The organism is Acidobacteriota bacterium (assembly GCA_038040445.1).
Classification (GTDB): Bacteria; Acidobacteriota; Blastocatellia; order UBA7656; family UBA7656; genus Onstottus_A; species Onstottus_A frigus.
In genome coordinates this window covers 56,369-113,252 of the sequence record JBBPIG010000017.1, presented here as the reverse complement: position 1 = coordinate 113,252, position 56,884 = coordinate 56,369, and the positions used below count along the sequence as shown (strand labels likewise).

Sequence of the window (56,884 nt, the reverse complement as noted above, 5' to 3'; positions counted from 1 at the left end):
TTCTCAAACCAAGTCATACGAAACTGAAATTAGGAAAGCTTCCGAGGCAATGAGATCATCAACTGATGAGGCTTCACGCCAACAAGCAGAAGCAATAACAAATGCAGCCACCATGGTTGTTGGTAGGCTAGACGAAGGCTTCTCTGAACTTGCATCAGGGCTCTCGACCCTAGAAATGTCTGTTGATCGTATGGCTACTATGCTTGACTGGCGATTGTCCCAGGTGATTGACCAGCAGAGAATCTCTAATCTTTTACTAGGAAACATCGCTCTTCTGCTTCGCATTCCTGATATACAAAAAGAGCGTCAGTATTTTATTGAACAGGGATTCAAACATTACAAAAACGCCGCTCTTGACAGTGACCTCTATCAAGATGCGATAGACAATCTGCTGGAGGCAGAAAAACGCGAAAAAACTGATTATGTTGTGCTGCATACTATCGGGAGGATTTACCGCCATTCTCCAGACCTCCTTGATCTGCCAAAGGCAGAGGCCTACTTTAGAAAAGCGGCAAAGTATGCTGTTGTAGAGTCAGGTCCAAATGCAGAGAGGGCCTTTGATGTCCTTACAAACGGTGTCGGTGCGAATTTGGCTGAACAATCCATAATGCCGCAAGCCGCAGCCGCAGAATCTTACCATCAGGCGGGCATCACCTGTTACGCGCAAGGAAAACTGGCAGATGCGGTTGAGCTTTCCGACAGAGCCCTCGCACTGATGCCATCCCTGCTAGAGGCCGGCTTTGTTAAGGCAAAGGCCCTCGCCGCAGGGGGCGCTGAGTCAGAAGCCGCAGAAGTGCTCGAAGGAGTAGTAAGAGCAGAAAGATTCTACGCAGTAAAGACAACGACTGATGGAGACCTTGCGCCAAAACCAAAGGTGCAAGCCCTGTTGGTCAAACTGAAAGATGAGTATGGACAGAAAGCGCGGCATGCTATTGATCAACTCAATCGCGCCATAGAAACAGCGCAAAAAGTTGGGGCGCACAACCGCTTAGCTGAAAACATTAATGCCTCAAATACTCTGGAGCAAGAATTCAAGAAAGGGGGCTTTTTCACTTATAGTGGCATACTCCCGAAGGCTAACGAATGGAGCGAGCAGGCTTTCAAAATTGCGGAAGATACTCTCTCGGAGAAGATTTCAATTACGGAGAGTAATTTACGTCGACTCGATTTGGAAATGAATCAAGAAATGGCCACGATGAATCAACACGTTTACGCTCTAAAACAGGAGCGTGAAAACATAAAAGGAAAGAGCAGTGACAGTATCTTTGGTTGGTTGTACGCTATCTTATTTCTCCCTTCTGCTGCAATAGGATGGTCTATTGCGCAGCCACTTATGAGGCCATCTGATCAATTTGGGAGGGGTGGAAACATGGGGGGGCCCATTCTCTTGTTTTTAGGAACTACTTTTCTTGGCCCAATCATCATTTTTGGCGTCCTTCAAATCCTTCTAAAATTCTTGTCAGTCACAATACCGAAGAATCAACTCTCGAAGCGAATAGAGAGAAGTGAACACGAAAATGAAAGCGCTAAGGCGAGAGTCGAATACGAATTCAGCAGCCGAAGAAACGAAATTAATAAGCAACTATCCGAGCTTCAGCAGCTGTTGCAAAAATGTAGAGCAAGGCAATACGTCTAACCGTTCATCGAGACTTGCCTGAGCGATGGTTTCTCAATGCGCGCAACACTGCGGGCAAGTGATATTTGTTCTTTCATCGCATTGGATAGACCTCGTCTCGGCAGCCTCTCGGCTCCTGAGGTTTGTTTGATTTCAGACGGGCAGAATAAGTCACAAATGGGCGGACAATGATTTCTTGAAGCAAGCAGAAAACGGCTCTGCTTGGTCAGAACCCAAGGTTGGCAAAGAGCCTTCCCTCTGCTTGCCTCCGGTCCGCTCTAGCAAACCATATTGCTTTGCCGGGTGTCACACAGAGCAAACCTAGTCTGCGCTGCTCCGCGTCCCAGGATCATTCCTAGTCACGCACGCCGGAGACGGCTGCAACTAAGGTCGTTCAATATCGGTATTGCCGTTTGTGATTGGAACGCAGTTTGCCCTTCTACCTGGTCCATGAACGGCTTTCGCTTTAGCCATAGTCTCAACTACGCTTGCGAGGACCAGGAAGAGATAGTCATCGTCACCAGCAAACAATACTTGGCTGTCGCTGACGACTTCTTGCGAAAGCTCTTTCCCGAACTCACTCCAGAACGGTTGCCTTATCCAGGACCTTTTACCGTCTTCATCACTGATGACGAATGCGTACTCCACTGACTCCGAAGGAGAACTCGAATCGTAGTCGATGAGTCCAGTGGCCGCGTAGTTGAAATCAATGACCGTGACTACGGCGAAACTGAAGCTGTCCAGCTCGGTCCCGAGCATCTGACTGATGCCGACAAGAAGTACATCGCTTCTGAGTTCGTTCGCTCCCTCTATCAGATCGACCCGGCCACCAGGTCTAAAGACATCGAGCGCGCCCTCAGGATGATGCTACCCGATTCTGCTTTGAAATTCGCACGCTACCTCGTCGTCATCTGGGCAGGACCGACGACGTCACCGTTGACGAACGCATCTGGGCAACATAACCTAAGCGGCGTTTGTAGGTGGGTCACGAAGTAGAGATGCCCAAGCAAAGCACAAACAAAAGGATTCGATGAGCCGACCCAAACACGACGACAAGAAACGGACCATTCTGGACGATCTGATTGAGGAGATCACGGTCGACGCCTACCGCGATGACGAGAAGCTCTGGGCTTTCCGGCAGGCTTTCGAAGACCACGTCACCGTGCCCTGTGAGGGATTCGTCATCGGCGAACCGGTCTCGCTGATCGAGTTCGACTACGATGGCAATGAGCGGCGCGGGCTGACTGCGAGGTGTCGTCGCGAGGACGGCTCCGAACACGTCGTAGCAGCTTCCGATGTTGTGGTTCCGCAGCGATCGAGGGGAGCTCGCTACATCGCCGCCTATCGCAAGTGGCTGGGCTTCGAACCGTTCCCTCCCGAACCCGCTGCCGCCCATCGCACACGCGGCAGCACAAAGGCGGTCAGACAACCAGCACGCGTTCGCTGATCGATGAAGTCAGAGCGCGGAGGGGATGGGACGACAGCCAAGAGAAAGAATGATTCGTGGCCAAAAAGACGAAGAACCCAAATCAGAAGATGCAGGCGTGGATCGACGCGCGAAAGCGCCACCATCTCTCCCACGCCCAGGTGCAGATGGCGCGCGAGCTGGGAATGAACCCCGCGAAGCTGGGCAAGCTCGACAACCACAAGCAGGAGCCTTGGAAGCTCCCCCTGCCGCAGTTCATCGAGGAAATATACTTCAAGCACTTCGGACAGCCTGCCCCTGACATCGTGATGTCCATCGAGGAGCGCGTTCGTCTCGATCATGAGAAGAAGCAAGCTAAGAAAGTGGCCAAGGAGAAGCGCGCCACCGAGACACAATGAGCGAGTATCAGCATAAGATGGAGTACACAAACACAGCGGCCGTCTATACTTTCTAGTAGATTGACGGATGATATGCATCTGGTAGACTGAGAGCGAGTTGGATTTTCTAGCAAAGCTCTAACCAGTCAGATACTCATATGTCGTTAGTCAAAGTGAAACCCAAAGGTGAGGTTACGCTCCCATCCGCGCTCCGCGAACGGGCCGGCTTGAATGTAGGCGATCTGCTAGAAGCAAGGTTTGAGAAGGGAAAGATCACGCTCACGCCCAAGAGCCTCATTGACAGGCGGATTGAAGAAGGACTGGAAGATATTCGCAGAGGCCGCACGTACGGTCCCTTCGACACTGCCGATCAAATGATCGAGTCTCTCCAGCGCAATATGAAGGAGCGGGCCAAAACTAGGGTGCCACTCGGAATCCGGTAGCGCTCGCAAGTGACCGCTGTCGCCCATCGAAAGAAATGAACTCAATCGCGCGCATGGATTTCGCCGCAGCGACATGCAGGATATCGAGACTACGCGTGCCGGCTGTCGCTGAATGCCGTTCGCTCATCCGCGCCGCTCGGCGAAATGCAGCCGGCCACTTAACCGTCGCACGAACCAGGCGGGCACTCCTCAGGTCGCTCTCCAGATTCGCCCAAGCTGCCGCAACATCGGCTGCGGTCAACAGGCCGCGAAAGACACCCAACTCGAACGCATTTCTGACCTCCAGCGCGTGCAATGCCGTCCAGGCCAGTGGCACGCTCGTCCCAGACAAGTAAGCTTTTGCCAGTGGTGTATTAGCGTCCAATAGATAGCAGGAGACGAGGAAGCTGCTGTCAGCGTAATGGTCCATTATGGTTCAGAGGGTCTCTTCCTCGCGATCCAGCAGAACCAGATTCGGAAGCACGCTATTGCCAAAGATGCGCTTCGCTCGCGCTTCAACATCCGGCCATTTCACACGCTTAGTCTTCATTGGCGAATGTGCTTGCTCGTTCACTTCGAGTGCGAGGAGCGCTTTGAAGACCTTCTGTCGCTCACGACGCGGTAGCGCTTTGACTTGCTTCACCAATTCACCGGTGCTCATACGGTGAGAGTAGCCTGACTAGTTCCCGTTCGCAAGCTACTCTCTCTTGCCTCCCATTAATCTTCTCGATCAGATCTCTGCTGTACCAAGCCAGCCTCGCGTCCGATTTTGAGCAGACGGACGGCGCGCGTATGATTCCTGTTGAATTCCGCAGGGCTGCCAGCGTGCGGCGAGTCTTTCACGAGGTCGAGAACCGTGGAGAGCGATGAGATTCTGAGGACTCAGATCGAGAGAGCCCGCGCCGAGTGTGAGCGTCTCCGAAAAGAGAATGCCGATCTGAGGCTTCGACTCGGTGAACCTTCCGCGGACCGTGCCCCAATTGTCGGGGCGCACTTCTCACTCGATCATAAGAAGACACAACCGGAGAAGACACAACCGTCAGCTACTGTAACGGCCGACTCTCGACCTGAACTGAAAGTGTCGTTGTTCAGAAATCTGTTTCGTGGCCGCGATGATGTCTATGCGGTCAGGTGGGAAGCGAGGAACGGTCGAACGGGATACTCGCCGGCGGGAATTCGCGAGTGGAGCCAAGCAACCTCCCCTGGGCAGAAGAGATCTTTTCGGCACAGCAAGCTTTTCCCTCTGACCGAGGAAGTGATCAGAGATCATCTACTCGGAAGACAAACCATCGGAGTCTATCCTCTACTACAGGATGATACCTGCTGGTTCGTTGCGGTGGACTTCGACAAGAAGACCTGGGAAACGGACGCCCGTGCATTCTTAGAAACTTGTTATGGGTTGGGCGTTCCAGCCGCGCTGGAACGCTCACGATCGGGGAACGGAGCTCACGTCTGGATATTCTTTGCAGCCCCGATTCCGGCGGCCCTGGCACGAAGACTCGCGAGCGCCCTGTTGACCCGCACGATGGAGCGGCGTTACTCGATGGGCCTCGATTCGTATGACCGTTTGTTTCCAAGTCAGGACACGATGCCCAAGGGTGGGTTCGGGAACCTGATAGCCTTGCCCCTGCAGCGCGGTCCTCGGGAGAATGGCAACAGCGTCTTCATCGACAATCAGCTTCGACCTTACGAGGATCAGTGGGCGTTCCTCTCTTCGATCCGACGACTAACGCAGGACGAAATTCAATCGCTCATCCGCATCACGATTCCAACCGGCGACATTATCGGTGTGCGACGGAGCGCATTCGAGGACGATGACGCGAGTGATCCCTGGACTCTGCCGCCTTCCGGCCGGTTACGCACTGGAGTTATCGAAGAACCGTTGCCCAGCAGTGTATCAATCCAACGCGGCGATATGCTTTACGTCGAAAAGAAGGGTTTACCGGCGGCGTTTCTGGATCGCCTGATTCGGCTGGCGGCATTTCAAAACCCGGAATTCTACAGTGCTCAAGCAATGCGGTTCTCGACTTTTGCCAAACCACGCGTTATCGCTTGCGCGGAAGAGTTTGATCATCACATCGCGCTGCCCCGCGGCTTAATGCAAGAACTGCTCGAACTGTTCGAAAGCCACGGAATCGCTGTCGAGGTGTCAGACCATCGCTTTGGCGGCATCTCCATCGAGGTCGAGTTTCACGGCGACTTTCGGGCGGGTCAGACGGAGGCTGCGAATGCTCTCGCTGGTTTCGATGACGGCATCCTTTGCGCGGCGACTGCCTTCGGCAAGACGGCGGTAGCGGCGCGGCTGATTTCAACGCGAAAAGTGAACACGCTGGTCCTCGTTCATCGACGCCATTTAATGGACCAGTGGCGGGAACGGTTGGCTGTCTTCCTCGGGCTTAGCGTCAAGGACATCGGCCAGATTGGCGGAGGCAAGACTTCGCGAGCTGAACGCATAGACGTAGCGGTCATTCAGAGCTTGATCCGAAAGGGCGACGTGAAAGACCTCGTTGCCGAATACGGCCAGGTGATCGTGGATGAGTGCCACCACGTCTCCGCCTTCACGTTCGAGCGAGTGTTGAGGAAGGTAAAAGCGAGGTACGTTGTCGGGCTAACTGCTACGCCGGTTCGCAAAGACGGCCACCACCCAATCATCCTTATGCAGTGCGGCCCCATTCGCTTCAACGTGAGCAGCAAGAAACAGGCGGCCGCTTCAGCTATTCAACACGAGGTCATACCCAGGTTCACTGAATTCACGGTGCCTCCGGAATGGACCGGCATCGGCATACAGGATATCTACGCTGCTCTAGTTAATGACGACCAGCGAACGGACCTAATCGTCTCTGATATTGTGTGCGCCGTCGAAGACGGGCGGGTTCCGCTCGTGCTTACGGAGCGTACGGACCACTTACAACTCTTCGTCGAGAAGCTATCGCGCCGCGTGCCCAACGTCTTCCTTATGGAATGGGCAAGAGGCAACGGGATGCGCTTGCTTCGCAGATAAAAGCGGTGCCTGAAGACCAGCAACGTGTGATCCTCGCGACTGGGCGTTACATGGGCGAAGGCTTTGACGATGCTCGACTGGACACGCTGTTCCTGGCTATGCCGATCTCTTGGCGAGGCACGGTCCAGCAGTACGTCGGCCGGCTGCATCGGCTCCACGCGAACAAGCACGTCGTCCGGGTTTATGATTACGTCGACGCTTGCGTGCCCGTGCTGAATCGCATGTACGAGAAGCGGTTGAAGGCTTACAAGGCTGTCGGCTATACCGTGACTCGGCCCTCTGGCGAGCAGGACACGCAGGCTGATCTCCGGTTCGCTGAAATTGAAAACGTCGCGGTTCGAGCGGTTATCGTTTTTGAGGAAGCGCAAGGTTGCAGGGTGGAAAGCGTCGAGAGCGATACTCGCGGCTTCGATCTTGTTTCGCGTCGTTTTCGCACCGATGATTCGCGCGAGCAGATCGAAACAAGGTTCATCGAAGTGAAGGGACGAGCCGGAGTCGGTGAGATAGCGCTCACGGCCAATGAGTACAAGACAGCTCAGAGTTTGGGCGATGAGTACTGGCTGTACGTTGTGTTCAACTGCGCGTCCGAGCCTCAGGTGACTGCCATCCAGAATCCCGCCAGACTCGAGTGGGAAGCATTGTCAAAGATTGACTGCTATCGCATCGGACCGGAGGGGCTACTCCGAGGGTTGAGCTAATAACTGCGCGGTACTATGGCTAACAAAAACAAATCGGGCCGGCCGTGCAATGGAGCACCGCCGGCCCTTCAGCTTACGGAGGAGTAATGAACTAACGCTTACAGTTGGCCAGGAGGCTTTGTCTCGGGCGGCTTTGTATCAGCCGGCTTGCCGTCGCTATCGCGCCTCTTCAGCGTCGGCTTGTCCTTCGCATCTTCACCGGTAGTGCTTGGCTGAGACGGGTCTTCACCTTCTTTACGCCGCTTGAGCGTCGGGCGCTTCGGACCCGTCTCGCGGTTTCCCGCCGCGTCGAGCGTCTTGGAATTCGTGATCGCAAGCAGTCGCGACTTCACTCGATTGAACTCTGACGTGCTGATTGTGTACTCGTCGCGATCCGGGAATCTCGCCAGCAGGTCGTGAACCTTGATGATGCGGTCGGGCGTCGGAGGATGAGAGCCGAACAGTTTCGAAAGAGTGCCCGGTTTGCGTTTTTCTTTTTTCTCGAGCTTCTCAAAAAAGCTCAGGAAGTTGTTGGGGTCGTAGCCCGCTGACCACAGATATTGGGCGCCGAGCTTGTCGGCTTCCGACTCGACGTTGCGGCTGAACTTGAGGAACGTCAGCGGCACGCCGATCTGCGCGGCCTGGTAAGCAATGTATCCGAGTCCGCCGGTCATGAAGATCAGCGGTATCATCGCATAGTTTGTGAGCGTCATCTTTGACTGCTGTTCGACGCCGTGACGCGCAGCCACGTGTGCGATCTCGTGGGCCATCACTCCCGCAAGCTCCGCTTCACTGTCGGCCGCCAGTATCGCGCCTCTGTTGACGTAAAGAAACCCTCCCGGCAGCGCGAACGCATTCACGTCATCCGAATCGAGCACCTTGATGGTGAAAGGAATCTTCGCATCCGAATGCAGCGCGAGGTTCTGGCCGACGCGATTCACGTATTCAACCACCACAGGGTCATCTACGAACTTGCCCTGCCGATCGACATCGGCTGCAAGCTGGCGGCCGAGGTTCACCTCCTTGTTAAGCGAGTAGAAATTAATCTGGTGGCTGTTGATATTGCGCTTGCCGATCATCAGCGGATTCTCGTCGTCGGCGAGCTTGCCCTTTGGCGCGCCCACGCCGCTCTCGGTCGAGGCTTGCGCGGGCTCCTGGTTCGGGGCGGGTTTCTTATCATCTGCTAGGAGGGGAGTCGGCGAAACAATCATCGCCGCGAGCATCATGACCGTAGCTCGCTTAAGTAACGTCGTTTTCATAGGTGTACTCCTGTTGTAAGCTGGTGAACGTCAGAGCCTCGGGCTGCTCCGGCTTTTAGCTTAGCACAGCGCTGAGTTGCGCCGGAAGCTTTGTACAAGTGCCGCGTTATTATAACCCTGCGAGATTAGACTCGTATTAGCCCTCTATTATAAATCGCTAATTGAGGCTCGGCTTCTGCGCTGTGGCCGGCTATCGAGTGCCGGCCAGCGTCTTGCTTCGTCGAAGCTCATCGGTGACAAAGTGGCCGCGCACTAGATCGACTCCAACGGCGGAGCCGTGCGGCGGCCGCAGCGTGAGTGCTGGGTTGGAAGTCGCTTCGAGCCATATCTGGCGGTTGCCCGTGAGAATCAATACTGCTTTGTCGCTTGTCCAAAAGGCGGTTTGGTGAAGCGCATCGACCATCCCCGCCAGTTGGCTCAGAGCTTGATCCAGTCCATCGTGCCGGGATGAAGGCAGGTGTGCAGCGAAGTCAGCGGACTGAGCATTCGCCCCCGGGGCGCGCTCGTTTTGTTCCGCGGCCGCTGATGCCAACTGGTCGAAGAGCTCCAGCGAGCCCTTGCCGATTATGTCCGCGAACTCTGCCAGGTAAGCCGCAAGACTCGACTCATGATCCGCTTCCAGGTAGAGAGCCGACGCGCTCATGCCCTCGTGGATTCCTCTCAGGCGTACGCCGGCATCCGGATGGCTGACCTGAAACGCGCACAAATGAGCGAGTATCACGACCCAAACATCGTCGCCGACCCGGCCCTCGACGAGTAACTGCGCAACTGGCGTCCCTATAATGCCGACGAATACCTCTTCGAGCGAGGCGCGATCTTCAATGCCGTCGATCGCCATGTCCACCCACTCAGCCCACGCGTCGGAAAGCTTAACGCCCGCGAACTTCACATCGCGCAGTTTGGCGCCCGTCAGGTTGCATCCGCTCAGATCCGCACCGGTCAGGTCCGCGCCACGCATGTCGCACCCTTTCAAAGTGCTGCCCGAAAGGTTTGCGCCCATCAAGTTAGCGCTGATCAAACAACATCCATCGAGGCGAACGCCGGAGAGATCGGTGTAGGAAAGATCGGCGTTTTCGAGCGAAGCTCCGGCCAGGTTGCTCCCGGCCATTTGGGCCATTCGGACGAAGGCGCCATTCAAATTCGCGCCGCTGAGATCGGTCTCGTTCAGGAAAGTGCCAACAAGATAGGCCCCCGCCAGATCGGCGCCTTGGAGGTTGGCGCCGGTTAGATCGGAGCCGCTCAGATCAGCCCTGCTCAGGTCGGCGCCCTTTAGCGTCGCGCCAATCATGCTCGACTCGACGATGTTTGCACCTGTGAGGTTGGCTCCGTTCAAAATTGCGCCGCTAAGAAAACAGCCCGTCAGCCGCGCTTCTCGGAGGTTCGCGCGATTCAAGTCGGCCATTCTCAAGTTGGCTTCCGCAAGGTCGACGCGGGCGAGGTCCATACCTGAAAGATCGGTCCGCACGAGATTGGCCGCTCGAAGCCCTTCACCCCGTGCAATGCGGTCGAGTATATCGCCTCTTGATAACTGCGGCATTGCGTGTTCTTAGTGGAGACGGCAAAACCAGGGGCCGGCGCTGAGTTTCAGCATCTTACAGAGGGGCGGTAGCGTTGGGATGCGCGTGAGACCGGGCTACACGTTGGCCCAATCCCCGGCTAATGCTATCTGGTATGACCAGGTGAGTAAATACAAATCTCGGTTGAGCTGAGCATCACGTAAAACCAAAGCGGCGGTGTCTGGATCGGCTTTAGCAACCGGGCGCGCGGCTTATCCCGATCTTAAGCCGGGCCATTTCCTGTATCTCTTCGGCGAGCTCGAGTGTGCGGCCAGCGGCCTGGCGGGCCACCTGCTGCTCGTTATCGTTCGAAGCGTAAATTGCGAGCAATCGCCGACCGAGTTCCTGATGATGTTGCTCGTCAGGTTGAATCACGTCGCGATAGAGCGCCGCCGTTTCGTGATCGCCGCGAGCCTCGCAGAAGTCGATAAAGCACTGGTTGCGGACCAGCGCAATCGCTTCGCGGGTGAACTGACCTGCGGCCACCCGCGCCACCGTGCTCTGAAGCTGGCGCAGATATTCAAACAGTGCCGAGTAGCCCCCTTCTCGCGGATCAATTCCATCGGCATCAACGCCGATAGCCTTCAGCCTGTCGGAAATCAATCGATAGTGCTTAGCTTCATCACCGGTCTGCCGGGCGAAAGCGAGCTTCACATCGAGCTCCGAAGTTGTGGCCATCCATATCGCCGCCACCTCGCTCGCCTCGAGTTCATTCTTGAGAGCGACGCGGAGAAGCCTGTCAATGGTCAACTCCTGAGGCGCTTCGCCCGCCGCGCTGAGCTGCCCGAGCCGCTCGAGCGCTGCATGGTTTTCTTCGGCGAGTGATGCTACGAATTCTTCTCCGGTGATCGCAGACGTGCTTTGGTTTGGCGACATTGTAGCCTCGCTTTGAGCTTCAAGATTATATCAAACCTCGAATGCGGACAAAGCGACCGGGCTCCCGGTGATTGACCAACAACTCACCTGTGCCATAATATAGCGCCTCGAAATCATTACGAGAGTAAGCTCATGGTTGAAGCCGGCGCGATGAACATCCAATCCAAAGAAATCCAGCCAGGGACTCAAGCCACGGGCGAGTACCTACCGCTCCTGCCGGGGCAGACCGTATGCACCGTCAAAGACGAAAAGGGCAAGAACTGTTACGGGCATGTGAAGCAGTGGCTGACCGTTCCTCCCGAAGTTGTTGGCAAGGGGGCGCCTGGAAACACGATTCATCGTTGCCAGCGGTGCTTCACCATCTACGAAGGCCCGCCGCAAGAATATCTTCATCCAAATGCAAAAAAGAAGTAGAGCACAGCAAAGTGCATGAAGGAGAAACCGGCTGTTATGAAAAACCAAAGACCTGCAATGCCCCCTCGCTTGATCTCGGCCGCACTGCTGGCAACGCTGCTGTTCATTTGGGCTGACGGGCGGCAGAAGCCTGCCGGCAAAGACGACGGCAAGAAGAAAGAAGCGAAAGGAACCATGTTCAAACACGAATACGCAGAGGTGAATGGAGTCCGCTTGCACTATGTGACGGCGGGCAAGGGGAAGTTGATCATGTTTGTTCACGGCTTCCCTGAGTTCTGGTACGAGTGGAAGAATCAACTCGCCGAGTTCGGGCGCGATTACCAGGCGGTGGCTCCGGATATGCGAGGCTACAACCTTTCCTCCAAGCCTGCCGAGGTCGATCAGTATCAGGTCAAGTACATGGTCGAAGACCTGCGAGCGCTTGCTGAAAAGCTCGGTCACAAGAAGTTCATTCTTGTCGCGCACGACTGGGGTGGCGCAATCGCCTGGGCATTCGCAATAGCTCACCCCGACTATCTCGAAAAGCTCGTAATCATCAACGCGCCGCATCCGGGCGTGTTCCAGCGCGAACTGCGAGACAATCCGGCTCAACAAAAGGCCAGCGGTTACATGCTGATGTTCCGGAGCGCGGGCGCGGAGCAGACTCTTTCGGCCAACAACTACGGCCTTCTCGTGCAGATTGTGTTAGGCGAAGGGCTGAAGAATGGTGTGTTCACGGAAGAAGACAAGCAGGCTTATATCGAAGCCTGGTCGCAACCTGGCGCCCTGACCGGCGGTTTGAACTACTATCGCGCCGCGCGCGTCGGGCCGCCTGCTGAAGGCGATAAAGATGCTGCGAGCTTTGCCGCCGGCTTGCCGTCGCTCGAAGTCAAGGTGCCGACGCTGGTCATATGGGGCGAGAAGGACACCGCGTTGCTGACCGGCAACTTGGAGGGGCTCGATAAGTTCGTCCCGCATTTGACCATCAAACGCATACCCGACGGAACGCACTGGGTCATTCACGAGAAGCCCGAGCTTGTGGACGGGTACATACGCGAGTTCATCAAGGGCAAGTAATCGACGGACGCTAGAAGAATCGGCCAAGCTTGCAGCGAATAGCCGCTCGAAGCAATCGAATCTGAATCCCAGGGTTTGAAATGCCGAACGAAATGCCCAAGAAGGTTGTGTAGTTGAAGAATGTCTCGTCCTCCATCGCCGGTTCATCCACTCGCAGCGGCCGCCATCTCATGCGCCGCCTGCTCTCCGAGCGCAATCAATTTCCCGAACGGGCAGCCGAGCTCGACCAGCAGTTACGCGACGCCTTGGAGCGCAGGGTCGCTGTCCTTGTACTCGATATGGTTGGGTTTTCACGACTCACTCTCCAGTATGGAATCATCCACTACTTGTCGATGATCCATCAGATGGCCGAGGCTGCGAGTCCCGCGGTGAACGGCAACGGAGGTACGCTCATCAAACAGGAGGCTGATAATTTGTATGCCATCTTTGAAGATCCCGGGCATGCGCTGGACTCGGCCCTCGACATCTTTCGGGCATTTGACGCGGTCAACAGCGTAGTCCCGCCCGAGCGCGATATCTTCGGCAGCATCGGAATCGGCTACGGCGAGACTCTGGTCATCGATGACAAGGATATCTTCGGGTCGGAAGTGAACATTGCGTGCAAGCTGGGCGAAGACCTTGCGGAAAAGAGCGAGATTTTGCTGACGCCCGCCGCATATAACGCGTTACCCTCCGACCGCTACATCTGCGCGCCGGCGTCGTTTGAAATCAGCGAATTGAAAATTGAATGCTACCGGTACGAGCGATCGCTATTTCCAACAGCGATTGCTTAGCGAGACTCTGTCGTAGGCTCGCCGAGGCCGACGCGGCGGACTAAATCAGAGAACCGAGGGTCTGATCGGATGCTATCGAATAGCGGTTCAACGTTGAGGTACGCCAGATAGCCATACCTTTCCTCACAGGCCTTGTCGAGCAATTCAAATACGCGGTCGTTGTCGCCCAAACCAAGATAGATCCTCGCGATGAGGTACGCCGGAACATACTTGCGGCTTGCAAGCGCGTCCATGCGCTGCAACACCTCATTCGCCTTCTCTGTCTCCCCCAGGATTGCGTGGAAATGTCCGCGAGCCGACAGCACCTCGACATCCTCGCCCGAGAGCGTGTTTGCTTTCTGAAACTCGGCGACGGCTTCACTGTACATTTGCTTCCGCTCGTAGGTCTGAGCAAGCCTGCGATGAGCCAGCGGAAATCCCTCATCCAGTTCAATCGTTTTCAGGTATTGTTGGATCGACTCATCGTAACGGCGTGCGAGATAGAGAAGAAAACCCAGGTTTGTGTTTATCGGGAGCGAGAGCGGGTCGAGTTCGTGCGCTTTTTTGATTTGGGCCATGGCTTCATCGAATCGCCCGAGAGCGGCAAGTATCACCGCGTAAAAATTATGGGCAATCGCGTACCCAGGGTTTAGTTGGATCGCTTGTTTGAATTCCCGCTCGGATTCGGCCCAGTCCCAGTCGTATCCAAACTTAACGAAAGCCAGCGAAGTGTGGGCCTCGGCGAGTTTGTCATCGAGCTCCAGCGCTCGGGTCGCCGCCGCCTTCGCCCTCGGGAATGCGTCCTTCGGCGCGAGCGCGCTGTAGCTTGCAAGTATGTTGTAAGAGTCGGCCAGGCCCGCGTACGCGAGCGCGTAGCCGGGGTCGCTCTCGATCGCTTTCTGGAAATACTCGATTCCTTTTTTGAGCCCATCTTCTGTCCGCTTGGTCCAGTAAAACCGTCCCTTGAGATAGAGCCGGTACGCCTCGGTGTTTTCGGTGTAGCGCTTGGTGAGCCGCTTCTTCTCCGCGCCGCTCAGCTTTAGCCGGAGCTTGTCGGAGATCTCTCTTGAGATCTCTTCCTCGATCGTGAAGATATCCGATAGCTCGCGGTTGTATTGCTCGCCCCAAAGATGTGAACCGTCTTCAGCGTCGACGAGCTCCGCCTTGATGATCAGAAGTTCGCCGCGTTGAAGCACTCTGCCGGTCAGCGCCGCCCGCACGCCAAGCTCCTGCCCGACGCTCTGCGGGTCGACGTCTTTGCCTTTGTAACGGAACACCGTGCTCCGTGCCATCACTCGCAACTTGGGAAGCTGCGAGAGGTTGTTGATGATGCTTTCGGTGATTCCGTCCGAGAGGTACTCCGTGTCGGGATCTCCGCTCGCGTTGATCAGCGGCAGGATAGCCAGCGAGTCGATCGGCTTGCGAGAACGGGTACGGCGAGGCGTTTGCGTTTTTCGAGATGCCGCTACGCCGGTAATCGCGGCCGTGTTACTGTCCCGGAGGAGGTTCCGCAAGTCGGTCGCCAATTCGCGCGAAGAGTAATACCGGCGCTCGCGGTCCTTTTCCATGCCTTTGCGCACTATGCGCTCCAGCTCTGGCGGCACGTCGTAGTTGAAGCGAGCGATGGCGACAGGTTCTTTGTGAACTATGTTATCGACAATCTCAGTTGCGCTGGCGCCATCGAAGGGTAACCTTCCGGTCAGCATTTCGTAGATCACGACGGCGAGCGAGAAGATGTCCGAGCGCTGATCCAAGTCGCGTCCCAGTGCCTGCTCGGGCGACATGTACGAGACTGTCCCCATCACTACGCCGAAAGCCGTCTGCCCCCCAAGCGCCGCGGTCGGGTCTTCGCTATCGCGCGAGCTGCCAGGCTGCATCATCTTAGCGAGGCCGAAATCGAGCATCTTCACAAGCCCGCGCTCGTTGATGATGAGGTTCGAGCTTTTTACGTCTCGATGAATGACGCCCAGCGAGTGCGCCTCGTCGAGCGCATCGGCGATCTGCATAGCGATATCGATGACATCGCTCGTCGGCAGCGTCCCGCGATCGATGCGCTGGGACAGCACTTCGCCTGCGACGTACTCCATTACGATGAACATCGCGCCGTCGTGCTCGCCGATATCGTAGATGGCTGCAATGTTCGGTGAGCGCAACGCCGACGCAGCTCGAGCTTCTTTGAGGAACCTGCCGCGCCGCTCTGAATCGTACTGGTAGGAAGCCGGCAAGAACTTGAGAGCGACCTGTCGCCCCAGTCTCGTGTCCTCCGCCAGAAAGACCTCGCCCATTCCGCCCGCGCCGAGCTTTCTTAGAATGCGGTAATAGGAAACGGTTTCTGAAATCACTTGTTTCGATCTCTAGGGCTGCGGCCCGGCGCTTGTCTGGATTTATCTGAGGCTTTTGCTTTTTCGGCTTTACTGTCGTCCTTGATATTGAAGAATTCCTTTTCTTCTTCGATGACTCTCCTCTCGAACCTGCTGATGACGTACACGGTAGCAACTATTATCACGGCGATGAGCAGAATAATTTGTATTCGTTTGAGGTCACCGACCAGTTTTTCAATGCCGGTCGCGAAAGTGAAGCCGAGGCCGGAAAGCACGCCAACCCAAACGACACAGCTTACCAGCGTCAGCAGCGCGAACTTGAGAAAGCCGAAGTGGGCCAGCCCGCAGAATATTGCGCTTGTGGTTCGAAGGCCGTATACGTACTTCACGATGAACACCGACAGCACTCCGAACTTGCTTATCAGCTTTTCGACGCGCGGCCGCGCGCGGATAAAGAAGTGCCAGGTTCGCGCCCGGCCGCGAAAGCGCGCGCCGATCATGTAGCTGAGCGTGTCGCCGACGAAACCACCCGCCGTGCCTACGACAAGCGCTTCCTCGAAAGTGAAGAGCCCGGCCCGGGCAAGCACGCCCGCAAATAGAAGCGTAAGATCGCCCTCAATCATCGTCCCGAAGAACACCGCCCACAGCCCGTATCTTTGCAGCAGCTCGTACATTCCTATAGTTTCTGGTTCCTGGTTCGAAGTTTTCCGGTTTGCCCGTTTCTGGTGGCGAAGTAAGCCTCAACTGAAACCAGAAACTAAACTACGGAGCAACATAGGTCGAAGGATTCTAGCGCACTTCGTCAAAATTGACATCCGTTTGACGCCTTTGTTATTCTCAGTAACTAAGCTTGATAACGTCTCCGCAGCGCCGCGGGTACCCTCTATGACAACGAGCCAGGAAACCGCGTCTCCAATCTACATAGGCATCGACCTCGGCGGGGCCGCTCTCAAGGGCGCGCTCATCAGCTACAGTGGCGACATCATTCACGAGACTCGATTTGAGACTGAACAGCGGAACCCCGATGCCTTGTTCGATCAGGTGGTGCAGGCCGCGCTTGCTCTTCGCGACGACACGAATGCAGAAGGACGAGTCGCGGGAATCGGAGTTGGCATACCCGGCCTGGTCAATCGGAAGACAAACCGCATCGAGGTGATGCCGAACCTTCCGGCGCTTTCACGGATAGACATAACTACCGAGCTCTCACGAGAGACGGGGCTGCCGGTGATACTCGATAACGACGCTAACGCCGCCGCATACGGCGAGCTTCAAGTGGGAGCGGCGCGCGGGCGGCGCGAAGTATTTTTCGTGATGCTCGGAACGGGCATCGGCGCAGGTTTGATCATCAACGGGCAGATCTATCGCGGGGCGGCCGGGTTCGCGGGCGAATTCGGGCACATGACGATCGACCCTGAAGGCATCGAGTGCGCCTGCGGCAATATCGGATGCCTGGAAACAATCGCCTCCGGCCCGAATATTGTTCGGCGCACACGCGAGCGGTTATATCGCGACCGTACGTCGTCGCTGTCGCGGCTTGCGATCCCGCGCGACCGCGAGTTCACCGCCGAAGACATCGCTCACGCGGCGCGAGAAGGCGATGAGATGGCTCAGGTGATGATGGAGCGCACCGGCATGTTCCTGGGCATCGCTCTTGCGGCGGTGATCAACTTGCTGAACGTCGAGATGGTGGTCATGGGCGGAGGAGTCATGGATGCCGGTGACTTGATACTGAAGCCCACGATCAAAGAGACTCGCCGCCGCGCATTCCCGCCTTCATTCAATAGCTGCGAGATGGTTATCGCCGAGCTCGGCGCAAAGGCCGGGATGATCGGCGCCGCGCTGCTTGCGCGGGATCAAACGAACTGATTCTACCGAATTGGAATTTAAAGCCTGACCCTCGACGCCTCGAACCATTTTGAGATGGTAAACAGCAATCTGTAAGATTCAAGTACCTGGAGGGCGATATGAGCTTCTCGATTTTTGTAGAGGCGGTCGACGGTCAATTCGCGGCATCACTCATCGGCGCGCCGAATGTCCGTGTAGTGAAACCCGACCGCGCTCAAGCCATCGCCGGATTAAAAGCCGAGATCCAGCAACGGGTGGCGCTCGGCGAATTGCAGTCGCTTGAGATCGACGCAGTGAGCGTTTCGAGTCTTGCTGGCAACTACGGCTCCGATCCCACGCTACGCGAGATCTGCGATGAGGCATATCGTCTTCGCGATTCCTAGAAACGAAAGGTGCCTACCGGTTTGGTCGATAGAACTACGACCGCGAGTCCAATCGTTGACGCCACTTCTCCGGGTCACGAGAGTTGTGGAAGACGCAGTAGACTGTCACTGCGTTCTGAGAATATTCGTAGAACACCGAATAAGGAAATCGCCTGACCAGGGCCCTTCGATAGTCGTCATAGACCACTGAGTACATTTCAGGACGGCGACAGATGGCCTGAACGCAAGCGTCAACGCAAGTCAAGAAGTCTTCACCGAGGCCGGGACGCCGACCCTCATACCACGCATAGGCCTCGAGGACATCCCATTCGACTTCGGGCGCGAAGAGCAGTTCAGCGGCCATATCGGCTGCGAACTCGCCGCTGGATTTCCTCCCAGCTCAGCGCTGAACCCGGATTGCTGAGGAGATTCTGTTTTCGCCGCGCGAGTTCTTCTTTTTGCCAATCGTGTACTGGCACCTCTTCAGGCGTGGACGCGATGTCATCCCAGAGATCTTCCACCAACTGGAGCTTCTCCGACAGACTCAATTCGAAAATGGATTCGGCTGAGGAACTCATGGGGGTCATCGTATCATTCCGGCCAGTTCGGTTCAACGGCAGTTCTCTCGTCCCTTGGGCTTCGTTCGGTGGTCGCGTATATCATTTTCTTAAGCCTCAGTCACGACTAATCGGACGTTTTTCATTTCCCCTTGTCTGGACTTCCCCGTCTAACGTCCGCATTGAGACTTCGAACTTTCCGTCCTTCATCTTGAGGCTATGTGGAGGTGCTCCGTAAGAGAATGAAAGCAGAATTGCTCGTGTGTTCGCTTTCGAGGCCACCACCCTATGGAATAGTCTCGTCTCGAAATCGTCTTCGTCATCGTCGAAACTACCACCCTCAGTCCACGAGGCCATAATCTCATCGTTGCTTAGATCAGCCTGCGCTTCATACGATTGCAAAGCGGGCGTGGCTTGGGTGCGGTAGTATCGCTGATATTCAGTGCTTCTGGAGGTGCCAAGGGCTGTCTCTATTGGGACGAAGCTGTACTGATCGATAAGGGCACCAACAGGAGTGTTAAAACCAAACTTCCGGCAGACATCAACTGGGAACACGGCTTGTGGGTGATTGGCGATAGCAAAGTCAAGCAGGCACGCCAGAGCTTCTGTCAAAAGTTCTAGCCAGTATGAGGTCGCTCGAAGACTTGCCCCGAATTCATTCCCACCTTTCAACGTTGTAGTCGCTTCAGCAAGTATCGGTTTGTGGGAATAGGAACACAGCTTGGCATAGATATCGGTTATGGCGATTTGGTCTCGTGCGGACGACGACAGGCTGAGGCCCGCATAGGTCTCACGTGCTAGTTTTCTAAACCCTGAGCTAGGATCATTTCGACCAGAAAGTTCACCAAAAAGCCACCGGTAGAACTCTTCATATGACCCCTCGCCTTGCAGCCGCTTTCGCCACCAGTAGTGCGAGAGGAAGAGTTCTAGCGCCGATCGAAGCACGGCGAATGAGGCGTGATATGACCCGTTGAGTCCACTGAGGACACACTCTCGTAAGGCGGCCAACGCTTCATGAAAGAGATAGTTTCGGTTCAGGAACTGACCTTCCTGAGGCATAATCAGAGGTTGGACGTCCTGAAACTCCAGAACGGCTTGGCTAAGCCAGGCAGTGTGGGTGGCTATGTCACTCGCGCTTTGGTCGCTGGATAGCGCTTGGAGGACAGCTGTTGCCGACACGGATAACTCAGTCTGATCTAGATGCCACACGCGCTGTAGGGTGAGGCCCTCTGAGGGCACGCCGCGGAGTACTAATGCAGTAGTTTGGATGATCATAGTTCGACCCGGCCGGATGCCCAGGTTTCGAATCGGCCTTCCTATGTCGCCGCGGCCATGCGGTGCCTAGTCTCTACCACAATCGCCTTGGGACTGCGACGGACCACGGCATCACTCGGCGCTATTTAGAGTTCAGCGCAAAGACATCCACTCCTGCTACTCAGCCATCTCGCACTCTACTCACGATGGGGAATGAATTGCGGCACCGCGACCGGTAGCGCAACCTTCTCGCAAGTAAACAGCACTTGAATATCGGCAAACTGCTTTTCGTTTCCAATCCGGTACGAGAATTGACGACTCAAGACCTTGAAACGATCCCCGTAGAAAATGACTTCTTCTCCAGCCAGAGGAATCGGCGCGTTGGCTTCGAAGAAAAGGGGCGCGTTTATCATCTGCCCGTCACTCTCGCGGAAGATCAGCTCAACGCTTGTTACGTAAGGTTTCTCTGCGCTCATAGTGACGAGTATACCACTCACTGGATGTTCGCCAACATTACTTCATTCGTACTGAGTCGGCACATTCGGCTCACTGCTGCTATACTTCCTTTCCTAAACTCCATTCACTGAATTCTTATGGTTGATCTCCAACATATCCGAAATTTCTCGATCATCGCTCACATCGATCACGGTAAGAGCACCCTTGCCGACCGTCTGCTTGAAGTCACCGGAGCGCTCTCTCAGCGCGAGATGTCCGAGCAAGTGCTTGACGCGATGGATCTCGAACGCGAGCGCGGCATCACCATCAAAGCGCACGCGGTAAGGCTCGACTACACGGCGCGCGACGGCCAGCAGTACGTGCTCAACTTGATAGACACGCCGGGCCACGTTGATTTTTCATACGAAGTATCGCGCTCCCTATCGGCATGTGAAGGTGCGTTGCTCGTCGTCGATGCGTCGCAGGGAGTCGAAGCTCAGACGCTTGCGAACACCTATCTGGCGCTCGATCACAACCTGCATTTGATTCCGGTGATAAACAAGATCGATCTGCCGGGCGCCGAGCCCGAACGCGTTCGCGAAGAGATCGAGCAGACGATTGGACTCGATACCGCAAACGCTTTGATGATCTCAGCCAAGATGGGAACCGGAATCGACGAAGTTCTCGAAGCTGTCGTGCGCGAGGTCCCGCCTCCCGCCGGTGACAAGGCAGAGCCGCTCAAAGCATTGATCTTCGATTCGTGGTTTGACAGTTATCGCGGAGTGGTCGTTCTGATGCGAGTGATCGACGGAGTCATCCGGCCGGGCATGCGAGTCCGCTTGATGGACGCAGAGAAAGAATACGAGGTGGACGCGCTCGGAGTGCTCACCCCGAAGCCGCGCGAGATCGATGAGCTGGGCGCCGGAGAAGTGGGATTCTTCACCGCTCAGATCAAGACCGTGAGCGACGTAGAGATCGGCGACACAGTGACCGAAGCCGCCCGTCAAACCCTAACCCCCTTTCCCGGCTTCAAGCGTATCAAGCCGATGGTCTTCGCCGGCCTTTACCCGATCGAGTCGAACAAGTACGAAGAACTGCGCGATGCGTTGGACAAACTGCGCTTGAACGACTCGTCATTCTTCTACGAGCCCGAAGCATCCGCCGCCCTCGGGTTTGGATATCGCTGCGGGTTCCTTGGGCTGCTGCACATGGAGATAGTTCAAGAGCGGCTGGAGCGTGAGTTCGATCTCGAGCTGATCACCACCGCTCCGACCGTGCGTTATCGAGTGACCACGACCTCCGGCGAAGTGACGGAGATCGACAGTCCTGCGAAGCTTCCCGACCCCGGCAGGATCGAGATGATCGAAGAGCCGATCATTCGCGCGATGATAATGAGCAACGACGACTACGTCGGCCCGCTGTTCGCGCTGCTCGAGGAGAAGCGGGGCACTCAACTTGGCTTCGAGTATCTGACTCCAAAGCGGGTGCTGCTCACTTACGAACTGCCGCTTGCCGAGATAATGCTCGACTTCTACGATCGTCTGAAATCCCTCTCGCGCGGCTACGCGTCGTTCGACTATGAGTTGACCGGCTATCGCAAAGGCGACCTGGTCAAGCTCGACATGCTGGTTGCGGAAGAGCCGGTCGATGCGCTATCGCTGATCGTTCACCGAGAGTTCGCGTACGCCCGGGGACGCTCGCTGGTCGAGAAAATGCGCAAGCTCATCCCTCGGCAGTTGTTCGAGGTCCCGATTCAAGCGGCAATCGGGAGCAAGGTAATCGCGCGCGAAACAGTGAAGGCGCTTGGCAAGAACGTTATCGCAAAGTGCTACGGCGGCGACATCACACGAAAGCGCAAGCTGCTCGAAAAACAGAAAGAGGGCAAGAAGCGCATGAAACGAGTCGGCAAAGTAGAGATCCCGCAGGAAGCTTTTCTTGCAGTGCTAAAAGTAGACGACTAAGAATGCGACGATATGGTTCAAGACATGGCCACGACAAAAGAGATACTAGCTGAAGAAAGGCTCGCTTCTTTTCTTCAGCAGCTTGGGCATCAGATCATCATACCGGGAGAGCCGAGATGGTCCAGGTATGATGACGAGGCAGACGTAGTTTATGTTGGATTCACTGAAAACGGAGAGGCGACGCGAAGCGACGAGCTAAACGACTACGTCATTCTCGACTACAGAGGTGATCAACTTGTAGGCATTGAGATACTCAATGCCTCGCTTCACGTCTGACGTGCGGCTCTAAGTGGCCCTTCAAGTGAGCCAAGGCCACCTGAGGCCCAAAGCTAATTCTCTGTTCTGTTTCTAAAAGAGCTTGCCACCCTCACTCACCCATCTTGAACACTAACGTGATGACCTGCTCAGCGACATGCCATGAGCATTGTGGGGCGCCCACGATGGGGCGCCCGTATCGGTCCATCAGTTGTTGCGAGACCCATTCAACGTCGAGCCTGCGGCCTCTTTTCTGCTTCCCCTCCAGAATCGAAACGCCGCCGCGGCAAGCGACCCTGAGATCAGCATCATCAAACCGCCGACGTAAAGCCACTTGTCGCCCGGAGCCTGCTCCCCCAGCATCTGATCGTAATCGCCCACCTCGAGGTTTAGCTGTGAGCCAAAATGGTAGAGCGACCACCCGGCTCCCAAGAGTATCAGCGCGGACAGCAAGAGTATTCTTTCCGTTTTTCCCATAACTACCTCCACCGTCATCGCGGCCTGACCTGAAGCCTGCGGGCAATCCATTCTTAATCGCTCAGCTTGAACACGAACGTGATGACTCCGGTCACACGCACCGGCACTTTGTTCAACAACGTCGGTTCGAACCGCCAAGCCATCGCCGCCTCTCTTGCGGACGTAGCCAAAATAGGATGACCACTGATGACTCGCGCGGTTTCCACTCGGCCGTCCGGCGCGATAATAATCTCGACCGCCACATCGCCTTGAAGGCGAATCTGAACCGCCAGCGGTGGGTAGGACGGCTTGCGGCGTTCAATCGCCTTGCCTTGAAGCACTGTGGACGGGACCTTGATCGGTTTGTTATCCACTACTGTTGGTTGCGCGGGCGGCTTTGGTTTCGGCGGGTCAGGTGTGGGTGGCGGATCACCCATTCTCTCCCCGCCGAAAACGCCAGGGCTGCCAATGCCGGATGGTGGGCCGCCCTCACCTTCCGCGCCTAGCCAAGCTTGACCCGACGGAACGAACGCGCCGGGCGGCAATGGAAACCTTCGTTGTGTTGTAGTGCGGTGGCTTAGAATGGCATCAAAGTCCTGTACGTTGTTAAGGTCCGGCGGCGTCGTGGATGGCGAGCCTTGACGAATCTCGTGGACAATCGGCGAGCGTGGAGAAGGCAATCGGCCTACAAGGGTCAAGACTTCCGTGTCCGCAAGCCTCGGGTTGGCCATGAGTATCGAAAGAGCGAAGGCGCTAGAGACCACCACCAGATAGAAAACCCCAGTCCCGAAGAAAAACTTCGCAGTTCTTCTTTTGCTCCTCTGAACCGTAGACACAACTAGCTGATCAAACATGACTGTTCTCCATTTACGCAGCTCCAGCGCGTGACTCACGTATGAGACAGCACGATGCCGCGCCAGGCGCTCTGTTGAATTGTTAAGGCGCTCTCGGGAATCTGAAAGGAAGGCGCTCGTCGGACGGGGCGTGTTGTCAGCGGTCAGTACTCAAAAGCGAACACGGCAACTGATTGCTGACAGGTTTTCATCCACTCACGTCGACCTTCTCCACCAGCAGGATGATGCGAGTAGAGACGGGGCGGCCCGACACAGTTGCCGGTTGAAAAGTCCGATTGCGCAGCGACCACCACAACTGCTCGATCATGTATGGGTCGGTGGGCGCATCGATAACATTCACCAGCCTTCCGCGTCCATCCGAATCAACTTCGACCAGCGCGGACATGCCCTGGTTGCCGCGCTTCTGGTAAGCAATATGGCTGAAGCTGACCAGTGCGCTGTTGTCGAGTACGCGCGGCAGTTGGTAGTAGTGCTCGGTATCAGTTAATCCCCGGTCGGGAGGCAGATTGTTGTAGCTGTGATATTCCCGGTCCGAGCCGCTGATGATCGGGTATATCGCTGCTGCTTCGCTCTGACTCTCGCTAAATGGAATCGGTCTGAAGCTCGAGAATAGAGCCGAAAACGACAGCAGCGAAATAACCAGTCCGGTGGCATAAGCCACTGGACGGGGGTTCAGTTTCAAGAGCCACATAAGCAGGCTCTCCGATAGACTGATCTCTCTGCGAGCACGTCTCGTCGCCTCGGTCATAATGTAGCTGCGAAGCTCACGCGGGACCGCCGGCCGATCAGCATTTCTTAAAGCTAGAGACACGGCTTCTGTCGCGACAAGACGCAAGCGGCAACCCTCACAGGTCGAAAGGTGTTCCCGATACTCAGCCGCCTCATTCTCGTGGAGCTGCCGGTCTATGTAAGCCGAGGCTGTTAGTTCAAACTTCTTGCATTCCATAAAAACTGACCTCGTGATGCGTTGAAACCTGCTGCCTCCGGTCACGAATCACGCATTACGCATCACTCTTCATAACAGATCCTTCACGCGGCGGCGGAGTTCTTCGCGTCCGCGCGCGATGCGTGACTTGACGGTTCCAATCGAGATCGCCAACGTCTGGGCGATCTCCTCGTACGATAGTTCTTCAATTTCGCGGAGCATCAGCGCGATCCGATACTCGTCCTTGATCTCGCCGAGCGCGCGCATTATGTTGTGCTCGCGTTCGCTGGAAATCGCCTGCGCTTCAGGCGAGCGGGCGCGGCCCGGAAGCAAGTTGCCGATGGTCGTATCGCTTTGGCCTCGCGTTATGTCCAGCGAAATGGTCTCGTCGCGATGGCGCCGCCGCCACCAGCGTTTCTGATTCATCGCCTGGTTTATCGCGATTCGATAAATCCAGGTCTTCAATCCCGCCTCGCCGCGAAACCCGCCCAGTCCCCGGTAGACCTTCAAGAAGGTTTCCTGCGCCGCGTCCCGCGCCTCTTCGGCATCTCCGAGCAGGCGAAAACACAACGCGTAGACGGGCCGCTCAAACTGAGCCACCAGTTCTTCGAAGGCAGCAAGATCGCGGGCGCGCAATCTGGAAATCAACCCCGCCTCAGGGTGGTGCTCTATCGCTCCGGCATCGAGATCGAGACCGGCGAGGGTATTTTGCTCCAGTGCGGCCATGTCTCTCGCTGACATTGAATGGCGCTCCTTCGGTAACGCCTGACCGGAGTGGGCCACCGCCCGGCCTGATGAAGCCGAGCGCCGTGTAGCTCCAAGCGAAACGGGCAATGGCCCTTCACCTCACTTGTCGCTAGGTTAGACACCTTGTCCGGCCAGAATGTTCCGACTTGTAAAACTTTAGCACAATGCGTGCGCGCAGGCACTGGTTTCCCTGGTGTTTCTTGACAGCGCGCGAGGCTGGCCGCTATGTTCTTGTTTGCTTTACCAGACGGCGCAGGCGTCCTTCCGGCTTTGCTCCAGTCACAGATCCAAGGAGGCTCACAGCTTTGGCGAAACCAGGCAGAAAGAAGAAGAAGGTCTCCGTCAAGGAGATGAAGTTCAAACACGACCCGATCATCCGGTTCTACGAGGCGACGCAGGACTGGCTCCAGGAGCGCGGGCGGCCGGTCGTGATTGCTGTGGGAGTCATTGCCGGAATTGTTCTGCTCTACGTTGCCGGGAGTTATTTCTTTGATTACCGGAAGTCAAAGGCCGAGACCGCGTTTTCCGACGCCTTCGAGAAGTTCAACGCGCCGGTTCAGGATCCCACATCGACCACCGCAACACCGCCCACCGGCAAGTTCTACACCGACGAGCAAACCAGGTGGCGAGAGTCGGCCGAAGCGTTCGAACGTCTCGCCAACGACTACTCCAGTTACTACGGTTCAATCGGTCGTTACTATGCGGGGGTTAGCTACCTTCACTTCGATCGCGACAAGGGCATAAGCTTGCTGGAGCAGGCCGTCAACAAAAACGATCCTCCTGCCTCGGACCTCGCGCGGCTTGCGCTTGCCGAAAACTACGCCGTCAACGGCGACGACGAGAAAGCCATTTCGCTTTATCAGCAATTGCTCAGTTCCTCGCGGACTTTGAAACCAGCGGTCGAGGTCGGTCTCGGCCGGGTCTATGAAAAGACCGGGGACACAGAAAAGGCCGTGGAGGCCTATTTGGAAGCGGCCAAATCCGGCCGGTCGTCAGGGGCAGGAGCGGAGGCTGAGAAGCGGCTCCAAGCATTGGCGCCTGACCGGCTCAAAGAACTGCCTCCCGAAACTTCCATGCCCGTCCAACCGTGAGCAGGCTTGCGCCCGAAACCAGCATCGCTACTAACACCTCTTCTCTAAATGGAAAACCTGGCGCATACACTTCTGGGGCTCTCGTTTGCAAAAGCAGGGCTCGAACGCGTCACCCCGCTTGCGACTACAGCGCTCGTGATTTCATCGAATCTTCCCGATGTCGACGTGCTCTGGCGCCTTCAGGGCGGCACACTCTCCTATCTTGAATATCATCGCGGCTTCACTCACGGATTCGTCGGGCTGACGCTGGTGGCGGCGGCGCTGACGCTTGGGCTGATGTTTGTCGATCGCCAGTTTCGTTTGCGCCGCGACCCTTTTAGAAGGCCGCTAAGGCCGATGAGGATTTTTCTGCTTGCGTATCTGGGCGGGCTTGGGCACGCGTTCATGGATTTCACGAACGTTTACGGCGTGCGCCCGCTGTTGCCGTTCAGCCATCGGTGGTTTTATGGCGACGTTGCTTTTGTGGTCGATCCGTGGATCTGGCTCATACTCGGGTCGGCCGCCGTCTGGCTCAGCACGACGGATGCCGCGCGGATATTTCTCTGGCTTGTGATAGGAATAATCGCAGCTCTGGTAGTCGGTCTGGCGCTTCGCCACGTTTCCGATGCAGAGACGTTGACCGTCCCAACGTTGGCTCGCGTGATCTGGTTCCTGGGACTGGGCGTTGTCGTGGCAGGGACTCTGTTTCGCTGGGGCCGCGCAGGCGAGCGGCTCGCAAGATATTCCCTCCTGCTGCTTGCCCTGTACTACTCCGGTATGTGGATGGCTCATCAGTCGGCAATGAAGGAGGCTCAGAATTCCTTGAAGGTCGGCGGAGTGACCTCGATGGCCGTTTGGCCCGCGCCTGGCAACCCGCTCGCGTGGCAGGCCGCAGCGCAGAGTGGCGACGCAGTCTACACGCGCAACATCGACCTCACCGATCGGCGGGAGCAGTGGCGGGAGTTGCCGGCGCTGGATCCGCAGATCGCGGATGCATTGCGCCGCTCAAACGAAGGGCGAGTCGTTCTGGACTTTTTGCGCTACGGCGCCGCCAGCGTCGAAACGCGAGCCGACGGGACAACAGTCGTGTCGTTGCGCGATCTTCGCTTCGACTTGCGGATGCGTGTAGAGCTCGACCGGGAGATGACGGTGACGTCCGCCGAGGCACGTTGGTTTTGAAGTAGCACAGACTTTAGTCTGTGTGCGCTTGGCTAAAGGCGACGATGCGCTGTTCCGAGGCGCGACACAGACTACAGACTAAAGTCTGTGCTACCTTGCTCGTATTAGTGTTGCCTCCCTATTCACCGCACAATAGACTTGAAGCAACCAGATGGAGACCATCAGCATACGCCCCGGACTCGTCCCCTACACGCTGTCTGCCGCAGTTGTGATTACCGTTGGGTCGACTCTGTTAAAACAAGGTTGGCTCTTCGCGGCGCTCGCCTGCTGGGCCTTGCTCGCGCCGATAGTAGTGGCCGCGGTCTTCGACCGAATCGAGTTTGACGGCAGCACGATTCGGCATCGCGGTCCGTTCGCTTTTCTTCTGACTCATCTGTTCCGCATTCGCCGCGAGCTATCGATAGCCGACATCGAAGCTATCACAACCGAGACAACACGAGTCAGCTTCGCCACTGGCGATGCGCGAATCAGTTATCACACCCGCATCAATGGAGCAGGCGTCGATATAGTAGTTCGCTCGCACCGCTCGACCTATGCGAAGTTCATCAAGGCTCTGTTCCGCGCGGCCGGCCCGCACAAACTGGATCCCCGGTCCTCTGAGATATTCGAATACTTCGAAACAGGCAACGCGCTCAAAGGCTCGCCCGTGCTCAAGAGCGACATCGCGGCGATGCCTGCGCCACTGCTGCGCCGCATAGGCAACTCGTTGAAGCTCGCGGGCAAGCTCGCCCAGGCGTCCAGCTATTTCCGGGTCGCTTACGAAAAGGAGCCGCGCAATCCGCAACTTCTTTACGAGATGTCCCGCTTCTTTCATTCGTCTGCGCAGAGGGAAGACGCGCGCTTGCTTCAACGCTCGGATGCTTGTTTGAGGCTTGCGTCGCGGCTTGCAGGAGACCAGCCGGATCTGCTCGAGCGAATCGGTGAAGCGTTCTTCGAGCGGCTCGACTTCAAGCGCGCATCCGATTGTTTTCGCCGTGCGCTCCAGCTTGATCCCGCGCGCTTTCGCGCGAACGTCGGGCTTGCTGAGATCGCGCTTCGAGACGGAAAGCTCGCCCACGTGGCTCACTACTACAACGCGGCGGCTGCAAGCAATGACGTGGCGCTGGCGAGAATGGCCGGGCGTGAAGCTCGCTACTATGGGCGCTTGATGGAGGACGACGATTTTCTGGAAGCCGAGCTTCAGCGGATACGAATATCGAATCAGGTCCGTTGGGCGCGACGGCTTTCGGCGACGACGTTCTTCGGCGCGTGGCTGGTAGGCGGGATCGCCGGGCGATTCTCATCGATGGTCGAAGACTTCGGGTGGGCGATCATGGCGACTTCGGGTCTCATCTGGTGCGCGGCGATGTTCACGATGCGGTTCTTCCGCCGCCGGAACGCGTAGCTGCTATTCATCTCGTCGGCGCGTAATAGCCCTCCCTGGCCAAGATATCTAGCTTACCTTCTCTTTTCTCTACATCGGGCGAAAGTCTCAACCGTATTCTGCGAAACTTCCCATTGTGCTTGGCATTCGAGGGAACATACTCGATGACGTAGTGGCGATGTAGCAATCTAACGACGCCGGCCATTTGTTCCCCTAGCTTTCTTTCGTCAACGAACAAAGGGACACCTCCAGTTTGCCGAACAAGTTTGGCAACGCCGCCCTCCGACGTCGGGTAAAATACTCTGGACGGGACGCGAACTATGAAGCCGCACACGACGATTCCAGAGCTGAATATAGCGTGGGACGCTTGGTTGAGCGAGTCAGTTGAGCCTGCCGTATCCTCATCATCCGTAAAAGCGATGATCACCCGCCGATTGCCAGGAGTAGCAGACTTGGCCGAATATGTAGCCGCCTCCTTTAGAGCCTTATTTAGCATTGTGTACCCGGCCGGAACTGGAACTTGACCTAGTCCGTTAGCAATCTGTTGTTTGTTCCTGGTGAATGGCTGGGCCAGGACCACATCAATTGCAAACGTCATGAGTGCAACCTCATCATCGGGGTTGAATCCCTGCGCGATCTGCTGTGCACTTTCACGCACGTATCTAACACTCTTTCTCATGCTGTTGCTCAAGTCCAGCAAGAGCACAATCGAAAGCGGCGGATCGCCTTCGCTGAATTGCGTGATTTCTTGTTTAGCGTCATCTTCATAAACAGAAAGGTCCTGCTTCTTGAGACCTCGTACGAATTCACCTTTTTTCATAATCTGAAAATCAAGTACAACTTTCTCAACCTCTAGTTTAGCTGGCTGCTCTGTTGAGCTTTGTTGGGCTTGCAAACGAACCAGAGTGGTTGGGAGTAGGATGCCCGCAAGAAAAAGAGAGAGCAGGCTCGTCCTTCTTTTCATTCTCAGTTCCTCCGCTCTGAACTAGTCTCTTCACCAACAGCGGCGATCGGCACGATCAATCGAAAGCGTGTGCCGTGGCCATCATCGACGGGGCTTGTGAGCTGAACCGAGCCGCCAACCTCGACGACGCGGCGTTGGACGATCGCAAGCCCGAGACCGGTGCCGCGTGACTTCGCTGAATAGAATGGCTCGAAGACCCGCTGCTGCGCGTCTGCCGGGATGCCCGGGCCGCTGTCTGTCACGGTCAGAGTCAGCGTCGCTGCCGCAAGATCAGTCGGACGGACACGCGGGTCTGCGGCTACGGTATGGACGGCCGCTTGAATCTTCACTTCACCGCCAGCTTCCGTCGCTTGCACCGCGTTCAGCACAAGATTGCTCAAGGCTTCACGCAACGCTCCGCCTTGCACGCCCGTCAGTGTCACGTCGGCGAGCGATTCGACTTTCAGATCGACTCCGCGTTCTTTGGCTTCGGCGCTTGCCAGCGTGACTGTCGCACTTATCAAATCGGAAAGCTGGACCGGGCGCGTGTCGGCGTGGCTCGGCCTTGAGAATGCCAACAACTGCGAGACGGTACGATTCAGGCGGTCGATCTCGCTGACGATCAAGCTCAGGTCCTGTTCGTAGCCCGATAGCGCTTGCTCTTCGCGCATCACTTGCGCGATGGACTTGATCGAGGACAACGGGTTCTTTACTTCGTGTGCGACCTGCGCAGCCATCTGCCCGAGCGTCGCGAGATGTTCGCGATTCGCAAGCTCACGTTCAAGCCGCACTTTCTCTTCTACAAGACGGCAGCTCTCGACTTCAACCGCGACTTGCGAAGCAAGCACGTCGAGGATCGCGCGCTTCTCAGAAGTCAGCGCGTGAGGCTCCGCTGTGATCAACATCAACCCGACAAGCTCGGTCTCGCGCCTCAACGCGTAAGCGATAGTTGCGCCGATCGCCTGAACGTCGTCATCCGTTTCGATTGCGTCCGCGTTCCACTCGATCATCTTTTCAGCAAGCCGCCGCTCGGGACTTCCAGCATCCGCCGCATTGAAGGGCAAGACTCGAACGGTCGACAGATCGAGCCCGCGTCTGATGGTCTCTTCCGTGTAGCGCACCAGCGAAGTCAGCTCGCCGAAGCCTTCAGCGCCCGAAGACACCTGCCGCACCACGTCGCGATACAAGCCGATCTCGCTTGTGAACAACCGGTGAACCATTCGGTCGATCACTCGCACCAACGGGCTGGCAAGCGCGACCATTCCGAGGATCAGGATCACCTCAACTACGCCGGGAGTGATCTCGAATCGATCGACCAGAAATTGATCCAGACGCCTCACACCGTACGTGTAGACGGCTATGAACACGAGTGCGAACACCGCGTACACCAGGCTGTCTTTGACTGCTACATCGACCAGCTTGTAGCGATAGACGTGATACGCGACGAAGAAGATCGGAAGCAGCGACGATAGAATGAACAGTATCCACGGCACGTCGTTGGGGCCTGTGCGCAGGAGCGCGACGACCACGAATTCGAACAGGCCGTTCAACACGAGCAGCACTGCCACCCGCTTAAAGAACGCTCGCTCGCGCAGCGCGCGCGGGTCGAGGCGGTCCTTGATCGACCAATCAATCACCGCCGACGAGATCATCACCAGCAGGTACCAGATCGAGTACGGAATCAGCAGCATGCGCAGCTTGACCAGATACGGCTGATAGTCACCGACGTTGATTCGGTAGAACGCATAAGGCAGAAAAGTCATCGGCAAATAGAGCGCCGCGCCGATGAGCCTGACCGCGCGTGGCTTGAGCGTGCGATACCCGTCAAGCGAAGCCCAGAAGCCAATGTGTGCGTGAAGCAAAGCTGCAGGAAGCAACGCCACGGCGGTCATCGCCAGCGTGTCCCAGGCGCGCAGCAGCACAGTGAGACGCTCGACTCCAATCAGCAGCTCGTGAAAAGTGATGAACAGATTGCCGAGGAACCAGACGCCGAGGCAGAGATTGACGATGGTGATCAGTTGAACCGGCTGCGTGAGCTTCTCGCGCGAGCCGAACCGCCGGTTCCAAATCAGCCACGCGATGTAAAGGTGGAGGGTTGCGCCTGTAGCGAATCCGACAAGCTTTAGGATTTGAATTGGCGACATAGGCGACAGGTGTGAGAGTCGTTCTTGGCCAGACGCGCAAGATACACAAGAGCGGAACTCAGAATCGACACACGACCTTCGTCGCCGCAGTCTAACGCGCCGTTTACTGCAGGATGTCTCTCACCGAGCAGCGAAAGCCTGGCAGCAATGGTGTGGTTACCTGGTCCCGAATTCCCAGCTTGGCAACTAGCTTTAGCTTGCTCGTGCGGTAGATGGCGATTGCTGAGCGCTCTGGGTCAACGATCCAATACCCTTTCACGCCGTACTTCCGATAAAGCTGCCGCTTGGCGTGCCGGTCGCGTCGCTCGTTCTCAGTTCCAGGAGAGAGTATTTCAATAATCAAATCTGGCGCCCCTGAAACTCTAGTGCCAGTGGCTATCTCCCTTCGCCGCTCATTGCTGATGTAGACAACATCGGGTATCACTCCGCTGAAGTCGCTGAAGATCACTCCTGGCCCCGGCCAGACCTTTCCGATCGGGTTTTCGCGGAGATACTCGGTGAAAGCGAATAAGAGATTCCCCACAACACCTTGATGCGTTAGGCTTGGTGCGCGAGACACGAATAGTTCCCCCTCAATGACTTCGTAGCGGTTTCCGTCTTCGGGCATTGACTCGATGTCCGCTATCGTTAGAAGAGGTTCAAGCTTGGCTGCCATATGAGTGGTTCCTTCACCTAACCTAACACTGAGCCGCGAACCTACAGTCTGCCTTCGTACAAGTCCGCGATCGGAAAGCACAGCCCGTAATCGTCCCAGATCAAATCGCCGTGTTCCAAACGGAAGCCTCCAAACTTCTGCGGATCTAGATATGCGCGGATCATCGGATTTTGAGAATTGTTCAGAAAAGGTTCGAAGTCCACAACGCGATCAGCGCCGTCGCTAAAAAAGAGCCTCAGCATGTAGTCCGACAGCCGCTCCGCGCGGACTATCTCAACGATCGCGCCCTCCGGCAACGTTATCTGATCCGCCGTGTGATTCTCCGGGCGTCGATCGGTTTGTGGAGTATGAAGTAATCTATCCATTTCTGAACAACCATTACCATGCAATCGCGTATCTGCCGCGCCGCGGATCAGCGCCCGCTTCAATCACCCCCGAGTCGCTGTAGTACCTTATCACCGTCGGCGCTGAAGGATTCCCGAACGCCGCTTGCATTTCGACTTTGTGCCCGCGCGATGCGAGATCATCCCTCACTTCTTTCGTGATTCGGTCTTCAAGGTTCAGCATGCCGGGGTTGAATCGGTGATCGTCAAACGAGCTCACGAGGTGCAAGGTCTGGAACCGCGGAGCCTCGACCGCTTCTTGCACGTTCATCCCGAACTCGACGATGTTCAGCATGACTTGAATGAGCGACTGGTCCTGATTGTCACCGCCCGGCGTTGAGAGCACCATGAATGGCTTGCCGTCCTTCAGAATCAGCGTAGGCGTCAATGTGATCCGCGGCCGCTTGCCGGGCTGCAGGACGTTTGGATGGCCTTCCTCCAGCAGGAACGATTGCATGCGTTGACCAAGCATCACGCCGGTGTCGCCCGCGACCACCGCGGGCAGCCACGCGCCCGATGGAGTCGCGCTAAACAGGTTGCCGTCCTTATCGATGACGTTGACGCAGGTCGTGTCGTTAGCGCGCTCGGCTTCAGGCACCGAGGACTGTCCGGTCAGCGCGGGATTTGGACCGCCGTTGATCAGCGGTTTCTTGTTCACCGGATCGCCCGGGCGCTGCTCTAGCGAAGCGTGCTTCTCGTCAATCAGAGACCGGCGCATCGCGGCGTAGTCCTTCGATAGTAACTCGCTCGCCGGAACGCGCACGAAGTCAGGATCGCCGTAGTAGCGATCGCGGTCGGCAAATCCCAGCTTCATTGCTTCGGTTAGCGTGTGAATGTAGTCGGCCGAGTTGTGCTTCATCGCGCGCAGGTCATAGCCCTCGAGCATATTCAACGCCTCGAGCATCACGGGCCCCTGCGCAAAGAAACCGGTCTTATAAACTTCATAGCCGCGATACGAGGAATGTGCCGGCTCTTCGACCTTCGCGTGAAAGGCCGCGAAGTCGCCCGCGCGAAGCAATCCGCCATTCGCCGCGCAGAAGTCTGAGATGCGTTTTGCAATCACGCCCTTGTAGAAATAATCTCGGGCAGCCGTCAGTGCGGCGTGCCGCCCGCGCGAAGCCGCCGCTCGCTCGGCTCTGACTATCTCGCGGAGCGTGCGCGCCAGATCGGGTTGCGAAAACATCTCACCCGGTTTCGGAGCGCGGCCGCCTGCCAGGAACACCTTCGCGCTTGTCGGCCACGGCTCGTATACCTTTCGAGTTCTTTCGATGTAGCCCGCGCGCAGCTCATCGATCGGAACCCCGTCGGCCAGCTCAAGAGCAGGCTGCATAACCTGGGCAAGCGATTTCGTCCCAAAGCGATCAAGCGCCGTCACTACTGCATCGAGCACAGCGGGAACGGTCGCTGGAAGAATGCCCGATGATGGAATGAAGGGTGGGCCTTTCTGTTGCTCGCCTTTCTTCGCTTGATCGAGGAAGAACTGGCGAGTAGCGAGTTGCGGCGCCGTGCCCTGGCCGTTGATGACCGTCACCGCGCCGTTCGATCGCTTGATGATGATTGGAACTTCGCCGCCGAATGAGAAGTGTGAGAACTCGATAACTGAAGCGGCCAGTATCGCGGCGCAGCCGGCATCGACGGCGTTGCCACCCTGCTGAAGCAAGCGCAGTCCTGCTTCGGCGGAAAGCGGATGGCCGGCCGCAACTGCGCCTCGTTTGCCTCTTACTACCGGGCGAAAGGTGTCGGCAACAGGCCGGGCGACAGACAATGCGATGACTGCGGCGGCGGCGGCCAGGCAAATCAAGCTTCGCAATAGCTTCATATGATCCTCCGGAGAAGCGCGGTATGTTACTCCGAAGTTTCCGGCTTTGATTGCGGGTTGTCAACGTTGGCTGACATTTGGACTGCGGCGGCACGCATTAGGGTTTATGAAGTGCGAGGTCTACGCCGCCGCTTTGGCTGTTGCTAAAGGGAATCTCAAGAGAAAGAAGTTAGCGCTGAGACTCAGTCGCTCCGTATAGACGTTATATTTCGCCTTTGTTCAGCGATCGGCCAACAAAGCATCTTCCAATATCTTTCTTACGATTCGTTCTCGGTCATCCTTGCGGCGGACCTTTCGCCGGCGGTCAGTTCCTTCGTTGTCGATCCAGGTGATTCCCCCGATCACTATCAAGGTCTCCGCCGTGTAGCGAATCGACCGCCTGCGTTCCTGCTTCCGGCGCTCACTGTTGTTGCGCCTCTCGACGCTCTTACTTGAAGACATCAATCGCCTCGTTGCCCGACCGTGAGTCGCGACGTGCGCCCTGCTCGCGTGAGCTCGGGCGAGCCGCGCTGTAATACTAAAAGACCTATTAGCCTTTCGTTTTCAGCTATCGGTCAAAATAATCGAGTGCGGCTTCGGAGCCGGTCAATCGAACGGGCAAGCTAAAGCTTGAACTCTGAACCGTGGTTGACTGCCGGCAGCTTCGGCTACCGACTAGGCATCTGTTCAGACGGGGTTATACGGCGGAAAAACATCGCGCCGCTCGCCTGATTCTTGTCGCTGAACGCCGCTTGAGCGCGGTCACATCCCGGCTCTGTTGATGCCTTCGACGGCGAGCCTTCCATCGCGTTAAGTGCTGCCTCTTCTTCCCCATTGAAGACTTCTTCCCTCAGGGCGGCGGCCTCGTGCGAGATCGATTCGATTCTCTCCATCACCCGGTCGCGCTCGGCTCGCATCACTTCCAGCTTGAGCAAAAGCCGGTTAATTTCGGTCTGCCGCTCTTCGATTTCCCGGTTGACCAAAAACTCTTCCTCTTCGAAGGCGGCGGCGCGCCGGTAAAGCGCGGCGACCTGGTCTTCGAGCGCTTCTGCCATTTGTTCCAGCATTCTCATCTTCATTCGAGGCGGCGAGCTCGGGCCGGCGGCGGCCACTCTGACTTCAGTAAGAACCGTCGTCATAATCTTGTCCTCCTATATTGCCGCCGATCGCGCGGGGAAAGGTGCAACGCGCAACGACGATGCGTTCCGGCGGCGAGCGAGCTTGTCTTGATACATGCGTTGATCGGCGACCTCCATCAACTCGTCTATGGCAGTGCCGTCCTGTCCGTAGGTCGCGTACCCGATGGAAATACCGACGCGCGCCACGCGGCCCGGCCTCACCTCGTAAGCGAAGCTGTCGACGGCTGACTGGAGTCGCGACTTCATCTCGAGCACCAGGTCGGGCGTTACTCGATGCAGCACGGCCACGAATTCGTCACCTGCGTACCGGATCAGTGTGTCTCCCGAGCGAACCTGTCCGCGTGAGACTTGCGCAACCCGCCGCAGTATCTCATCGCCGACGTGATGGCCATAGGTGTCGTTGATCCTCTTGAAACCGTCCAGATCCATCATCATCAATACCAGCGGATAACCGTGACGCTCGGACCTGCTTCGTTCCTGATCGAAGAAGCTGTACATGTATCGCGAGTTTGGCAGTCCGGTGAGATTATCCGTAAGCGCGGACTCCTGAGTCCGCTCAAAAGCCAGCGCGTTGCGGACAGCGGTGGCCGTGTGATGCGAGATGGTCTCGAGCAGGCGGACCTCATCGGCCGAGTATCCGCGATCTTCTTCGCAGTAGAGGGCGAGCGTCCCTACCAGCGAATCGTCGTGCTCGAGCGGGAATATCGCCGTCGAACGATACGCTGCGGCAGCCAGACCCAGCGGCCGCTGAAGGTCAGCCAGCGGGCTCCCCCCAATCAACACCTGCCGATGCTCGGCAACCCATCCCGCGCCGCCTTCGCCCACTGACATCTCGACGCCCTTTAGCGCCTCGGCGTTCTTGCCGATCACGTAGGCCGCACGCAGCCGGTTCCCCTCCGCGAGAAATATTACCAGGGTGGTGAAGTTGGCGATGTTCTCGAGTTTGGCGGCGACGATTGGTAACACCTCGGAGAGTTTTAGAGTGGAACCGAGCGTCTGCGAGATTTCATAAAGCGAGAGCACCTCTCGTTGCGCGGCCGCGATATCGCGCAGGGCCTTTTCAGTAGGCGTTCTGGGCGCCTGGATAAAGCTCAGTTCCAGGCGACGATCAGCGGCGAGGGGTTCGACACCCAGCAGCGAAACCGGGCGCGCGCTGAGTGCGGGCAAGTTGTCTTCGAGCGAATCGATGATATCAAGGAATACTTCGAGCAGTGCCGGGTCAAATGTGCGCGCCTCTTCGCCGCGCATCATCTCCAGCGCTTGCTCGCGGCTGAAGCGCGGGCGATGCGGGCGGTTTGTTGTTAGAGCCTCGTAACAATCGACGACTGTAAGTATCCGCGCGCCGAACGGAATCTCCTCGCCCTTCAAACCGCTAGGGTATCCTGTGCCGTCATACTTTTCATGATGGTGCTTGACTATGGGAACGACTTCGTAGGGAAACTCGACGTTGCTCAGAATGTCGGCGCCGACTACCGGGTGGATCATGACCTTCGAGTATTCGGCGGCGCTCAGCTTGCCGGGCTTGCTCAAGATGTACTCGGGAACGGCGAGCTTCCCTATGTCGTGAAGTAAGGCTGCGGCTTTCAACCCCTCCATCTGGTCGTCTGGGTAGCCAACGGCGCGGGCGAGCCCCTCGGCCAGCATCCGCACCCGCTGTATGTGCCCCCGCGAGAGATCGTCCTTCGCGTCAATCGCCATGGTGAGTGACTCAACGGTCGCCAGGTGCAGCTTGGTCAGCCCTTCTATGTGCTTGTTGGACGTTTCGACCCGCCCCATATAGCTTCGGTAGGCGATGTAGGTCAGAAGCAGAATCGGAAGCGAGATGACGAACGAGTAGAATCCAAAGACGGTTATCACCTTGCATATCGCACCGCCGGCCACCGCGCCGATAAAGAAAGCCGGCGAAGCCCATAGATAGTTTTCAGTCCAGGTCTTGATGACATTGCGGCCGCGAAACAACCCGACTGCTGTAGCCGCTATGCTGCTATTGATCAGATAATTCGTCAGCGTGATCACGCCGATCGCAAGCGTTAGCTGGTCGAGTCGATCGTGGCTGTACACCAAGCGATCGAGCGGTCCAAAGAGCCGCACAGCCAGCAGCGAAGCGCTTAGCACCGCGATGTTCATCGCCCCCATGTTGATCAAGGCGGTTGATCCGAGATTCTTCTTGTTGCCCCGCGGCGACCTTGCCAGCCCGTCGATCGACGCCAGCACCGCCGCCGCCCATGGACCGAGCATTAGGATCGCGATGCAGACGAACGTGTCGCTCAAGGTGATCTTGCTGCGCACGCCGGGAATCCAAACCTCGGCTCGCCAGCTCAACAACATCGTGAAAGCGAGAACCAGCATCCAGTCGAGCCGCATCGGTTCCAGCCGCAAGCGGTAGATTGAATAGACAAGCGCGAAAGTTCCGGCGACCGAGGCGATCACCGTGAACAACTTGATCTTCAGATTAGCCGCTTGCCTCACGTTCACCTCAAACATGTAGTCGCGTTAAACCGCGCGGTTGTTTGAATCGGCCCGGTCGCTGGACTTTACTCTTCATTGATGTTGCGGGGGCAACTCCTTGGCGAGGCGCCGCGCCACGCCCATCAGCGCAATTGAGACTATTCAATGCTCGTGCCGCGCACACCGCTCGACGCATTACCGGTTGAAGGACTTTTGGATGTTGGAATTAGGAGCTAATTTGTTTAGGACCGGTTGTCTTATGGTAACAAACCACAGTCAAACTGGCGCTCACATACACAGGTGTTCATTCACAATGACCGGGAGGAATTGCAAAGGGTAGACGCGGCGAACTCAGGCGTACTCTATTGCCCTATTATTTCGCCGTTGCGCTTGTAGTTGTTGTATCGCTGGACGATCTTCTGAACATAGCTGCGAGTGACCGGAAAATCTATGCGCGCGATGAACTCGTCCCGCGACATCTTGGAGCGGTCAGCACCTGGAGCCCATCGCTCGAGATTCGAGGGGCCGGCGTTGTAGGCCGCAAGCGCGAACGCGAGGGGGTCGGGTTCGTCTCCGTAGCGATTGAAGAGAGATTGAAGATACCAGCACCCAACGTGCAGACTCACCGCCGGATCGCCGAACGTCTCTTCAAATCCCGGCTCAGACCCCGGCGGCGGCGCTTTGCCCGTGATCGCGGCAGCAGCTTCCGACAGCGAACGCGAGCGAGTGGACTCGACCCACTCCTGAGCGACCACTGGCGTCACTTGCATCAAGCCTACCGCGTTTTGCGAGCTGTGCGCGTGCGGGCTGAAAAACGATTCTTCGTACACGATTGCTTTCACCAACGCAGGATCGAGGCTGTGCTTCTGGGCCGCGGCCGTGATTAGCGTGTCATACCTGTGGGTCCAATAGCGCCACCCGAACAACATCCCGGCGACAACCAACAGGCACGCGGTGCTTAGTATTAACAATCCTTTGCGCATTGTGTCGAAAGACGTAGCATAGACTTTAGCCGGGTAACTGCGCTACAAGAGCAATTGCCAGACACAGACTGAAGTCTATCCTACTTCAGTTTCCACGGCGGAGCCCGGCCCAGAAATCTGCCTGTTCGTACTCTTGATCAACGCCTTCGTAGCGAGCCGATAAATCGCTCTCTTTGAGCACGTGTCCCTGCAGCCATATGTTCGCGGTAATCTCCGCGCCGATCTTAAGTTGCCCGCGCAGCGCTCGCCGGTTGGCGAGAACCTCGAGACGAATCGACGCGGCATCAACATAAATCCAAACGAGGTCGGCTGCGGTGACCGGGTTCCGGATGTCGCGCCACGATAGGACTCGCCCGCTGATCACATAGTCGTTTTCACACGCTTTGTCGGCAAATCCGTCGAGACGCTCAGCGAGGTCGAAGCGGTGAGCCGGCGGATCGATTACCCGTCTGGAGTACGGCCGCACGCGGGCCGCATAGGCTATTCCCGCCAAGGCAACGTGGAGGTGCGATTCGCGGAAGTCGGCGTCATCAAGTTCGGTCAGGTTTTGAAGCTCAAAGACAATGTCGGGCGCGCCACGCACGCCGCCGCGCACGATCGCTTCACCGTCTTCGTCGTATTCGACAAGCTCCCACGGCAGGATGGTGCGAACGTAGCGGCTGCGAAAGGCGGGGCGGCAATCCGCATAATAAAGGTCGGCGCCGCGTTCGTAGAGTATGGACCAGACTTCAAGCCCGTCGCCGACCTTCCAACACCTTCCGTGCAACGCCGCCTCTCCGCGCTGCGCGCGAGTCCGCTGGCCATTGGTCTCGACGTACTCGACCAGCAGGTTGTACGAATGTTCGTCGGCAACTTCGAAACCGATGGCCTGAAACAATTCGGCCATCACAGCGCCGTCCGCTACTTCTTGTTCGAGGGGTCCCTCGGTGATTGGCTTACTCATGGCAGGGAGATGCGTGAAGCGTGATGCGTGATTCGTGACTCGTGATGCGTGATGCGTGATGCGTGACCGGACCAACATGAATCGTCTCGACTAGTCTGGTCACGCATCACGCATCACGAATCACGCTTCCTTCATTTCTTGGTCTCTTCGCCTGTCTCGGCATTCAATGTGTATTCGCGGCCATCGCGTACTATTCGGATCGCGACCTTGGTGCCGGGAAGCTTGCTGGCGATGATTCGATTGAACTGCACGGACGACGTGATTGACTGGCCGTCGACTGTGGTAATCAGATCGTCCTTCCTCAAACCGGCGCGCGCGGCGGGAGTGGCCCGCTCGGCGCGAACGACGCGCACACCCCGAGAGTCGGCCGGGAGCTTCAACAGCCCGCGAATATCAGCATCGACGTCCTGAGTCTCGACGCCCAGAAACCCGCGTGTGACCCGGCCCCGGTCGATCAGTTGGGACAAGATCGATTTGAGCGTGTTGATCGGTATAGCGAAGCTCAAACCCTGCGTGCGCTCCAAAACCAGCGTGTTGATGCCGACGATCTTGCCTTGAACGTTCAGGAGGGGGCCGCCCGAGTTCCCCGGGTTTATCGCCGCATCTGTCTGCAGAAAGTCGTCGAACTGGCCCCCGAATCCCGTCCGTCCTTTAGCGCTAACGATCCCAAGCGTAACCGTGTGATCGAGTCCCAGCGGATTGCCGATCGCTATTACCCACTCGCCTACACGCAGCGCATCGCTGTCGCCCAGATCGGCCACAGGAAGCTGTGCCCCGTTTGGCACGATTTCGAGCAGAGCGATGTCGGTCGCTTCATCGTAGCCTTTGATCGATGCTGGGAACTGGCGCCCATCGTGCAGGGTGACCGCTACGCTGGTGACCAGCTTCGGAGGGCCCTTTGTTTCAGGACCCCGCTGGCCCGAACCGCGCCGCGGCTCGGCATTCGAAATCAGATGAAAGTTGGTAGCAATCAATCCACGCTGGTCGATGATGAAGCCGCTCCCGAGGTTCTCGCCGCTCTCGGAACTCGACCGGATGTTGACCACCACTTCGTTGACCCGCTCGGCGATCGAAGGAACGTCGAGCAAGACCGTTTTGCCCTGAGGCGCGGGAGCCGAGCTTAGCCCGCGATCGCCGGCTCGCGGCGTCTGACTCGTGTGTGAGTTGGCGCGCACCGATAGCCAGGAGCCTGCCGCCACTACCGCCAACAGCGCGAGCGATGTTGCTTTCAATTGTCTAATCATTACCTTGACCTGATCGAGTCTTTTGGTCGTGTTCATCCGAAGCGGGCGCGCGCGAGCGCACACCTCGGACGTTTCGGGAGGGTCCATATCGCGGCCGCTGGCCTGAGCGCACCATCTCGGCGAACAAGTCGACGTCGTAGTCGCACTCGCGCGACATCTCTTCGCGGATGGCGTGAATCTCTTCCAGAAATCTCGGCTTTCGATACATAAGAGTGATGATGCGTGATGCGTGATTCGTGACGGTGTTGTTTTCCGGTCACGCATCACGTATCACGTATCACTTCAAAATTCAGCGCTAATCAAGAACTCCGGCGTCACGATCATCGGCACAAAGAACCCGGCAATCGTGTTGAACAATTGAACTCGTGATTGCCGATGCACGTTTGCGATGTACCCAAAATCCCAGGTCACCAGCAGATCGGCCTTGTTTACCGAAGCGATCGCCACGTGCAGCGCATCCGCCATGTGCTTGCGATGAAAGATACCGCGCGATACGTATCCCTCCGCCAGTATCGCCGCTTCCTCGCTGATGTCGAACATCGGGACGTCGCGTATCAAATTCAAATACGCCGATCGCCGCGGCTCTTCGGTCCGTTCGAGCTCGCGGACAACCAGCGGCGATATGTACGGCGCGTAGTCGGCCATCTCGTGCTCCCACCAGCGGATTGTCAGGTCGCGGCGGAATGGTTCGCCGTTGTCCAGATAGGCGCCGACCACCGATGTCTCAAGGTATAAACTCTTCTTCATAATGGGCGCACAGACATTCTACCACAGGGGAGTAGCGTAGACTTTATTAGTCTGCATGCCGAGTTTGATACTGAGCCTGCTACCCCCTTACTGTCTTGTGACTGGAGGCGTATGAGGCTGGAGCGCAAGTAATGCGCGATTGAAATCAATTGTCACTCTGAAGTGACGCAGAAAGTCGCCGCCAAGTATGCCGCTCTGCTCGAAGCCTGATGTTTCGTTGATCGCGCCAAAATCCAACACCAGCGCGCGGAGGTTGCTCTGGAGCTGATCGGCTACGCGGCAGTTGCGGATGAAAAGTATCTGAACGTTGTCGGTTATGCCAGCGGCGCCTATGACGCTGGTGGTCTGGCCCTTGATCAATTGATCGTGCATATTGAGTCGCTCGACCGCCGCCATTGAAACCACTGTCGAACTGGCGCCCGAATCAAGAATGGCGTGTATGTTCTGGTTGTCGTTGAATTCGGTCTCGACGCTGATAAGCCCGTTCTGTGTCGTCCGAAACGGGATCAAGCTCACCCCCGGAGCTGCCGCCATTTGCAACTCGCGATTGTCGCTTCGGTCCAGGCGCATGCGTGCTGCCTTATAATCCAGCGCGGTCACGAAGTGCGAGAGGACCGATATCCCGAGGAAGCCATCGGCCGTTTCTTCAGGCACCCGTCCCTGCGCCCCATGAAAGGGACGAATAAAACACGGGACCATTCTCACTTTTGCCTCGCCGATCTGAATCGACCTGATAAGGCCGTAGACAATTTGAAACTTTCCGGTGCCGCCCACTCCCTGTGACCTGCCGCCGTGCGCGATCTCGGAAACGCCGAAGCGCTTGGCCGAGTCCTTCGACATCACCGTGAACCCGGACCCCGTGTCTATCACGAAGACTGCGTCGCGGCCGTTGAGCTTGACTCGCAAGTACGGCCGCCGATCGCTGCCCAGTCGAAACGGCGCTTCGGTAACGGCCGGGCCGCTCACCTGATGGACTCTGAGCCCGGCGAGCTGGCGGTAGAATTGAATGAGTCCTCGAATCCTATCGCGGCGCTCGCTGTCGCTCTTAGGCGAGACCTCAAGAAAGAGTTCATAAGCGTCGGCAGCCTCCTTGAAGTCTTCAAGCCGCGACGAAGATCGAGCGTACGTCACCAGGTAATCAGGTTCATCGGGATCGAGTTGGTGCGCGTAAAAAGACTTTGTGCGAGACTCTTTGGCCCGGCCCTCGTAGTAATCTATTTCGGCCGCGCCGCCGTACGCCAGCGCCTCTTTTGCATCGAAATTGAGAGCCTGCTGCAGCTCGTCGATTGCGCTCCGAACGTATCCGGACCGCAGCAGCGAAATCCCCGCAAGCGCGTGGGCGCGCGCATTATTCGCGTCGAGGTTGATAACTTCCTTGGCCTTCTCGAAGCAGTGCACGTAGGACTGCAACTTCAGATAAGCCAGACTCGCTCCCAGCCGCGACGGGATGTCGCTCGGGCTCGCATCGAACATCTCGCGATAGATCGTTAATGCGTCCTCGTATTTGCCCGCTCGCATAACCTTTCGTGCTTTGCGGATAAGTTTGGCGTTGGATTCGATTTCCTTTTGCTGAGGCGGTGGCGCGCTGGCCAGCGGCCGGGTCACATTAGAGAAGGCCAAACCGGCGATCAGCAGGAGGTAACCGGCCAGCCGAATCATTCGGCTGATATTCAAAGCGCTCTTTCCACCGTAGACCTTCATTTCAGTATTTCTCCGGTCTTCGTGTACCACAAGAGCAGGTCGAGTTCGTCGAAGTCTATGCCGATCGAGTCGGCGAAGAGCTTCACTCTTTCTTCGATCGCCAGGTACCTATTTTTCGTCGATGGCGGCTTCGGCGTTTCGATCACCTCGAACTCCGCAAGCCGCGTCAGCACGTGCTTGTCCAGGATCGCGTATCCGCGATAACCCACGTTGCGCAAGAAATGACTCGCTTCTTTATAACCGATTCCGCGGACGCTTCGATTGGCGGCCAGGAAGTCACGGCGCTCGTCGGCGGCCTTCAGACCCCTGAGCGCTTCGTGCAACTGAAGACCGCAGTGTTCCCGAAGATACTCGCGGGTCTCGTATACATAAGCTCCGCGATTGTTCGGGAATCTGTGCCTTCCCACCAGCGCGTTCTGAATGTCCAACGCTGAGCCGCTCATTAGAACCGGCCGAACGCTTTCGACCGAGCGCAGACCCATTCGCGCGCTGGCGCCCGCCGTGAAGATGCAGAAAGTCAGTTCTTCAAAGAGCGCCTCAGGGGAACCCGTCCGCCCCACTCTCGCGAACTCAGCCAGTCTGTCTCTGATTTCTCGGCGCTTGGCGAAATAGATTCGCTTAAGCTCTCGTACGGTCAAGCAGGTTTGCTTTCTGGGCACTTGGGAGACGCTGGAATTGTAGGTCGGCCCCCATCGAAAGTCAACGAGGTGGGCGTCTAACCTGAGCTACAGTTTCGGTGACCAGACGATCCAAACCAAGCGACGAGAAACAAAAGACGGAAACCGGCGTTCAATGCAATGAGTAACTGGAGATTCGAACGACGTTCGAGAAGCCCCGGTGCCCCGGGCTATCTGATCGATCGGCGCGCGTGACCCAGCCGGAAACGCCTGGGCTAATGAAAAACTGGGTGCAATCGGGGAAAAGCAATATGATGAATCGCAGAAGATTACTCACAACGCTCCTCATACTGAGCTGTGCTTTCGCGTCACATCAGATCGTTTCCGCTGCGCCTCGACATCCGCTCTTACGCAGCGGCGAGCCGCAAAGGGCCGCAGAATCCGGCCCGGTTGTGATTCCCTTCGAGCTGGTCACCCGGCACATCTTGATAAGAGTCAGAATCAACAATTCCGATCCGCTGTGGTTCATATTCGATACCGGGGACAAAGTCGCCATCGTTGATTCAGGCCGGGCTAGATCGCTCGGGTTGAATCTGCAAGGAGAAATCAATGTCGGCGGCGCGGGCGCGGGAACGCTAAAAGGATCTTACGTTCGAGATGCTTCTCTCAGCGTGATGGGTCTCGAGGGCAATCCGCAGCCCGTTGTATTGGCCGTCCCGTTGGAAGGTCTGGAGCCGAGATTTGGACACGACATTGATGGGATCATCGGAGCTGATTTCATCAAGCAGTTTGTCGTGGAAGTTGACTATCCCGCTCGCGTGTTGCGGCTGCACGATAAGAACAAGTTCGCCTATACGGGCTCGGGTGAAATTCTGCCTCTCACTTTTATCCACGGGGGCCATCCGATCATGGATGCCGAAGTCACAGTGACGGGCCGGCCGGCAATCAAGGGGAGGTTTGTGCTCGATTTTGGATCCGGGGCCTCGCTCGCGCTTCATAGACCCTTCGTGGAGCAGGAGAATCTTCCGGGACCTTCGCAGAAGACGATAAGAACTATGGGCGGGGGCGGCGTTGGCGGAAAGGTAACCGGACGCAGCGGCCGAATAGCCTCGCTGAGAATCGGAAAATTCCAAATCGACAATCCACTCGCACTCTTTTCAGAAGACAAGAGCGGGGCCTTTGCCAGTTCGCAAATACAGGGCAACATCGGCGCGCAGATTTTATCCAAGTTCAAAGTGCTGCTCGACTATGATCGCAATCGGATCATCTTCGAGCCGAATGCCAGCTTCAAGGATCCCATCGGTTCGGCTTCAAGTGGTTTGAGGTTTATTGCCGAGGGCTCCGACTACAAGACTTTCCGCGTTGAAGAGCTGCTCGAGGATTCTCCGGCCACGGAGGCAGGGATTCAACAGGACGACGTGGTCGTGGCAGTCGACGGACGCCCAGCCGCCGAGCTGACTCTCTCCAGTCTGCACGAGTTATTTGAAAAGCCCGTCCCGCGCAAGCTCTCGGTTCGCCGCAAAGGACAAACGCTGCAAATCACACTCACACCCAGAAGGCTCATCTGAGTCGCTTCAGCAAGTGCACTTCATTTGGACCGAGTTTCAAGGGCACGGCCCTCGATACTAGTACACAAGTCACAACTCGGCTTGATAGATCGCGGAACGAGAACTTCGCTGCCAATCCCGTAGGGATCGCTTGTCTATGAAAGGGCCGCGCGTCAGGGTTATTTAACTCCGTTAGGAGTTACCTCGTTCCCGCAAAAACGCCCCTTGCCGAAGCACAGGTAACTCCTTACGGAGTTACGGCACCTCCGCCGCGCCCTTGTTCTATAGACCGGTCATCCCTACGGGATTGGCAGCTTGAAGTTCTCGATCTGCCATCCATCAAACTGAGAGCGACCGAGTACCAGCCTCGCTTTCTCGCCTCTTCTCTTGTGCTAGAATTCCTCCCGATGCGATCAATGATTCGATCAATCGGTGATAGTCAACGACCGATAATCCTCCGCGCAGGGGCGCTAACGCTTTGCCTCGCGCTCGTATGCGAAACAACCGCAGCGCGGTCTGCTCAATCAACTCCAACATCACCTCGACGTCCGGAGTCTGAGAAGAAAGCTCCGGCCGGAAATCGGGAAGCGGATCGGGTTCCGAGCTCGTTCGAGCGAATCAGCTCGAGGGCCGACTTCGACCTCCTGGCCCGAGTCTACTATCGAGGCCGCCTGCACGCGCTGCCGCACGTGATGTTCGTAATCGACCGCCGCTCGCGTGACCGCGTCTACTACGTCAACTCCCGGTTGTATCAGTTTCACAAAGACTTCGTGAATGCAACATATCTATCACTCGAACGTGGCCGCGCGTTTTACGACAATAACTACCTGAAGAGCGACCGCCGGTTCATACTTGGCACGATTGCGTATCAAACCACCGCCGGCAAATTCACGTTCGAGTTCTGGGAAGGGGACCGGCTCACCAGCAATCTGTTGAGCGAAACAATCGGCGCTCTCAAACGCAGCTTTTTCGCGCCGCTGTATTTCAAACCGAATTCGCTCGCTCACGAACAGACAGCCGGCGAACTGAACAAGACCGGAACGTCCGTGCTCCTGCTCACGGCGAGCGAGCTTGCGGCCGGCCAGCAATATCAACCGCTGAATCTTGGCGCGGGAATCGGACAGCTTAGAATAATCGATCGTATCACCGCGGACACGGTGATCGATCGCAACCAGATCGTCATCTTCAAAGAGGTCCCCGTTCATCTGACGCCGCTGTCGGGCATCATCACCACCGAGCCGGCTTCGCCGCTTTCGCACGTCAACATGCTTGCCAAGGGGTGGGCGATTCCAAACGCCACCATCAAAAACGCCGACAACCTCTTCAAGCAGCTCGAAGGCAAATACGTTCGTTTTGAAGTTCGCGAGAATGACTACTCGCTTGCGCCGGCCGATCCGCGCGAGGTCGAAAAGCGCAATCGAGAATTTGTGAAGCGCAGCGACCTGATTACGCCGCGCGCAGATCTCGCTTACGCCCGGCTCACGGACCTGAGCCGCCAGCGAGCGCGTGACGCCGTTCGCTTCGGCGCCAAGTCGGCGAACCTCGGCGAGATCGTGCATGCGCGCTTGCCCGGCGTCGAAGTCCCGGCCGGCTTTGCGATTCCATTTTACTTTTATCAAGCCTTCATTCGCCTGAATCATCTTGAGGAGCGCATCGCCGCGGCAGTCGAAGAAGACCGCTTCGTTCACGACCCGCGCTATCGCAAGAACCGTCTCGCCGAGATGCGCCGGTGGATCGAGGAAGGCCATCACGACGAGAGCTTCCGCCGAGCCGTTCTCGAAAAAGTCCACCGCGAATACGCCGGCGCCGGACTGTTCGCGCGAAGCTCTACCAATGCCGAGGACTTGCCGAGCTTCAGCGGGGCCGGCCTCTACACGACCGTGCCCAACGTTCGCACCGATGAGCAGTTGATGGAAGCGATCAAAACTGTCTGGGCTTCAGTATGGAACTACGAAGCCTATGAAGCGCGCGAGAGTTTCGGCATGAATCATTTCGGCGTTTACCCGGCCGTGCTGATTCAAACAGGCATCGACGCCGACAGCGCAGGCGTGGCGATAACGACCGACCCGTTCGACTCCGCTGATCGCGACGCGGTCTACGTGAACGCGAAAAGAGGACTCGGCATAAAAGTCGTCGAAGGCCGTCGAGTGGCCGAGCAGGCCATCTACCGCCCGGGCGCGGGAACGATTCAGGTGCTGACGCGTTCGGACGAAGATACAATGCTGGCGTTTGACGAGCGCGGAGGCGTCAAGGAAGTGACGATTGAACAGCAACGCCGCGTGCTGACTGACGCGATGTTGAGGCGGCTAGCCCGAGTTGCGCTTGAAATCAAGCGAGTGTTCGGCGGGCGTGATCAAGACATCGAATGGGTCTTTCGACAGGGCAAGCTCTACATCGTGCAGAGTCGGCCTTACATCGCGGGGAGTTGAAGGAATTGCGCAGCGGCCTTTACAGCTGATCGGCAATGAAGGATGGAGGATCAACGCTGACCCTCTGTCTACCTGGTAACAGGATTAATAGACGGAAGTCCCTCTTTGAAACTTGCTTTTTCAAGATTTGAATCTGAGGTAATGAAAAGGAACTGGCTGCGATCGAGCGCGCCTACCGCTATCAACGCAGTTGCTAGTTGAACCGCATCGTAGGCGCGCAACGAGTGAGCGGATGTCAGCCGCATTGCCTCACCAATAATGCGGTCGCTCAGTTGCACAATGCGATATTGGTGCTGCTTGATATGCAGTAGAAATCTCCGGCGTGCTTGATAGAAGGAAAACTCCGAAATCTTGCCTTTCGCGAGATTCTTTCCGAGGGCGGCGGCGACTTCAACAGGAGTGATCTGGGCTATCAACACCTTGTGGTTCCTGATCTCTCGTCGAACCCACTCACTCCCGGATTCTCTTACATACCGCTTGACCAGTGCGCTGGTGTCGGCGAACCAGATCAATATCGCTCTCCACGATCCGCAATTATCGTCTCCGATAGGGGACTCTCTGAAACGGTTATCGGCTCCCATTCGTCATCTGAGAACTCATCCATTTCATCAAGGAGCCGCTTTTCCTCATCGGTGAGTTTCTCGCTTGCCCGGATCTCAGCCTTTGTCTCCTCCAGGAGCATACCCCAGACCGAAACATCGTCATTGATCTCCGGATTATCAATACTCTTCTGTGACATCGGCAGTATCCTCTACTCTTGGTCCCGATGATACCACACTTCGATCTAGTCTGGTCATAGCTGTGAATACGAAATCCTGTTGATACGAAGGTGTATGGAGGGCGCGTGTACTTCTTATGACTCAACGGCCGAAGCCTGCTAACGATATTAGCAGAAACAGTGAGAGCCAGCAGATTACTTAATTAATGTGTACTCTTGTTGATGGCACAGCGCTACACTTAGAATACGGCTTTAATCCGGGCAGTCTGATGGTCAAGCTATGAAACAATATCTGGACCTGATGAGGCACGTTCTCGAGAATGGCGCGAATAGGGAAGACCGCACAGGAACCGGAACTGCGTCAGTCTTCGGCTATCAGATGCGGTTCAACCTCGCCGAAGGCTTTCCGCTTCTGACGACCAAGAAGCTCCACGTCAAGTCGATCATCTATGAGCTGCTCTGGTTTCTGCGGGGCGAGACCAACGTCAGATACCTTCAAGAACATGGTGTGAACATCTGGAACGAATGGGCCGATGAGAACGGCGAACTCGGTCCGGTCTACGGAGCGCAGTGGAGATCGTGGAAGAGTGCGGATGCGCGCTCGATCGATCAGATCAGCCAGGTGATCGATCAGATCAAAACCAATCCCAACTCTCGCCGATTGATCGTCAGCGCCTGGAACGTGGGTGAGATTCCGAAAATGGCATTGCCGCCGTGTCACCTTCTCTTTCAGTTCTATGTGGCCGGCGGAAAGCTGTCGTGTCAGCTCTATCAGCGATCGGCCGATATTTTCCTTGGGCTTCCTTTCAACATCGCTTCTTATGCGCTGCTCACGTTGATGGTTGCTCGAGCGTGCGAGCTGGAGCCGGGCGATTTCATTCTCACGCTCGGAGACGCGCACCTCTACTCTAATCATCTCGAGCAGGCGCGGCTTCAGCTCGCGCGCGAGCCGCTCACGCTGCCGCGGATGAAAATCAACGCGGCGGTTCATTCGATATTCGAGTTTGACTATGACGACTTTGAGCTCGAGGGCTACCGGGCTCATCCGCATATCAAAGCCGAGGTGGCGGTGTGATCATTTCTCTCATTGTAGCGATGGATGAGAAGCGGGGGATTGGCAAGGCCGGCAAGTTGCCGTGGCATCTTTCCGCGGACTTGAAGAAGTTTCGCGCGCTGACCATGGGTCACCATATGATCGTGGGGCGCAAGACTTTCGAATCCATCGGCAAGCCGCTTCCCGGAAGACAGACCATCGTCGTTACTAGCAACGCAAGCTTCAAACCCGAAGGATGCCTTGTCGCCGGCTCAGTTCAAGACGCAATCGCAATGGCGCGCGAGCGCAAAGAAACCGAAGTCTTCGTTATCGGCGGCGCCCAGATCTACGCTCAAACGCTCGACGCAGCCGATCGGGTTTACCTGACCCAGGTTCATGCAGAAGTAGACGCCGACACCTTCTTTCCTGAGTTGGACAACGAGGGATGGATCGAGACACAGCAAACTCATCATCCGGCCGACGAGACAAATCAGTACGCGTTCACTTTCAAGTTGCTCGAGAGGGTGAGCGGAAGGCGTGATGGCCGATGATTGAAGGAATAAGCGCAGAGGTTAACTCCGTTGCGACTACCGCGTCACTTCAACAACTCGCTGGCGTAGCCCAACACTTTCTCAACCACGTCGCTGGCACGATCGCCGCGCGAACTATCGACCGCCAAGACGCGCGTCTCGGCTTGTCCGGTCGGTCGCCAGCGCTCAATCATGCGCGGCGAGCTGAAGCCGGCGAACACATCAATACTCGGGACCCCAAGCGCCGCCGCGATGTGCTGTCCAGCAGAGTCGTATCCCACATAGAGATTGCTTGCGGCAATCAACGCCGCGAGCATTCCGACGCCGCCGTTCCACACCAGGATTTCGGCGTCGGTTACTTTGAAACCGGTCGCGCCCACCAAGCTCTGCTCGTCGATCTCGACCGCTCGCACACGCCGGCCGTCGCGTTCGATTTGAGTCGCTCGGGCGATGACCGCGTCGGCCCGGCCGATCTCATCTTCGCCCGCGCCTTTGTCGAGAACTATGTGGTTGCCGTCCTGAATCAAACGCGCGACCAGCGATGCTTCGAAATCGCCGCCGACTCGCTTGAGCTGGTTCTCTCCAACGCCGAAGTTGATCGCGATGATCGGCCGCAAGCGGTGCTTCATTCGATCGATGAGCGCGCGGGCCGTCTCGATGTCCTCGCGACTCAGGCTAAGCCGGGGAAAAGTTGTAGCGCTCCCTCCGAACACCTCGTCAAGCCAGGCAGAGGTCAATTCGCCGAGCGAGCGCGATGTGCCGCAGCCGTATTCGCGGCTCGGGAAAAATAGATAGTCGCGCTGTGGCGCTGCCGCGAGATACGGTTGATCCGAAGCTGGGCCGCGTTGGGCCTGGCCGGCAGCCGGTGTAATCGGCAGGAGCCCAAGCTGGGTGAGCCTGGTATCCGGATCGACGATCAAATACTCGCCCTGCTTCAGGCCGGCCGTCAGATCGTTCACGCATTCGAGCAGGTCGATCCAGCCGAGCAATCGCGCGATGGTGGCGCCGGTGCGACGATAGCTGTTCTCCGCAAAGCTTAGCCTCGGGTCGCCGCCGAACAACTGTGCTACTTTGCTTCCGCCCACCAGCACGATGTCAGCTTGCGGGAAGTCGCGCTTCAACCGCTCGATTATGACGCTGGTTATCGCGACATCGGCGCCCAGCGTCACTCGCGACAGGACGATTACGCGCCGGAGACTGCCGCGCGGCACAGTCAGACCTGACACAATCCGGAGCGTCTCCGCGCGAGCAATCAAATCGTCTTCGCTTAGCAGTCCGAACTTTTGCAACTGGTCATCGAGCGCCGCGGCGCGAGCGTCCCGCCGGCAGATCTGAATGACTTGCGCAAACGCTCGGTTGTAGAGCTTCACCGCGTCGGGCTCGAATGAATCCGCCAGTGGTTCGACCAGCGACGTAAAAACGGCTCTGGTGGCCCCTTCCGCGACCGCCTCATCTTCCGATAGGGCAAACTCCGCGAGCTGCGCTACGTGTTCGCGCAGGTAGCCGCCCGTTGCCCGATACTCGGTCAAGAATTCTCCGACAAGTTGTTCCGCGGGTTCCATCAATAAAACTCTTTTGCTCCGCATCCGTTCGGTTAACGAAGGCTGATTATCCCAACGGCTGCGGCTGATGACAAGTTTTGCACCGTGGATCGTTTTGGGTGCGTCAAGAAAACCGTTGGGGGGATTGTTTGGACTGCGTCTTTGAGTGAGGAGTGGACTGGCGCTGGCAGCGGCGGCGCTTTGGCTTCGATGGGCGCTGGATCGCTCTTTGAGAGTGGACCGTCTCGACTGCGAAGCGAAAGCGGCGGCGTAGGTGTCGCCTGAGCGAAATGTAGCAGGGTGCCGCCGCAGTCCATATGAACTGCGCCCCCTAAACTGCCGGCGGGGGATTTCACACAATCTCTGACGAGATGGTCATGCGCGAAAATCTGACGCGCATTCGGCAGGCAACTGGTCGCTTGACTCCGGCGTACTCCGGTGATAGTTTCCCGGCGCAATAAAGCAATTTCCTTCCTACCACCAGTGGAGCAGCCTTAAAGAGGACCCTATGAAAACAACCAGCATTCGCCTGAACACATCGGGCAAGGCGATCTGCCTTCGCCTATTAGTTCTACTTGCGGCAGTCGTTCTTGCCACCAGCGGAAGCGTGTATGGACAGAACGGCAAGCTGAGACCGGAAGAAGCGGCGCTAAAGAATTTGCAGTGGCGCGCGATCGGTCCCGCAATCATGGGCGGACGCATCGACGACGTCGCGGTGATCGAAACCAACCCTTCAACCTTTTACGTTGGAGCGGCGACCGGCGGGTTGTGGAAGACGACCAACGCCGGCACGACCTTCGAGCCCATCTTCGACGATCAGGGATCGGCGTCGATCGGTGACGTCTCCATCGCGCCTTCAGATCCGAACATTGTCTGGGTCGGAACCGGCGAGCCCAACAATCGCCAAAGCTCGTCGTGGGGCGACGGCGTTTATCGCTCGCTGGACGGCGGCAAGACCTGGCAGAACATGGGGCTGAAGGACTCGAAGCACATAGGCCGGATCGTCATCGACCCGCGCGATCCCAACGTCGTCTATGTGGCGGTGGCCGGGCATCTGTGGGGACCCAATCGCGAGCGTGGGGTCTACAAGACAACCGACGGCGGAAAGACCTGGGCGCAGTCGCTGTTCGTCAACGAAGACACCGGCGTAATAGATATCGCGATGGATCCGCGGAGCCCGGGAACGCTCTACGCCGCCGCATATCAGAGGCGGCGCACCCCGTGGGGCTTCAACGGGGGCGGACCGGGCAGCGGAATCCACAGGACGATTGACGGCGGGGCGACCTGGAGCAGGCTCACCAGGGACCTTCCCGAAGGCATCACCGGACGGATAGGCCTGGACATTTACCGCGGCGATCCGAACATCGTCTACGCCATAATTGAAAATGCAAAAGGCGGCGTGTTTAGATCGGAAGACCGCGGCAACACGTGGAGGAAGATGAGCGAGGTGAATTCCCGGCCGATGTACTACAGCCAGATCCGAATCGATCCGAACAACGACCAGCGCCTCTGGCAGTTAGCCGCCAACATGTTCACTTCCGACGACGGCGGAAAAACCTGGGTTCAAAACCTTGTCACCCGAATCCACGGCGACTATCACGCGATGTGGATCAACCCTGCGAACTCGAATCACATGGTTGTGGGCTCGGACGGCGGTATTCATCAGTCATACGATCGAGGGCGCTCGTGGGATTTCATCAATACGATTCCGCTTGGACAGTTCTACGAAATCTCGGTCGACAATCAAAAGCCCTACATGGTTTACGGCGGGCTTCAGGACAACGGGAGTTGGGCCGGCCCGAGCGGCACACTGAACCAGGAAGGCATCACCAACGATGAATGGTTTCGCACTGGCGGGGGTGATGGATTCTATTCTGTAATAGACACCAGTGACCCGAGCATCGTCTACGTCGAGTCGCAGGACGGCAACGTCGGGCGATTGGAGCTTAAGACCGGCGAGCGGCGCAACATAAGACCCGAACCCTCGGCGGGTGAGAAGCCTTATCGATTCGATTGGAACTCGCCCATCGTTATCTCTCCTCACAAAAACCGCACCATCTACTTCGGCGGAAATCGCGTCTTCAGATCCACCGATCGCGGTGATTCGTGGACCCGAAGCGAGGATCTGTCGAAGGACCAGGACCGCGACAAACTCCCGATCATGGGAGTGCTTCCAGACCGAAACATGCTTTCGCGGCACGACGGGGTGCAGACCTTCGGCCAGGTAGTCACGCTCGCCGAATCGACGATCAAAGAAGGCTTGCTGTATGCGGGCACCGACGACGGCAACCTTCACGTGTCGCGCGACGGCGGCAAGACCTGGAAGAACGTAATCGACAATGTTCCCGGAGTGCCAAAGAACACTCACGTTAGCCGCGTCGTTCCGTCGCGTTTCGCCGAGGGCGCGGTCTACGCGACGTTTGATGGCCACCGCGGAGACGACTACAGCACCTACGTCTTTGTCTCGACCGACTACGGCGCGACCTGGAAATCTTTGAAGAGCGATTTGCCGGCGGGCGTGACTTGTCGCGTCATACGGGAGCACCCGCGCAACCAGAACCTGTTGTTTCTGGGCACCGAGTTCGGCGCATTTGCCTCACTGGATCACGGCGGACACTGGTCGAGACTGAAGGGCAACTTGCCGATGGTGCGAGTTGACGACATTCAGATACAGGCTCGCGACAACGACCTGGTGCTTGGGACTCACGGGCGATCGGTGTGGGTGCTCGACAACATCGGCGCGCTTGAAAAAATGTCGGACGCCGTGATGTCGACTGACATCGCCGTGTTTGATGCGCCGCCCGCTGTCCAGTTCCGAGTGTACACTCGCAAGGGCAACACCGGCCACAAATGGTTTTCATCTCCGAATCCTCCTTATGGCGCGATAATTGACTACTACTTAAAAGCGGCGCCTCAAGGAAATGTCAGCATCACGATCACCGATAAGAGCGGCAAGGTCGTACGTGAGATGACCGGCCCGAAAGAGGCCGGAGTCAATCGCGCAGTATGGGATCTTAGGCTCGTCGCGCCGAACCAGGGTGGACCCGGAGGCGGACGTGGCGGCGGCGGTGGAGGAGGCGGACGTGGTGGCGGTGGCCAACAAGCGCCGCAAGCAGCGGCGGGTGAAACGGCAGCCGCGGCGTCCCAACCGCAAGCCGCCCCGCAGTTGGGTGGCGGCGGCGGCGGGGGATTTGGCGGGGGTGGACGGGGACCGCGCGTGCCTCCGGGCGAATACAACGTGAAAGTTTCCGCTGCGGGCAAGGAAGCTACGACCACCGTGCGCGTTCAGGAAGACCCGCGCATACAGATCTCCGAAGCTGACCGCGTCAAGTGGAGCGATGCGGTAATGACGGCGTACGAGCTTCAGCGATCGGCCGGCGCAGCCCAACGTGCGGTACAGAACCTGAGGACGCAGATAACATCCCTTCAAGAGTCGTTGAGGCGAACTCCGAATGTGTCGAAGGAGGTAAACGACGCAGTAAAATCAGTTTCTGATCAAGTTGATGATGTTCAGAAAAAGATCGTCCCGGTGTTCGACCAATCAGGTAGTGCGGGTCCTCCTCTGCCGGAAGCGCCGCGTCCAGTGCTTGGCAGGATAGGTCAGCTCTTCAACGGGCTCGATAGCTACACGGCCGCCCCGACTCCCGATCAAACGGCGAAGCTAGGAGGGCTGGCAAGCGAGTTGAACATGCTTATTACTCAGTTGAACAAACTGATCGATGAGGCAGTGCCGAACTTGAATAAGCAGATTAGGGATAGTGGCGTTTCGTTTGTGAACCCGGGTCAGCGAGTCGCGCCGCCGCAGTGAATACCTAACCCCGAGTGGGCTCGGAAAGATCCTGCGCCCATTCGCCAGGGTGGCGCTAAGATTTGCGGCTCTAGCTCGCTGCGCGCGTAGCGGGCTCAGGCGCGGGCCGGTAAAGCCATGGTTTGGCTTGATCGAAACGATGAATGAGCGAAGTTCGCGTCTGTCTATCATCTGCTCGCTGTAGTCCTCGGACTCGGCGCTCTCGCGTATCTCGCGCCACTCACTCTCGGGCACATTCAGAACTTGATAGCGCAGCGCGCGGTCCACGGCCATCAACACCTGTGACAGGTCGAACGGCTTGGTTAGGTAGTCGAATGCGCCGTGACGCATAGCGTTAATTGCATAGTTGATGTCGCTCAAATTCTATTGTGGTTTATTGCTTCGGCGGCATCGGCTTCTTTTCGACGGCGGGGCTGCGAAGCGTTTTTATCGCCGCACGGATGGCATCTGCTTTTTTGTCGTCCGGCGCCATTCTTAGATATTGTTCCAACTCATCGGCGGCGCGCGCGCGGTCACCT

54 protein-coding genes (2 of these 54 cut by a window edge) are annotated in these 56,884 nt (G+C 57.1%); 21 read left to right on the top strand and 33 right to left on the bottom strand.

Going from position 1 to position 56,884, the window contains the following annotated elements:
• Window positions 1-1,636: the 3' portion of a hypothetical protein gene (locus AABO57_18480; GenBank protein ID MEK6287709.1), read on the top strand. Its footprint begins 107 nt before the window's first position; the window shows 1,636 of its 1,743 coding nt (coding positions 108-1,743); its start codon lies off the left edge, out of view; it ends in the stop codon at window positions 1,634-1,636.
• Between the two features lie 363 nt (window positions 1,637-1,999).
• On the opposite strand, the gene AABO57_18475 is transcribed toward AABO57_18480, so the two are convergent.
• Window positions 2,000-2,374: a hypothetical protein gene (locus AABO57_18475; protein ID MEK6287708.1), complete on the bottom strand. Its 375-nt coding sequence runs from the start codon at window positions 2,372-2,374 to the stop codon at window positions 2,000-2,002.
• Window positions 2,375-2,645: 271 nt separating this feature from the next.
• Between AABO57_18475 and AABO57_18470 the strand changes: the two genes are divergently transcribed.
• The 3 genes from AABO57_18470 to AABO57_18460 all read left to right on the top strand — a co-directional run bounded on the left by AABO57_18470 (window position 2,646) and on the right by AABO57_18460 (window position 3,861).
• Window positions 2,646-3,062: a hypothetical protein gene (locus AABO57_18470; GenBank protein ID MEK6287707.1), complete on the top strand. Its 417-nt coding sequence runs from the start codon at window positions 2,646-2,648 to the stop codon at window positions 3,060-3,062.
• A 56-nt stretch (window positions 3,063-3,118) separates the two neighbouring features.
• Window positions 3,119-3,439 (top strand): hypothetical protein, encoded by a 321-nt coding sequence (locus AABO57_18465; protein MEK6287706.1) that lies wholly within the window; start codon window positions 3,119-3,121, stop codon window positions 3,437-3,439.
• Between the two features lie 137 nt (window positions 3,440-3,576).
• Window positions 3,577-3,861, top strand: coding sequence for an AbrB/MazE/SpoVT family DNA-binding domain-containing protein (locus tag AABO57_18460; protein ID MEK6287705.1), 285 nt, complete (start codon window positions 3,577-3,579; stop codon window positions 3,859-3,861).
• A gap of 415 nt (window positions 3,862-4,276) precedes the next feature.
• Here the strand turns inward: AABO57_18460 and AABO57_18455 are convergent, their stop codons facing one another.
• Window positions 4,277-4,501 carry a hypothetical protein gene (locus AABO57_18455; protein MEK6287704.1) on the bottom strand — a complete coding sequence of 75 codons (225 nt, stop codon included), beginning with the start codon at window positions 4,499-4,501 and terminating at the stop codon, window positions 4,277-4,279.
• A 594-nt stretch (window positions 4,502-5,095) separates the two neighbouring features.
• Here AABO57_18455 and AABO57_18450 point away from each other — a divergent pair.
• Window positions 5,096-6,841 carry a DEAD/DEAH box helicase family protein gene (locus AABO57_18450; GenBank protein ID MEK6287703.1) on the top strand — a complete coding sequence of 582 codons (1,746 nt, stop codon included), beginning with the start codon at window positions 5,096-5,098 and terminating at the stop codon, window positions 6,839-6,841.
• Complete coding sequence (locus tag AABO57_18445) at window positions 6,802-7,539, top strand: DUF3883 domain-containing protein (protein ID MEK6287702.1); 738 nt, start codon at window positions 6,802-6,804, stop codon at window positions 7,537-7,539. The genes AABO57_18450 and AABO57_18445 overlap by 40 nt, the downstream gene beginning before the upstream one ends.
• Window positions 7,540-7,637: 98 nt before the next feature.
• Here the strand turns inward: AABO57_18445 and AABO57_18440 are convergent, their stop codons facing one another.
• From AABO57_18440 to AABO57_18430, 3 genes are all read right to left on the bottom strand, one after another.
• The gene (locus tag AABO57_18440) at window positions 7,638-8,777 is read right to left on the bottom strand and encodes a M48 family metallopeptidase (GenBank protein MEK6287701.1); all 1,140 of its coding nucleotides are present in this window, start codon (window positions 8,775-8,777) and stop codon (window positions 7,638-7,640) included.
• Window positions 8,778-8,967: 190 nt separating this feature from the next.
• Complete coding sequence (locus tag AABO57_18435; protein MEK6287700.1) at window positions 8,968-10,314, bottom strand: pentapeptide repeat-containing protein; 1,347 nt, start codon at window positions 10,312-10,314, stop codon at window positions 8,968-8,970.
• A gap of 211 nt (window positions 10,315-10,525) precedes the next feature.
• Window positions 10,526-11,209 (bottom strand): ferritin-like domain-containing protein, encoded by a 684-nt coding sequence (locus AABO57_18430; GenBank protein ID MEK6287699.1) that lies wholly within the window; start codon window positions 11,207-11,209, stop codon window positions 10,526-10,528.
• 132 nt (window positions 11,210-11,341) lie between these two features.
• Here AABO57_18430 and AABO57_18425 point away from each other — a divergent pair, with 132 nt between their 5' ends.
• The 3 genes from AABO57_18425 to AABO57_18415 all read left to right on the top strand — a co-directional run bounded on the left by AABO57_18425 (window position 11,342) and on the right by AABO57_18415 (window position 13,452).
• Window positions 11,342-11,623, top strand: coding sequence for a hypothetical protein (locus tag AABO57_18425; protein ID MEK6287698.1), 282 nt, complete (start codon window positions 11,342-11,344; stop codon window positions 11,621-11,623).
• 174 nt (window positions 11,624-11,797) lie between these two features.
• Window positions 11,798-12,679 (top strand): alpha/beta hydrolase, encoded by an 882-nt coding sequence (locus AABO57_18420; GenBank protein ID MEK6287697.1) that lies wholly within the window; start codon window positions 11,798-11,800, stop codon window positions 12,677-12,679.
• Between the two features lie 113 nt (window positions 12,680-12,792).
• On the top strand, window positions 12,793-13,452 hold the full coding sequence (locus AABO57_18415; protein ID MEK6287696.1) for an adenylate/guanylate cyclase domain-containing protein: 660 nt from the start codon (window positions 12,793-12,795) through the stop codon (window positions 13,450-13,452).
• Here the strand turns inward: AABO57_18415 and AABO57_18410 are convergent.
• On the bottom strand, window positions 13,449-15,773 hold the full coding sequence (locus AABO57_18410; protein ID MEK6287695.1) for a protein kinase: 2,325 nt from the start codon (window positions 15,771-15,773) through the stop codon (window positions 13,449-13,451). The genes AABO57_18415 and AABO57_18410 overlap by 4 nt on opposite strands.
• Window positions 15,770-16,426 (bottom strand): DedA family protein, encoded by a 657-nt coding sequence (locus tag AABO57_18405; protein MEK6287694.1) that lies wholly within the window; start codon window positions 16,424-16,426, stop codon window positions 15,770-15,772. The genes AABO57_18410 and AABO57_18405 overlap by 4 nt, the downstream gene beginning before the upstream one ends.
• A gap of 211 nt (window positions 16,427-16,637) precedes the next feature.
• Here AABO57_18405 and AABO57_18400 point away from each other — a divergent pair, with 211 nt between their 5' ends.
• Entirely contained in the window at window positions 16,638-17,618 is a 981-nt protein-coding gene (locus AABO57_18400) for an ROK family protein (protein ID MEK6287693.1), read from the top strand.
• A gap of 98 nt (window positions 17,619-17,716) precedes the next feature.
• On the top strand, window positions 17,717-17,980 hold the full coding sequence (locus tag AABO57_18395; GenBank protein ID MEK6287692.1) for a hypothetical protein: 264 nt from the start codon (window positions 17,717-17,719) through the stop codon (window positions 17,978-17,980).
• Between the two features lie 34 nt (window positions 17,981-18,014).
• On the opposite strand, the gene AABO57_18390 is transcribed toward AABO57_18395, so the two are convergent.
• The 4 genes from AABO57_18390 to AABO57_18375 form a co-directional block, all read right to left on the bottom strand.
• Complete coding sequence (locus AABO57_18390) at window positions 18,015-18,323, bottom strand: type II toxin-antitoxin system RelE/ParE family toxin (GenBank protein ID MEK6287691.1); 309 nt, start codon at window positions 18,321-18,323, stop codon at window positions 18,015-18,017.
• Window positions 18,313-18,537 carry an addiction module protein gene (locus AABO57_18385; GenBank protein MEK6287690.1) on the bottom strand — a complete coding sequence of 75 codons (225 nt, stop codon included), beginning with the start codon at window positions 18,535-18,537 and terminating at the stop codon, window positions 18,313-18,315. Before AABO57_18385 ends, AABO57_18390 begins: the two co-directional genes overlap by 11 nt.
• Window positions 18,538-18,633: 96 nt before the next feature.
• Window positions 18,634-19,575, bottom strand: coding sequence for a hypothetical protein (locus AABO57_18380; GenBank protein MEK6287689.1), 942 nt, complete (start codon window positions 19,573-19,575; stop codon window positions 18,634-18,636).
• A 392-nt stretch (window positions 19,576-19,967) separates the two neighbouring features.
• Complete coding sequence (locus AABO57_18375; protein ID MEK6287688.1) at window positions 19,968-20,267, bottom strand: hypothetical protein; 300 nt, start codon at window positions 20,265-20,267, stop codon at window positions 19,968-19,970.
• 96 nt (window positions 20,268-20,363) lie between these two features.
• Between AABO57_18375 and lepA the strand changes: the two genes are divergently transcribed.
• Together lepA and AABO57_18365 are read left to right on the top strand one after the other, a co-directional pair.
• The gene (gene lepA / locus AABO57_18370; GenBank protein ID MEK6287687.1) at window positions 20,364-22,166 is read left to right on the top strand and encodes a translation elongation factor 4; all 1,803 of its coding nucleotides are present in this window, start codon (window positions 20,364-20,366) and stop codon (window positions 22,164-22,166) included.
• A 12-nt stretch (window positions 22,167-22,178) separates the two neighbouring features.
• Window positions 22,179-22,442 (top strand): DUF2283 domain-containing protein, encoded by a 264-nt coding sequence (locus tag AABO57_18365; protein MEK6287686.1) that lies wholly within the window; start codon window positions 22,179-22,181, stop codon window positions 22,440-22,442.
• 186 nt (window positions 22,443-22,628) lie between these two features.
• Here the strand turns inward: AABO57_18365 and AABO57_18360 are convergent, their stop codons facing one another.
• The 4 genes from AABO57_18360 to AABO57_18345 all read right to left on the bottom strand — a co-directional run bounded on the left by AABO57_18360 (window position 22,629) and on the right by AABO57_18345 (window position 25,397).
• Window positions 22,629-22,898 carry a hypothetical protein gene (locus AABO57_18360; GenBank protein ID MEK6287685.1) on the bottom strand — a complete coding sequence of 90 codons (270 nt, stop codon included), beginning with the start codon at window positions 22,896-22,898 and terminating at the stop codon, window positions 22,629-22,631.
• Between the two features lie 53 nt (window positions 22,899-22,951).
• Window positions 22,952-23,731: an energy transducer TonB gene (locus AABO57_18355; GenBank protein ID MEK6287684.1), complete on the bottom strand. Its 780-nt coding sequence runs from the start codon at window positions 23,729-23,731 to the stop codon at window positions 22,952-22,954.
• 187 nt (window positions 23,732-23,918) lie between these two features.
• Window positions 23,919-24,677 (bottom strand): zf-HC2 domain-containing protein, encoded by a 759-nt coding sequence (locus tag AABO57_18350; protein ID MEK6287683.1) that lies wholly within the window; start codon window positions 24,675-24,677, stop codon window positions 23,919-23,921.
• 69 nt (window positions 24,678-24,746) lie between these two features.
• A complete protein-coding gene (locus tag AABO57_18345) occupies window positions 24,747-25,397 on the bottom strand; it encodes a sigma-70 family RNA polymerase sigma factor (GenBank protein MEK6287682.1) in 651 nt (216 codons plus the stop codon).
• Between the two features lie 311 nt (window positions 25,398-25,708).
• On the opposite strand from AABO57_18345, the gene AABO57_18340 reads away from it, so the two are divergent.
• The 3 genes from AABO57_18340 to AABO57_18330 all read left to right on the top strand — a co-directional run bounded on the left by AABO57_18340 (window position 25,709) and on the right by AABO57_18330 (window position 29,036).
• Window positions 25,709-26,494 carry a tetratricopeptide repeat protein gene (locus AABO57_18340; protein MEK6287681.1) on the top strand — a complete coding sequence of 262 codons (786 nt, stop codon included), beginning with the start codon at window positions 25,709-25,711 and terminating at the stop codon, window positions 26,492-26,494.
• A gap of 48 nt (window positions 26,495-26,542) precedes the next feature.
• A complete protein-coding gene (locus AABO57_18335; GenBank protein ID MEK6287680.1) occupies window positions 26,543-27,652 on the top strand; it encodes a metal-dependent hydrolase in 1,110 nt (369 codons plus the stop codon).
• A 151-nt stretch (window positions 27,653-27,803) separates the two neighbouring features.
• Entirely contained in the window at window positions 27,804-29,036 is a 1,233-nt protein-coding gene (locus tag AABO57_18330; GenBank protein ID MEK6287679.1) for a hypothetical protein, read from the top strand.
• Between the two features lie 7 nt (window positions 29,037-29,043).
• Here the strand turns inward: AABO57_18330 and AABO57_18325 are convergent, their stop codons facing one another.
• From AABO57_18325 to AABO57_18260, 14 genes are all read right to left on the bottom strand, one after another.
• Window positions 29,044-29,979, bottom strand: coding sequence for a VWA domain-containing protein (locus AABO57_18325; GenBank protein ID MEK6287678.1), 936 nt, complete (start codon window positions 29,977-29,979; stop codon window positions 29,044-29,046).
• A gap of 2 nt (window positions 29,980-29,981) precedes the next feature.
• Entirely contained in the window at window positions 29,982-32,102 is a 2,121-nt protein-coding gene (locus AABO57_18320) for an ATP-binding protein (protein ID MEK6287677.1), read from the bottom strand.
• A 103-nt stretch (window positions 32,103-32,205) separates the two neighbouring features.
• On the bottom strand, window positions 32,206-32,757 hold the full coding sequence (locus tag AABO57_18315; protein MEK6287676.1) for a Uma2 family endonuclease: 552 nt from the start codon (window positions 32,755-32,757) through the stop codon (window positions 32,206-32,208).
• Window positions 32,758-32,798: 41 nt separating this feature from the next.
• Window positions 32,799-33,122 (bottom strand): DUF2442 domain-containing protein, encoded by a 324-nt coding sequence (locus tag AABO57_18310; GenBank protein ID MEK6287675.1) that lies wholly within the window; start codon window positions 33,120-33,122, stop codon window positions 32,799-32,801.
• A gap of 13 nt (window positions 33,123-33,135) precedes the next feature.
• Window positions 33,136-34,959: a gamma-glutamyltransferase family protein gene (locus tag AABO57_18305; protein ID MEK6287674.1), complete on the bottom strand. Its 1,824-nt coding sequence runs from the start codon at window positions 34,957-34,959 to the stop codon at window positions 33,136-33,138.
• A gap of 219 nt (window positions 34,960-35,178) precedes the next feature.
• Window positions 35,179-35,400 (bottom strand): hypothetical protein, encoded by a 222-nt coding sequence (locus tag AABO57_18300; GenBank protein ID MEK6287673.1) that lies wholly within the window; start codon window positions 35,398-35,400, stop codon window positions 35,179-35,181.
• Window positions 35,401-35,606: 206 nt separating this feature from the next.
• Window positions 35,607-36,077, bottom strand: a complete 471-nt coding sequence (locus tag AABO57_18295; GenBank protein MEK6287672.1) for a hypothetical protein — start codon at window positions 36,075-36,077, stop codon at window positions 35,607-35,609.
• 12 nt (window positions 36,078-36,089) lie between these two features.
• A complete protein-coding gene (locus tag AABO57_18290; protein ID MEK6287671.1) occupies window positions 36,090-38,561 on the bottom strand; it encodes a diguanylate cyclase in 2,472 nt (823 codons plus the stop codon).
• Window positions 38,562-38,887: 326 nt separating this feature from the next.
• Window positions 38,888-39,496 (bottom strand): transglycosylase SLT domain-containing protein, encoded by a 609-nt coding sequence (locus tag AABO57_18285; GenBank protein MEK6287670.1) that lies wholly within the window; start codon window positions 39,494-39,496, stop codon window positions 38,888-38,890.
• Window positions 39,497-39,593: 97 nt separating this feature from the next.
• Window positions 39,594-40,451 (bottom strand): DUF3881 family protein, encoded by an 858-nt coding sequence (locus AABO57_18280; protein MEK6287669.1) that lies wholly within the window; start codon window positions 40,449-40,451, stop codon window positions 39,594-39,596.
• A gap of 131 nt (window positions 40,452-40,582) precedes the next feature.
• Window positions 40,583-41,782: a trypsin-like peptidase domain-containing protein gene (locus AABO57_18275; GenBank protein MEK6287668.1), complete on the bottom strand. Its 1,200-nt coding sequence runs from the start codon at window positions 41,780-41,782 to the stop codon at window positions 40,583-40,585.
• Between the two features lie 195 nt (window positions 41,783-41,977).
• Window positions 41,978-42,442, bottom strand: a complete 465-nt coding sequence (locus tag AABO57_18270; GenBank protein MEK6287667.1) for a hypothetical protein — start codon at window positions 42,440-42,442, stop codon at window positions 41,978-41,980.
• A gap of 87 nt (window positions 42,443-42,529) precedes the next feature.
• Window positions 42,530-44,143, bottom strand: coding sequence for an aspartyl protease family protein (locus AABO57_18265; protein ID MEK6287666.1), 1,614 nt, complete (start codon window positions 44,141-44,143; stop codon window positions 42,530-42,532).
• Window positions 44,140-44,802, bottom strand: coding sequence for an N-glycosylase/DNA lyase (locus tag AABO57_18260; protein MEK6287665.1), 663 nt, complete (start codon window positions 44,800-44,802; stop codon window positions 44,140-44,142). Before AABO57_18260 ends, AABO57_18265 begins: the two co-directional genes overlap by 4 nt.
• A gap of 272 nt (window positions 44,803-45,074) precedes the next feature.
• On the opposite strand from AABO57_18260, the gene AABO57_18255 reads away from it, so the two are divergent.
• Window positions 45,075-46,328 (top strand): aspartyl protease family protein, encoded by a 1,254-nt coding sequence (locus AABO57_18255; GenBank protein ID MEK6287664.1) that lies wholly within the window; start codon window positions 45,075-45,077, stop codon window positions 46,326-46,328.
• A gap of 395 nt (window positions 46,329-46,723) precedes the next feature.
• Window positions 46,724-48,736: a PEP/pyruvate-binding domain-containing protein gene (locus AABO57_18250; GenBank protein ID MEK6287663.1), complete on the top strand. Its 2,013-nt coding sequence runs from the start codon at window positions 46,724-46,726 to the stop codon at window positions 48,734-48,736.
• Window positions 48,737-48,804: 68 nt separating this feature from the next.
• Here the strand turns inward: AABO57_18250 and AABO57_18245 are convergent, their stop codons facing one another.
• Entirely contained in the window at window positions 48,805-49,248 is a 444-nt protein-coding gene (locus AABO57_18245; GenBank protein MEK6287662.1) for a type II toxin-antitoxin system VapC family toxin, read from the bottom strand.
• Window positions 49,245-49,475, bottom strand: a complete 231-nt coding sequence (locus tag AABO57_18240) for a hypothetical protein (protein ID MEK6287661.1) — start codon at window positions 49,473-49,475, stop codon at window positions 49,245-49,247. Before AABO57_18240 ends, AABO57_18245 begins: the two co-directional genes overlap by 4 nt.
• A 259-nt stretch (window positions 49,476-49,734) precedes the next feature.
• Between AABO57_18240 and AABO57_18235 the strand changes: the two genes are divergently transcribed.
• Window positions 49,735-50,529: a thymidylate synthase gene (locus AABO57_18235; protein ID MEK6287660.1), complete on the top strand. Its 795-nt coding sequence runs from the start codon at window positions 49,735-49,737 to the stop codon at window positions 50,527-50,529.
• Window positions 50,526-51,038 (top strand): dihydrofolate reductase, encoded by a 513-nt coding sequence (locus AABO57_18230; GenBank protein MEK6287659.1) that lies wholly within the window; start codon window positions 50,526-50,528, stop codon window positions 51,036-51,038. Before AABO57_18235 ends, AABO57_18230 begins: the two co-directional genes overlap by 4 nt.
• Before the next feature lie 44 nt (window positions 51,039-51,082).
• Here AABO57_18230 and AABO57_18225 read toward each other — a convergent pair whose 3' ends face one another.
• Window positions 51,083-52,579, bottom strand: a complete 1,497-nt coding sequence (locus tag AABO57_18225) for a glycosyltransferase family 9 protein (protein MEK6287658.1) — start codon at window positions 52,577-52,579, stop codon at window positions 51,083-51,085.
• 487 nt (window positions 52,580-53,066) lie between these two features.
• Between AABO57_18225 and AABO57_18220 the strand changes: the two genes are divergently transcribed.
• On the top strand, window positions 53,067-56,366 hold the full coding sequence (locus AABO57_18220; GenBank protein ID MEK6287657.1) for a hypothetical protein: 3,300 nt from the start codon (window positions 53,067-53,069) through the stop codon (window positions 56,364-56,366).
• Window positions 56,367-56,739: 373 nt separating this feature from the next.
• Here the strand turns inward: AABO57_18220 and AABO57_18215 are convergent, their stop codons facing one another.
• On the bottom strand, window positions 56,740-56,884 hold the final stretch of the coding sequence (locus AABO57_18215) for a tetratricopeptide repeat protein (GenBank protein MEK6287656.1). 920 nt of this gene lie beyond the right edge of the window; the window shows 145 of its 1,065 coding nt (coding positions 921-1,065); its start codon lies off the right edge, out of view; it ends in the stop codon at window positions 56,740-56,742.

What these genes read in the sequence shown, in the direction of transcription:
- AABO57_18475 (MEK6287708.1), bottom strand. Translation starts at nt 2,374, where the DNA reads ATGCTCGGGACCGAGCTGGACAGCTTCAGTTTCGCCGTAGTCACGGTC.
- AABO57_18470 (MEK6287707.1), top strand. Translation starts at nt 2,646, where the DNA reads ATGAGCCGACCCAAACACGACGACAAGAAACGGACCATTCTGGACGAT.
- AABO57_18460 (MEK6287705.1), top strand. Translation starts at nt 3,577, where the DNA reads ATGTCGTTAGTCAAAGTGAAACCCAAAGGTGAGGTTACGCTCCCATCC.
- AABO57_18455 (MEK6287704.1), bottom strand. Translation starts at nt 4,501, where the DNA reads ATGAGCACCGGTGAATTGGTGAAGCAAGTCAAAGCGCTACCGCGTCGT.
- AABO57_18445 (MEK6287702.1), top strand. Translation starts at nt 6,802, where the DNA reads ATGGGCAAGAGGCAACGGGATGCGCTTGCTTCGCAGATAAAAGCGGTG.
- AABO57_18440 (MEK6287701.1), bottom strand. Translation starts at nt 8,777, where the DNA reads ATGAAAACGACGTTACTTAAGCGAGCTACGGTCATGATGCTCGCGGCG.
- AABO57_18435 (MEK6287700.1), bottom strand. Translation starts at nt 10,314, where the DNA reads ATGCCGCAGTTATCAAGAGGCGATATACTCGACCGCATTGCACGGGGT.
- AABO57_18430 (MEK6287699.1), bottom strand. Translation starts at nt 11,209, where the DNA reads ATGTCGCCAAACCAAAGCACGTCTGCGATCACCGGAGAAGAATTCGTA.
- AABO57_18425 (MEK6287698.1), top strand. Translation starts at nt 11,342, where the DNA reads ATGGTTGAAGCCGGCGCGATGAACATCCAATCCAAAGAAATCCAGCCA.
- AABO57_18420 (MEK6287697.1), top strand. Translation starts at nt 11,798, where the DNA reads ATGTTCAAACACGAATACGCAGAGGTGAATGGAGTCCGCTTGCACTAT.
- AABO57_18405 (MEK6287694.1), bottom strand. Translation starts at nt 16,426, where the DNA reads ATGTACGAGCTGCTGCAAAGATACGGGCTGTGGGCGGTGTTCTTCGGG.
- AABO57_18400 (MEK6287693.1), top strand. Translation starts at nt 16,638, where the DNA reads ATGACAACGAGCCAGGAAACCGCGTCTCCAATCTACATAGGCATCGAC.
- AABO57_18395 (MEK6287692.1), top strand. Translation starts at nt 17,717, where the DNA reads ATGAGCTTCTCGATTTTTGTAGAGGCGGTCGACGGTCAATTCGCGGCA.
- AABO57_18390 (MEK6287691.1), bottom strand. Translation starts at nt 18,323, where the DNA reads ATGGCCGCTGAACTGCTCTTCGCGCCCGAAGTCGAATGGGATGTCCTC.
- AABO57_18385 (MEK6287690.1), bottom strand. Translation starts at nt 18,537, where the DNA reads ATGAGTTCCTCAGCCGAATCCATTTTCGAATTGAGTCTGTCGGAGAAG.
- AABO57_18380 (MEK6287689.1), bottom strand. Translation starts at nt 19,575, where the DNA reads ATGCCTCAGGAAGGTCAGTTCCTGAACCGAAACTATCTCTTTCATGAA.
- lepA (MEK6287687.1), top strand. Translation starts at nt 20,364, where the DNA reads ATGGTTGATCTCCAACATATCCGAAATTTCTCGATCATCGCTCACATC.
- AABO57_18365 (MEK6287686.1), top strand. Translation starts at nt 22,179, where the DNA reads ATGGTTCAAGACATGGCCACGACAAAAGAGATACTAGCTGAAGAAAGG.
- AABO57_18360 (MEK6287685.1), bottom strand. Translation starts at nt 22,898, where the DNA reads ATGGGAAAAACGGAAAGAATACTCTTGCTGTCCGCGCTGATACTCTTG.
- AABO57_18355 (MEK6287684.1), bottom strand. Translation starts at nt 23,731, where the DNA reads ATGTTTGATCAGCTAGTTGTGTCTACGGTTCAGAGGAGCAAAAGAAGA.
- AABO57_18350 (MEK6287683.1), bottom strand. Translation starts at nt 24,677, where the DNA reads ATGGAATGCAAGAAGTTTGAACTAACAGCCTCGGCTTACATAGACCGG.
- AABO57_18345 (MEK6287682.1), bottom strand. Translation starts at nt 25,397, where the DNA reads ATGTCAGCGAGAGACATGGCCGCACTGGAGCAAAATACCCTCGCCGGT.
- AABO57_18335 (MEK6287680.1), top strand. Translation starts at nt 26,543, where the DNA reads ATGGAAAACCTGGCGCATACACTTCTGGGGCTCTCGTTTGCAAAAGCA.
- AABO57_18330 (MEK6287679.1), top strand. Translation starts at nt 27,804, where the DNA reads ATGGAGACCATCAGCATACGCCCCGGACTCGTCCCCTACACGCTGTCT.
- AABO57_18325 (MEK6287678.1), bottom strand. Translation starts at nt 29,979, where the DNA reads ATGAAAAGAAGGACGAGCCTGCTCTCTCTTTTTCTTGCGGGCATCCTA.
- AABO57_18320 (MEK6287677.1), bottom strand. Translation starts at nt 32,102, where the DNA reads ATGTCGCCAATTCAAATCCTAAAGCTTGTCGGATTCGCTACAGGCGCA.
- AABO57_18315 (MEK6287676.1), bottom strand. Translation starts at nt 32,757, where the DNA reads ATGGCAGCCAAGCTTGAACCTCTTCTAACGATAGCGGACATCGAGTCA.
- AABO57_18310 (MEK6287675.1), bottom strand. Translation starts at nt 33,122, where the DNA reads ATGGATAGATTACTTCATACTCCACAAACCGATCGACGCCCGGAGAAT.
- AABO57_18305 (MEK6287674.1), bottom strand. Translation starts at nt 34,959, where the DNA reads ATGAAGCTATTGCGAAGCTTGATTTGCCTGGCCGCCGCCGCCGCAGTC.
- AABO57_18300 (MEK6287673.1), bottom strand. Translation starts at nt 35,400, where the DNA reads ATGTCTTCAAGTAAGAGCGTCGAGAGGCGCAACAACAGTGAGCGCCGG.
- AABO57_18295 (MEK6287672.1), bottom strand. Translation starts at nt 36,077, where the DNA reads ATGACGACGGTTCTTACTGAAGTCAGAGTGGCCGCCGCCGGCCCGAGC.
- AABO57_18290 (MEK6287671.1), bottom strand. Translation starts at nt 38,561, where the DNA reads ATGTTTGAGGTGAACGTGAGGCAAGCGGCTAATCTGAAGATCAAGTTG.
- AABO57_18280 (MEK6287669.1), bottom strand. Translation starts at nt 40,451, where the DNA reads ATGAGTAAGCCAATCACCGAGGGACCCCTCGAACAAGAAGTAGCGGAC.
- AABO57_18275 (MEK6287668.1), bottom strand. Translation starts at nt 41,782, where the DNA reads ATGGACCCTCCCGAAACGTCCGAGGTGTGCGCTCGCGCGCGCCCGCTT.
- AABO57_18270 (MEK6287667.1), bottom strand. Translation starts at nt 42,442, where the DNA reads ATGAAGAAGAGTTTATACCTTGAGACATCGGTGGTCGGCGCCTATCTG.
- AABO57_18265 (MEK6287666.1), bottom strand. Translation starts at nt 44,143, where the DNA reads ATGAAGGTCTACGGTGGAAAGAGCGCTTTGAATATCAGCCGAATGATT.
- AABO57_18255 (MEK6287664.1), top strand. Translation starts at nt 45,075, where the DNA reads ATGAATCGCAGAAGATTACTCACAACGCTCCTCATACTGAGCTGTGCT.
- AABO57_18250 (MEK6287663.1), top strand. Translation starts at nt 46,724, where the DNA reads ATGATTCGATCAATCGGTGATAGTCAACGACCGATAATCCTCCGCGCA.
- AABO57_18240 (MEK6287661.1), bottom strand. Translation starts at nt 49,475, where the DNA reads ATGTCACAGAAGAGTATTGATAATCCGGAGATCAATGACGATGTTTCG.
- AABO57_18235 (MEK6287660.1), top strand. Translation starts at nt 49,735, where the DNA reads ATGAAACAATATCTGGACCTGATGAGGCACGTTCTCGAGAATGGCGCG.
- AABO57_18225 (MEK6287658.1), bottom strand. Translation starts at nt 52,579, where the DNA reads ATGGAACCCGCGGAACAACTTGTCGGAGAATTCTTGACCGAGTATCGG.
- AABO57_18220 (MEK6287657.1), top strand. Translation starts at nt 53,067, where the DNA reads ATGAAAACAACCAGCATTCGCCTGAACACATCGGGCAAGGCGATCTGC.